The sequence below is a fragment of the Ureibacillus thermosphaericus genome, assembly GCF_012396605.1.
Taxonomy (GTDB): Bacteria; Bacillota; Bacilli; order Bacillales_A; family Planococcaceae; genus Ureibacillus; species Ureibacillus thermosphaericus.
This window is the reverse complement of the sequence record NZ_JAAXPW010000003.1, coordinates 1-57671: the sequence shown is the minus strand read 5'-3', so window position 1 is coordinate 57671 and position 57671 is coordinate 1. Positions and strand designations below refer to the sequence as shown.

General features: G+C 35.2%; 49 protein-coding genes and 1 other annotated feature (1 of these 50 running past the window's edge). Of the genes, 40 read left to right on the top strand and 9 right to left on the bottom strand.

The genetic code is table 11. The features are described from left to right. A protein-coding gene (locus tag HF990_RS02485) for an acetylornithine transaminase (RefSeq protein ID WP_016837087.1) crosses the window boundary here: on the top strand, window positions 1-778 show its 3' portion. It extends 353 nt beyond the left edge of the window; the window shows 778 of its 1131 coding nt (coding positions 354-1131); its start codon lies beyond the left edge, outside the window; it ends in the stop codon at window positions 776-778. A 164-nt stretch (window positions 779-942) separates the two neighbouring features. On the opposite strand, the gene HF990_RS02480 is transcribed toward HF990_RS02485, so the two are convergent. After that, complete coding sequence (locus HF990_RS02480; protein ID WP_184656209.1) at window positions 943-3792, bottom strand: transglycosylase domain-containing protein; 2850 nt, start codon at window positions 3790-3792, stop codon at window positions 943-945. Window positions 3793-3913: 121 nt separating this feature from the next. Continuing rightward, window positions 3914-4102: a binding site (T-box leader), on the top strand. A 118-nt stretch (window positions 4103-4220) separates the two neighbouring features. Here HF990_RS02480 and tyrS point away from each other — a divergent pair. From tyrS to HF990_RS02445, 7 genes are all read left to right on the top strand, one after another. Beyond that, a complete protein-coding gene (tyrS, locus tag HF990_RS02475; RefSeq protein WP_168411924.1) occupies window positions 4221-5489 on the top strand; it encodes a tyrosine--tRNA ligase in 1269 nt (422 codons plus the stop codon). Between the two features lie 446 nt (window positions 5490-5935). After that, window positions 5936-6655: a polyphosphate polymerase domain-containing protein gene (locus HF990_RS02470; protein WP_026018965.1), complete on the top strand. Its 720-nt coding sequence runs from the start codon at window positions 5936-5938 to the stop codon at window positions 6653-6655. An 11-nt stretch (window positions 6656-6666) separates the two neighbouring features. Next, window positions 6667-7344, top strand: a complete 678-nt coding sequence (locus tag HF990_RS02465) for a DUF4956 domain-containing protein (RefSeq protein WP_016837091.1) — start codon at window positions 6667-6669, stop codon at window positions 7342-7344. Window positions 7345-7347: 3 nt separating this feature from the next. Further along, complete coding sequence (locus HF990_RS02460) at window positions 7348-8799, top strand: CotH kinase family protein (RefSeq protein ID WP_016837092.1); 1452 nt, start codon at window positions 7348-7350, stop codon at window positions 8797-8799. Window positions 8800-8924: 125 nt separating this feature from the next. Beyond that, window positions 8925-10916 carry a hypothetical protein gene (locus HF990_RS02455; RefSeq protein ID WP_168411923.1) on the top strand — a complete coding sequence of 664 codons (1992 nt, stop codon included), beginning with the start codon at window positions 8925-8927 and terminating at the stop codon, window positions 10914-10916. A gap of 130 nt (window positions 10917-11046) precedes the next feature. Further along, window positions 11047-11994: a HEAT repeat domain-containing protein gene (locus tag HF990_RS02450; RefSeq protein WP_016837094.1), complete on the top strand. Its 948-nt coding sequence runs from the start codon at window positions 11047-11049 to the stop codon at window positions 11992-11994. After that, window positions 11991-13409, top strand: a complete 1419-nt coding sequence (locus tag HF990_RS02445) for a glycosyltransferase family 2 protein (protein WP_016837095.1) — start codon at window positions 11991-11993, stop codon at window positions 13407-13409. Before HF990_RS02450 ends, HF990_RS02445 begins: the two co-directional genes overlap by 4 nt. Window positions 13410-13533: 124 nt before the next feature. Here HF990_RS02445 and rpsD read toward each other — a convergent pair whose 3' ends face one another. Next, the gene (gene rpsD / locus HF990_RS02440) at window positions 13534-14136 is read right to left on the bottom strand and encodes a 30S ribosomal protein S4 (protein ID WP_016837096.1); all 603 of its coding nucleotides are present in this window, start codon (window positions 14134-14136) and stop codon (window positions 13534-13536) included. A gap of 422 nt (window positions 14137-14558) precedes the next feature. Here rpsD and HF990_RS02435 point away from each other — a divergent pair, with 422 nt between their 5' ends. Further along, window positions 14559-16409, top strand: a complete 1851-nt coding sequence (locus tag HF990_RS02435; protein WP_168411922.1) for a sensor domain-containing diguanylate cyclase — start codon at window positions 14559-14561, stop codon at window positions 16407-16409. A 44-nt stretch (window positions 16410-16453) separates the two neighbouring features. On the opposite strand, the gene HF990_RS02430 is transcribed toward HF990_RS02435, so the two are convergent. Together HF990_RS02430 and hisJ are read right to left on the bottom strand one after the other, a co-directional pair. After that, on the bottom strand, window positions 16454-16933 hold the full coding sequence (locus tag HF990_RS02430) for a GAF domain-containing protein (protein WP_016837098.1): 480 nt from the start codon (window positions 16931-16933) through the stop codon (window positions 16454-16456). Window positions 16934-16941: 8 nt separating this feature from the next. Then, window positions 16942-17736, bottom strand: coding sequence for a histidinol-phosphatase HisJ (gene hisJ / locus HF990_RS02425; protein ID WP_016837099.1), 795 nt, complete (start codon window positions 17734-17736; stop codon window positions 16942-16944). A 134-nt stretch (window positions 17737-17870) separates the two neighbouring features. Between hisJ and ezrA the strand changes: the two genes are divergently transcribed. The 9 genes from ezrA to HF990_RS02380 all read left to right on the top strand — a co-directional run bounded on the left by ezrA (window position 17871) and on the right by HF990_RS02380 (window position 27960). Continuing rightward, on the top strand, window positions 17871-19577 hold the full coding sequence (ezrA, locus tag HF990_RS02420) for a septation ring formation regulator EzrA (protein WP_016837100.1): 1707 nt from the start codon (window positions 17871-17873) through the stop codon (window positions 19575-19577). A gap of 225 nt (window positions 19578-19802) precedes the next feature. Next, window positions 19803-20942 carry a cysteine desulfurase family protein gene (locus HF990_RS02415; RefSeq protein WP_016837101.1) on the top strand — a complete coding sequence of 380 codons (1140 nt, stop codon included), beginning with the start codon at window positions 19803-19805 and terminating at the stop codon, window positions 20940-20942. Window positions 20943-20947: 5 nt separating this feature from the next. Then, the gene (thiI, locus tag HF990_RS02410; protein WP_026018967.1) at window positions 20948-22156 is read left to right on the top strand and encodes a tRNA uracil 4-sulfurtransferase ThiI; all 1209 of its coding nucleotides are present in this window, start codon (window positions 20948-20950) and stop codon (window positions 22154-22156) included. A gap of 113 nt (window positions 22157-22269) precedes the next feature. After that, window positions 22270-22479, top strand: coding sequence for an alpha/beta-type small acid-soluble spore protein (locus HF990_RS02405; protein WP_016837103.1), 210 nt, complete (start codon window positions 22270-22272; stop codon window positions 22477-22479). A gap of 180 nt (window positions 22480-22659) precedes the next feature. After that, on the top strand, window positions 22660-24246 hold the full coding sequence (gene mbcS / locus HF990_RS02400) for an acyl-CoA synthetase MbcS (protein ID WP_016837104.1): 1587 nt from the start codon (window positions 22660-22662) through the stop codon (window positions 24244-24246). Window positions 24247-24419: 173 nt separating this feature from the next. Further along, entirely contained in the window at window positions 24420-25421 is a 1002-nt protein-coding gene (gene sppA, locus HF990_RS02395; RefSeq protein WP_168411921.1) for a signal peptide peptidase SppA, read from the top strand. A 13-nt stretch (window positions 25422-25434) separates the two neighbouring features. After that, window positions 25435-26214 carry an RDD family protein gene (locus HF990_RS15285; protein WP_168411920.1) on the top strand — a complete coding sequence of 260 codons (780 nt, stop codon included), beginning with the start codon at window positions 25435-25437 and terminating at the stop codon, window positions 26212-26214. 133 nt (window positions 26215-26347) lie between these two features. Further along, window positions 26348-26851: a thiol peroxidase gene (gene tpx / locus HF990_RS02385; protein ID WP_016837107.1), complete on the top strand. Its 504-nt coding sequence runs from the start codon at window positions 26348-26350 to the stop codon at window positions 26849-26851. 170 nt (window positions 26852-27021) lie between these two features. Further along, window positions 27022-27960: a class I SAM-dependent methyltransferase gene (locus HF990_RS02380; RefSeq protein ID WP_016837108.1), complete on the top strand. Its 939-nt coding sequence runs from the start codon at window positions 27022-27024 to the stop codon at window positions 27958-27960. Window positions 27961-28020: 60 nt separating this feature from the next. On the opposite strand, the gene HF990_RS02375 is transcribed toward HF990_RS02380, so the two are convergent. Then, entirely contained in the window at window positions 28021-28983 is a 963-nt protein-coding gene (locus HF990_RS02375; RefSeq protein ID WP_016837109.1) for an acyltransferase family protein, read from the bottom strand. Between the two features lie 223 nt (window positions 28984-29206). Further along, a complete protein-coding gene (locus tag HF990_RS02370) occupies window positions 29207-29653 on the bottom strand; it encodes a universal stress protein (protein ID WP_016837110.1) in 447 nt (148 codons plus the stop codon). A gap of 288 nt (window positions 29654-29941) precedes the next feature. Here HF990_RS02370 and ald point away from each other — a divergent pair, with 288 nt between their 5' ends. From ald to HF990_RS02340, 6 genes are all read left to right on the top strand, one after another. Further along, complete coding sequence (gene ald, locus HF990_RS02365; RefSeq protein ID WP_168411919.1) at window positions 29942-31063, top strand: alanine dehydrogenase; 1122 nt, start codon at window positions 29942-29944, stop codon at window positions 31061-31063. Window positions 31064-31245: 182 nt separating this feature from the next. Continuing rightward, on the top strand, window positions 31246-32430 hold the full coding sequence (locus tag HF990_RS02360; RefSeq protein WP_168411918.1) for an ABC transporter substrate-binding protein: 1185 nt from the start codon (window positions 31246-31248) through the stop codon (window positions 32428-32430). Between the two features lie 42 nt (window positions 32431-32472). Then, window positions 32473-33354, top strand: coding sequence for a branched-chain amino acid ABC transporter permease (locus HF990_RS02355; RefSeq protein ID WP_016837113.1), 882 nt, complete (start codon window positions 32473-32475; stop codon window positions 33352-33354). Between the two features lie 5 nt (window positions 33355-33359). Next, a complete protein-coding gene (locus HF990_RS02350) occupies window positions 33360-34310 on the top strand; it encodes a branched-chain amino acid ABC transporter permease (protein ID WP_168411917.1) in 951 nt (316 codons plus the stop codon). Next, window positions 34310-35083, top strand: coding sequence for an ABC transporter ATP-binding protein (locus HF990_RS02345; protein WP_016837115.1), 774 nt, complete (start codon window positions 34310-34312; stop codon window positions 35081-35083). The genes HF990_RS02350 and HF990_RS02345 overlap by 1 nt, the downstream gene beginning before the upstream one ends. Beyond that, on the top strand, window positions 35076-35792 hold the full coding sequence (locus tag HF990_RS02340) for an ABC transporter ATP-binding protein (protein WP_016837116.1): 717 nt from the start codon (window positions 35076-35078) through the stop codon (window positions 35790-35792). Before HF990_RS02345 ends, HF990_RS02340 begins: the two co-directional genes overlap by 8 nt. 48 nt (window positions 35793-35840) lie before the next feature. On the opposite strand, the gene HF990_RS02335 is transcribed toward HF990_RS02340, so the two are convergent. Continuing rightward, window positions 35841-36932, bottom strand: a complete 1092-nt coding sequence (locus HF990_RS02335) for a M24 family metallopeptidase (RefSeq protein ID WP_016837117.1) — start codon at window positions 36930-36932, stop codon at window positions 35841-35843. 137 nt (window positions 36933-37069) lie between these two features. On the opposite strand from HF990_RS02335, the gene HF990_RS02330 reads away from it, so the two are divergent. After that, window positions 37070-37750 (top strand): metal-dependent hydrolase, encoded by a 681-nt coding sequence (locus tag HF990_RS02330; RefSeq protein WP_016837118.1) that lies wholly within the window; start codon window positions 37070-37072, stop codon window positions 37748-37750. A 179-nt stretch (window positions 37751-37929) separates the two neighbouring features. Continuing rightward, a complete protein-coding gene (locus HF990_RS02325) occupies window positions 37930-39237 on the top strand; it encodes a DRTGG domain-containing protein (protein ID WP_168411916.1) in 1308 nt (435 codons plus the stop codon). Window positions 39238-39288: 51 nt separating this feature from the next. Here HF990_RS02325 and HF990_RS02320 read toward each other — a convergent pair whose 3' ends face one another. Continuing rightward, on the bottom strand, window positions 39289-39597 hold the full coding sequence (locus tag HF990_RS02320) for a YtpI family protein (protein WP_016837120.1): 309 nt from the start codon (window positions 39595-39597) through the stop codon (window positions 39289-39291). Between the two features lie 99 nt (window positions 39598-39696). On the opposite strand from HF990_RS02320, the gene HF990_RS02315 reads away from it, so the two are divergent. The 8 genes from HF990_RS02315 (at window position 39697) to HF990_RS02280 (ending at window position 49888) form a co-directional block, all read left to right on the top strand. Beyond that, a complete protein-coding gene (locus HF990_RS02315; protein ID WP_016837121.1) occupies window positions 39697-40641 on the top strand; it encodes a DHH family phosphoesterase in 945 nt (314 codons plus the stop codon). 18 nt (window positions 40642-40659) lie between these two features. Beyond that, on the top strand, window positions 40660-43734 hold the full coding sequence (gene dnaE, locus HF990_RS02310) for a DNA polymerase III subunit alpha (protein WP_168411915.1): 3075 nt from the start codon (window positions 40660-40662) through the stop codon (window positions 43732-43734). Window positions 43735-43929: 195 nt separating this feature from the next. Further along, window positions 43930-44577, top strand: coding sequence for a FadR/GntR family transcriptional regulator (locus HF990_RS02305; protein ID WP_016837123.1), 648 nt, complete (start codon window positions 43930-43932; stop codon window positions 44575-44577). Window positions 44578-44597: 20 nt separating this feature from the next. Further along, window positions 44598-45470 (top strand): acetyl-CoA carboxylase, carboxyltransferase subunit beta, encoded by an 873-nt coding sequence (gene accD / locus HF990_RS02300; RefSeq protein ID WP_016837124.1) that lies wholly within the window; start codon window positions 44598-44600, stop codon window positions 45468-45470. Then, the gene (accA, locus tag HF990_RS02295) at window positions 45463-46428 is read left to right on the top strand and encodes an acetyl-CoA carboxylase carboxyl transferase subunit alpha (protein ID WP_016837125.1); all 966 of its coding nucleotides are present in this window, start codon (window positions 45463-45465) and stop codon (window positions 46426-46428) included. Before accD ends, accA begins: the two co-directional genes overlap by 8 nt. Window positions 46429-46610: 182 nt before the next feature. After that, window positions 46611-47570, top strand: coding sequence for a 6-phosphofructokinase (pfkA, locus tag HF990_RS02290; protein WP_168411914.1), 960 nt, complete (start codon window positions 46611-46613; stop codon window positions 47568-47570). Between the two features lie 23 nt (window positions 47571-47593). Then, a complete protein-coding gene (gene pyk, locus HF990_RS02285; protein WP_016837127.1) occupies window positions 47594-49354 on the top strand; it encodes a pyruvate kinase in 1761 nt (586 codons plus the stop codon). A 144-nt stretch (window positions 49355-49498) separates the two neighbouring features. Next, window positions 49499-49888, top strand: a complete 390-nt coding sequence (locus tag HF990_RS02280) for an FxsA family protein (protein WP_016837128.1) — start codon at window positions 49499-49501, stop codon at window positions 49886-49888. Here HF990_RS02280 and HF990_RS02275 read toward each other — a convergent pair. Further along, complete coding sequence (locus HF990_RS02275) at window positions 49875-50852, bottom strand: AI-2E family transporter (protein ID WP_409373607.1); 978 nt, start codon at window positions 50850-50852, stop codon at window positions 49875-49877. The two genes, HF990_RS02280 and HF990_RS02275, sit on opposite strands and share 14 nt — an antisense overlap. A 259-nt stretch (window positions 50853-51111) precedes the next feature. Between HF990_RS02275 and citZ the strand changes: the two genes are divergently transcribed. The 6 genes from citZ (at window position 51112) to pnpS (ending at window position 57421) form a co-directional block, all read left to right on the top strand. After that, on the top strand, window positions 51112-52227 hold the full coding sequence (gene citZ, locus HF990_RS02270) for a citrate synthase (RefSeq protein WP_016837130.1): 1116 nt from the start codon (window positions 51112-51114) through the stop codon (window positions 52225-52227). 107 nt (window positions 52228-52334) lie between these two features. Next, a complete protein-coding gene (icd, locus tag HF990_RS02265) occupies window positions 52335-53600 on the top strand; it encodes an NADP-dependent isocitrate dehydrogenase (RefSeq protein WP_016837131.1) in 1266 nt (421 codons plus the stop codon). A gap of 146 nt (window positions 53601-53746) precedes the next feature. Beyond that, on the top strand, window positions 53747-54685 hold the full coding sequence (gene mdh / locus HF990_RS02260; protein WP_168411913.1) for a malate dehydrogenase: 939 nt from the start codon (window positions 53747-53749) through the stop codon (window positions 54683-54685). A gap of 82 nt (window positions 54686-54767) precedes the next feature. Beyond that, complete coding sequence (locus tag HF990_RS02255; protein ID WP_096551495.1) at window positions 54768-55205, top strand: MaoC/PaaZ C-terminal domain-containing protein; 438 nt, start codon at window positions 54768-54770, stop codon at window positions 55203-55205. 57 nt (window positions 55206-55262) lie between these two features. Further along, entirely contained in the window at window positions 55263-55973 is a 711-nt protein-coding gene (locus HF990_RS02250) for a response regulator transcription factor (protein ID WP_168411912.1), read from the top strand. Beyond that, window positions 55970-57421 carry a two-component system histidine kinase PnpS gene (pnpS, locus tag HF990_RS02245; protein WP_168411911.1) on the top strand — a complete coding sequence of 484 codons (1452 nt, stop codon included), beginning with the start codon at window positions 55970-55972 and terminating at the stop codon, window positions 57419-57421. The genes HF990_RS02250 and pnpS overlap by 4 nt, the downstream gene beginning before the upstream one ends. Window positions 57422-57671: the final 250 nt, after the last annotated feature.

Sequence of the window (57671 nt, the reverse complement as noted above, 5' to 3'; positions counted from 1 at the left end):
CCAACAATCATTCCATGGCCGTACATTTGGTTCAATGAGTGCAACAGGACAGGGAAAAATTCATAACGGTTTTGGACCGTTAGTGGACAAATTTACGTATCTACCATTTAACGATGTGGATGCATTAAAGAGTGCAATCGATGATACAGTTGCTGCCATCATGCTTGAAGTCATTCAAGGTGAAGGCGGGGTCAATGCGGTTACCGATGAGTTTGCTGAAGCTATTCAAGAGATTTGTTCAGAGAATGGAATTTTATTAATCATTGATGAAGTTCAAACAGGAATTGGTAGAACAGGTACCCGTTTCGCCTTCGAACAAACTCCTTTAAAACCGGATATTGTGTCAATAGCTAAAGGACTCGGAGGAGGATTTCCAATCGGTGGTATATTAGGAACAAAAGAATTGTTTGATACTTTTAGTCCAGGTACACATGGTACAACTTTTGGAGGAAATCCGTTAGCTGTTGCTGTTGCTCAAAAAGTTATTGACATTGTATTCCAACAAGATTTTTTAGATGAAGTAAAAAAGAAATCAGATTATTTTGTTGAAAAGTTAAAAGCAGCTTTCCATAATGGAGAATTTAAAGTTAAAGGAAGAGGGTTATTGATTGGATTAGAAGGGGAAAATGAAGTGGCGCCAGCTATTAGTAAACTAGAAGAAGCTGGTTTATTAGTTTGCTCGGCTGGTACAAAAGTAATTCGATTATTGCCCCCTCTAACAGTAAGCTATGAAGAAATCGATCAAGCCATCGACATTTTAAAAAAGGTATTCGTATAAAAGAAAGGGGGTGTCTAGAAAGTCATAAACTTTCCAGACACCCTCACTTATTTTTTTATAACACTTGTTCCTGCGATAGTGTTACAATTGGCGTCTTGAAATCATTTCAGACGACGTGTTTATAAATGATGATGTGGGTTGCCATTGTTGTGGAATAACAGTTTTTATTGATGGTTCTGGTCATTTTCTTCTTTTTCAGTTTCATTTTGTTCGTTGTCGTTTGGTTGTTCGTTTTCGTTATGATCGTCCTTAGGATTTTCTTGTAACGGTTCTCCTGCTTGCACGTTGGAAATGGCAGATTCTAATCCCGTAATATCAACTGCGACGACTCCGTATTTTCCTTTTCCAACAGTAATGCTGCGAGTATCACTTTTAACGGAAGCGATTAATTTTTTACCGCCGTCGGAAAGGTCGTAAACACGATAACCGACAACGTCATTGGAAGCGGAAGGTGACCAGGATAAAACATTTCCTTTAATTGTTGCATTTACTGGTTGAGGTGCAACTTGGTCTGCGTCAAAGCTCTTTGCAGATGCAACTTGGATTGATTGTTTTCCTAAGAGTTTATCAGGATTTCCGCCGAGACGGCCTAGTAATTTATCAACAAATTCTTTATTTAATGAAATTCCGCTAGAAGTATAAGTAAATTCAGATGGTGTTGAATCCAAAGCAAGATAAGATTCACCGTTGATGTTAACCGTTCTCGTTTCAGAAGAGATGAAGCTATTATCTACTTTGGATGGAACAAATTTACGAATAAACAAGTCATTTTGTACTAAACCAGCATTACTACATGCGTTTGATGGCGCCATTCCTGAGATGCCACAGAAGGATGCATGTACGACATCTTTCGGTTGTTGGAATCGCTCTTTCGTACCAATGAATTCGGGTTTTACATTGTAAGCCGCATTCATTAAAGTTGCCCATAATAAATTTACACGAGTACTTGGTTGGAAATATATATTGTTAAATTGATATAAAGTTCTCGGTTGGTCATAACCTAACCAAACCCCTAAAGAAACATTTGGATTGTATCCAACGAACCATACGTCTTTGTATTCTTGAGTTGTACCTGTTTTTGCTGCAAAGTCAGATGAGAATTTTAATGTACTGCGTGCTCTAGTACCAGTACCATATTCCAATACATCTCTCATCATATCAGTAATGATGTATGATGCTTCAGGGGAAAACACTTGAACTGGCTCTGGAGTGTGATTGTAAATAATATTGCCGTCTACATCTTCTATCCGATCAATCATATAAGCGTCAATAAATTTCCCACCATTTGCAAATGTGGCAAAAGCGTTTGTGTTTTCTTCCACTGTTGTTCCGTATTCTAATGCTCCGATAGAAGTAGCTAGATTAACAAAATCCCCTTCAGTTAATTTTGAGAATCCCATTTTCTTTAATAGCTCAGCAGGTCTTCTGTCGATAATTTGGTCGTATAAACGGATTGCTGTTAAGTTTTGCGAGTGAGCTAATGCTACCCTAGCCGGTATGATTCCCCGCTCTTCGTTTTGGATATAGTTAGTTGGAGCCCAGCCTTTATACTTGAATTTGACGTCAACAACAGGACTTCCTGCGCCAATCACACCATATTCGATCGCTGGACCATAAACAAGTAGCGGTTTCATCGTTGAACCATTCGGACGATATGCTTGAGTTGCATGGTTTAACTCGGTAATTTCAAAGTCTCTTCCTCCAACAAAGCTCAATATTTTTCCTGTCTTATTTTCGATTAGTATACTGCCTACTTGCACAGGAAGAGGGACTTCAACTTCTTGTTTTGTTTCTGGATCAATTTCTGTTTTCGTAAAAGTATGACCATAATATTGGAATTCCTTTGCTGCATTGTTCATTGCATCATATAAGTCTTTATCGATTGTCGTATATATGCGGTAGCCGCCTGAACGTATATCTCTGTCCGCAAGTATTATATATTTTTCGTAAAGATTTTCCTCTTCATCAAGACGTTTAGGATCGATGCCGTATTTTTCAGCTAATACTCTTGCCATAATTTCTTTTGCTCGGCGTTCGATTTCAAAAGTTAGATATGGGTAATTTAACGTTTGTGATTCTGGTTCTTTGAAATCTTTTGTAATGTCATAGTTGAGAGCTTCTTGATATTCCTCTTCTGAAATATAGCCAACTTCTTTCATTCGATATAAGACGGTTTTCATTCGTTCGATTCCAGGTTGTAAACCTTCTGGACTTTTTAGTTGTCCTTTTTGCGTATAAGGAGTATGAGCAAAAGGTGCTTGTGGAATTCCGGCAATGTATGCAGCTTGCGGTAAATTTAAATCCTTTGCACTTACACCAAAAATTCCTTTCGCCGCTGTTTCCACTCCTGCAATATTCCGGCCAGAAGCATTTCTGCCATATGGAATAATGTTTAAATACGCCTCTAAAATTTCATCTTTTGTCATAAAATGTTCAAGACGGAATGCAAGCAACAATTCTCTCGCTTTTCGTTCGTATGACACTTCATTCGTTAATATTTGGTTCTTAATAAGTTGCTGCGTTAAAGTAGAACCACCAGTTTGGGTTGAAGCATTTGTAAAGTCTTGAATTAATCCTCGAAGTACCGCTTTTGGCACGATTCCATTGTGCTCATAAAAGTATTCGTCTTCCGTTGCAAGGACTGCCTGCACTAAAAGGGGTGATACTTGATCAAGCGTTGTTTCTTGTCGATCTAAATCTGTGCGAACTTTGCCTATGTAAATATTTCCGGCAAAATACATTTCACTAGTTTCTTCATAGTTATAAATTTGTTTTCGCATTTCTTCCTTCGTGTGCAGAGGCTCGTCTTTTACTAATGATGCAAAATAGCCTACTCCAATGGAAAATACAAATACAAAGCCGGTTAAAAAAAGTATCAAAAAGACGAGTCCTAGATTCCAAAGCACACTTAATGTAATGCGCAACTTGCTTGTATCTTTAGATGTAGCTATCGTTTCAATTTTTTCGTTTATTTGTATTAGTTTATTGATAAATTGTTGAAGCCACTCTCTCACTCAATCCCCTCCTAAAATCTTGTATATTATAGCACAATTCTATATAATCGGAGTATAGTTGTTGACAATGAAAATTTTACGAGTACAATATGACTTATAGTTTTTTATGATTTACATATATTTTCAAGCGTTGAAGAGATTGAAGTAGTGTTTTCATTCACTGTATTAGAGAGCTAGCGGTTGGTGCAAGCTAGTCATAATGAAGACATGAATTACGTTCTTGGAGCTTGAACGTTTTCCGCGATAAGGATGAATGAGTGGGAGATAGTTTCTCCAAGCTGGGTGGTACCACGTGAATAGCGTCCCTGCATGCATGATTGCATGCAGTTTTTTTATTGCAAAATTTCTTTGACCTAGCTTTGGTGAAATATGTATTGAACAAACTATATCCCTTTTCATTAATAAATACAAAATAGGAGGAATCAAGTATGACAAATGCGTTATTAGAAGATTTAAAATGGCGTGGTTTAATATATCAGCAAACTGATGAAGAAGGATTAGAAAAACTATTAAGTGGAGAAAAAATATCATTATATGTAGGGGTGGACCCAACAGCTGATTCCATGCACATTGGCCATATTGTGCCACTACTGACACTGCGTCGTTTCCAACAAGCAGGTCACAAACCTGTATTACTTGTTGGTGGGGCAACAGGAATGATTGGTGATCCATCTGGAAGATCTACAGAACGCCAACTTCTTACAAAAGAACAAATAGAAAAAAATGTTAATGGACTAAAAAAACAAATGGAGCGCATTTTTGAATTCGGTGATAGTGAAAACAGTGCTATTTTAGTGAATAACTATGAATGGATTAGCCAAATGAATGTCATCGATTTCTTGCGTGATTACGGAAAGCTTATTAATGTTAATTACATGCTTGCAAAAGATACCATTGCCTCTCGTCTTGAATCAGGTATTTCATTTACTGAATTCTCTTACACTTTATTGCAAGGTATTGATTTTAATTATTTATATGATCATTACAATGTGCGATTACAAGTTGGGGGTTCAGACCAATGGGGCAACATTACAACAGGTCTTGAAATCATCCGCAAAACACATAATGAAGAGGCTAAGGCTTACGGTATTACAATGCCGCTTGTTACAAAAGCGGATGGCACAAAATTTGGTAAAACGGCAAGCGGTGCAGTTTGGTTAGATCCTGAGAAAACTAGTCCATATGAATTTTATCAATTCTGGATTAATACAGCTGATGCGGATGTTGTTAAATATTTAAAAATCTTTACGTTCTTAAGCAAAGAGGAAATTGAAGCTCTTGCTGTATCTGTGGAAGAAGAACCACATTTACGCAAAGCGCAAAAGGTATTAGCAGAAGAAATGACAAAACTAATTCACGGCGAAGAAGCGCTCGAAACAGCAAAACGCATTACAGATGCACTATTCTCAGGGGATTTAAAATCACTATCTGCCAGCGAAATGAGAGATGCATTTAAAGATGTACCTACTGCAGAAATCGCGAAAGTAGACAAAAATATTGTAGATTTACTAGTAGAAGCAAATATTTCGCCATCAAAACGTCAAGCGAGAGAAGACGTAGCGAATGGAGCCATTTCTATTAATGGAGACAAAGTAACTGATGTAAATTACATTGTTGGTAGCAAAGAGCGTTTAGATGATGAATTTACAATTATCCGACGTGGTAAAAAGAAATATCATATGGTTAAATACGTTTAATATTTGATAGAAATAAACGAGTAGGCTTGATTGACAAATGATGTCAATCAAGCCTTAATTTTTGTCCTTTTGAAAAAAATTCCACCCAATTAGATAGTAGATATAATGGGGTTTTGAAATTTTCTTTCATTAAGACTTACTTATTAATACCAAAATAGTAATAATGCACTTAATTCTACATAATATTTTATTGACATGTTACGAAACAATTAAACCAAAAAGATTAAAAATTGTAAATAAATGTAATTTTGTTATTTAACAATATTCACTTTAATAATGATGGTAATTGGAATTTACAATAAAAAATTGAATGGATGTGAACTAAATAATAGGACGAAAACATGATTTTCAATCGTGTTTGGCACTTATAGAATTTGCATGCTCGTAACTTAACTGAGCAATGAATAATTCGTATTGTTTATTGTATTTGAAGGAGGTGATTCAGAATTAATAGCGTTTTTCGGGAAGAAATAAAGTTTGTCATTACTAGGGATGTATATTACCAATTGCGTCATCAACTATCTCAAGTTTTGCATCGTGATTTTCATAGTAATCATAGCCTATATCGATTTCGAAAGGGAGATGGTTATACCATTCGATCCCTTTATTTTGATACATTAGAAGATCGAGATTATTGGGAAAAAATAGATGGAGTTGAAATTAGGAGAAAGTGCCGTTTGCGGACATATATGAATGATCCTAGTTTTTGCGTACTAGAATTAAAGAAAAAACAAGGACAATATCAACAGAAAACATCTTATCGATTGACACGAGCACAAGGAGAGCGATTAATACAAGGAGATTATTCATTATTGCTGGAGTTAAATCATCCATTTTTATTGGAATGTTATCAAATGATGACTCAGCACGTTTATCGACCGAAATCTGTTGTTACTTATGAGCGGGAAGCGTTCGTTGCAAAAGAAAACAAAATTCGAGTGACTTTTGATCAAATGATTCGAGGTACTGAAAGTAATTTTGACATATTTTCAGATCAATTAACAGAAATCCCATTTTTCGATCCTTATTATGTAGTATTGGAAGTAAAATATAGAGGTTTTCTTTTGCAATACATTAAGGATTTGTTAGTTGGGTTAGAAAAACAACAATTATCTGTAAGTAAATATTGTTTTAGTCGAAAAGTGAGCAAACATTTTTTATTTTAGGAGGAATATGTTTGCAAGATATTTTGTTTCAATTAACTGAGCAATCACCTGAGATTACATTAGAAAGCTTATTAACAAATTTTATCGTAGCAACAGTGCTTGCCATTGGTATATTTATTTCCTATTGGTACACCCATATTGGGACAGCATATAGTAGAAAATTTAATGTTTCATTACTTACCATTACAATTTTAACAGCTACGGTTATGACGGTGATTGGCAATAATTTAGCTTTATCATTGGGAATGGTTGGAGCGCTGTCGATTGTACGTTTTCGTACAGCAATTAAAGATTCACGGGATACAACCTATATATTTTGGGCTATAGTTGTAGGGATTGCTTGTGGGGCAGGAGATTACTTAGTTGCAACTGTAGGGAGTATTGTCGTTTTTATCATTTTATTATTCTTTGGACGTGTATCAAATAATAATCGGATATTATTAATCATTAAAGCGAGTCGAGCAAGTCAAACTGATGTTGAAGGTGCTGTATTTAAACAATTCAATAAGAAGGCATTTTTAAGAGTGAAAAATACGACGGTTGATCATATTGAATGGATATATGAATTATCACGAAAAGCACTTCAACAAGAGAAAAAGAAAGAACATTCTATTACTGATATTCTATATCAAATAAGAGGAGTTGATTATGTAAATATTGTAACACAAAGTGATGAAATCAGTGGTTAACATATGAAAAGCAAAGTGTTGTTTACCTTAATGATTGTAGGGATTGCATTTTTTGTTTTTGTGGTAGCCCAATTAGATCAATGGGATTTTCATAAGCGATATCATCAACATAAAGAAATTGATACAAATACTATAACCCCAATCGAATTTTCCAACATAAAAACCCATTTACCTGTCATTAGGATTGAAACGAAAGGTCAACGTATTCCTGGTGCCCCAATCATGATTGATCGTAATAATTATTATTATGAGTTGTCAGAAAATGGAGAAGCTGAAATTGAGACAACGATTACACTGTATGAAGCTCATGCAGAACCAATTAAATTCACGGGAATGATTCATTATCGAGGACATTCCTCCCGATTTTTCAACAAAAAATCTTATGACGTTGCAATCGTTGATCAAAATAAGAATAAATTGGATATCTCCTTATTAGGCATGGAGGCAGATAATAATTGGGTATTGCATGGACCTTATTTAGATCGTAGTCTAATTCGAAATTATGTAGCAATGAATTTAGCAGGAGAAATGATGCCTTATGCCCCTGATGTACGATTTGTAGAATTGTTTGTAGACGATCGATATGAAGGACTTTATGTATTAATGGAAAAAGTGTCAAAAGGCGAGGGGCGAGTACCAATTGCAACGCCTGAAAGAAATAGTCATCAAACTGGCTATATTGTAAATGTAGATCGAATTAAAAAAATGGATGTAATTTTGAATGATTTTTTGATGGATACTTATAAGGTTTATCCTTCAGGTGTAGAGTTGATTTATCCTAATGAAGCACAGTATTCAGAAGCGAGATATCAATTTGTGAATCAAGATTTTTCATATATTGCCCATTGTATCTATCAAATACCATTTGCACATGGAGAGAAAGAATATAGAAAATTGATAAATGTTCAAGCGTTTTACGACTATTTTATTATTAATGAACTGTTTCGCAATGTCGATGCAGGCCTTTATTCCACTTATTTTTATCGTGAATTAGGAGGAAAATTAACACCGGTAGTCTGGGATTTTAACAATGCATTAGATAATTATCAATCGATTCCTTTTGACGAAACCGACTTTTCGTTAACACATAGTATGTTTTATGAGCAGTTGTTAAAAGATGAAGACTTTGTTGATGGGTTAATTAGAAGATATCGCTATTTACGCCAGACAACGTTAAGTACAGAGCGCATCCATCGATACATTGACGAAACGGTTGAATTTTTAGGAGACGCAATTGAGCGAAACAATTATCGATGGAGTGAGATGTATGATTTAAACCGCTATGATCGTTTTAATTATCTATCACCAGCTGAAAGGAACGTTATGAGCCATTCTGAAGCTATTGAACAAATGAAAGATTATATAGAAGAACGTGGAGAATGGCTTGATGAAAATATAGAAGTACTCTATCAATATAGTCATCCATCTCGCCATGGACATGAATCAATTAAATAAATGAAGTTTTGAATGATAGGGAGAATCAAGAAAAAGATTTTATGAAACGCTATTTATTGATAGTAGTTTTATTAATAGTTATGGTGCTGGTGGGTTACTATTTTTACTATATGAAGGGTTTTTATGTGGATATAAGAAAAGAAACAACCATTACTACTCCATTTTATATTGATAATAAAACAATCTATCAGAAACGAGCGGATGGAAATCAAGAATTTGTGATTAGAGGGGTAGAAATGGATAGCTCATACGGACCGAAACGAGCCACTGATTTTGCGATTGATGAAGAAACTTATTTACGCTGGTTTGAACAAATACAACAAATGGGTGCTAATACGATACGAGTATCAACGATATTAGATGATAACTTTTACAAAGCTTTTTATGAATACAATAAAGACCGTAAGCAGCCTTTATTTCTACTTCAAGGTATACGAGTAGCGACAGACGAGTTTAAAACAAAACGAAATAAAGATTATTTTGATTTTTATCAAACACTTTTAAAAGATGGTAGAGATGTAATTGATATTATCCATGGTAAAAAAGTTATTCTCACCAATAAACATAAGGGAAGTGGCTTTTATTTTTATGATATATCTCCTTGGGTTGTTGGAATTTTAATTGGGGATGAATGGGATCAAGATACAATTTCTTATTTGAATCATACATTAGATAAAGAACCGGCATTTATTGGTGAATATGTGACAACAACTGAACAATCAACCAATTTTGAAATCATGATGGCTAAAGTCATTGAAAATATTGTGAGATATGAATCCAAAAAATATCATTCGCAACGCCCAATTTCCGTAAATAGCACGTTTTTAATGGATCCTTTTCAATATCAAGAACATTATGCAGTGCAAATTGAAAAAAAGAATGCATTTAATATTGACCGGATTAAACCGACCGCTCAAATGAAAGCGGGGTTATTTGCCAGCTATGCTTACGAAGATTTTGATTTTTCCTTGCTTCCATTAATTGACTCTAGTGAATTGAAATCTTTTTCTGATGTAAAGAATTATTTTGAATTATTGAATCGAGTTCATGAAGTACCTGTAATCATTAGCAGCATTGGCTATCCAAGTGACAGTTATTTTCATAATACTAAGAAGCAAGAACATGAAATTGTAGAAAAACTGAAGATGTTTGATAGTCTTGGTTACAATGGCAATGTAATTCGTTCTTGGCAAGATGTATGGGATCGCAGAGCTTTTGAGACTTCTTATGCGGTGGATCTTCAACAAATAAACGAATGGCATGATCCACTAACATCCACTCAACATTTTGGTCTGATAGGTTTTAAACCATATCGCGGTGAAGTATTGATGCAGGTAGATGGAAATGACGATGATTGGCAAGATGTTGTTGAGAGTTTTCAAAATGAAACGACGAAAGTATTGATGACAAGAGATCATGCTTTTTTGTATTTTTGGTTGGAAGATCCCGCAATCACGAATGATCAACCTTTTTATATAGGTCTTGATTTACATCCGGAATTAGGGAGTAAAACACCTTTATTATTCGATATTACTTTTGATAGAAACATAGATTTTCTTATTGTAGTGAATCCTTTAGCTGGAGCAAGAGTATATGTACATGAGCGCTATCAAGGTGTGAGACAAAACTTTTTAGAACTCACCAATGGTCGTAATCCTTATTTCTATTATCCGGATAAAGATTCGAATAATTATGAAATCGTGAAATATTTAAAGAGAAATAAGAAAATATTGACAGAAGAGGAGCTGTTATTAAAACAACGCAGAATTTACCACTATTATTTTAAAGATATGGAACTATTGAAATTGTTTAATGGGCAACAAACTGAACAATCGGATTTGGCAGTTGGAGATGGACGAATTGAAATTCGAATACCTTATCAGTTGCTTAATATTTACGATCCTTTAAAATTTACGATTCATGATGATTATTATCAACATTATGGAGTAGAACCTCTTCAAATAGATAGGTTATATCTTGCTATTGGGAATGGAAAGTTCACTAACCCTAAAAGTACGGAAATTTATGTAGAGCCGCTTAAGCAGTTAGATCGTGTGAAGGAATATATAAAACCATCTTATTATGCTGTACAAAACTATTGGAAAGGAGAGGATTAATCTGTTTTTTGCTGTCGTTTATTTTTACTTTGCCATTTGTTTTTCAATCCTCTTCTTTACGATTGGTTTTATATTATATCAAAAATACGACATGCGGCGGCAAAATAAGCTGAAACAACAATTTATCATAATGATTTCTGAAAAACAAAATCTATTATTGGAAGAACAATATTTTGATCGACAACATATAGAAGTATTGAAAAATCAGTTAGTAAATCTAAATAAATTAATTTCCTTTGAAAAAGCTTTAGCCCATTTTGAAGAAAATGAGCAATTACCTATTTATTTATCCCAATTGGAACCCGTAATAAAATCTCTAGTAATTGAATATCAGCAGAAAGATCAAATGGAGCAAGCGTATTTAGCTAAGTTTATTGCTACGTATGCTGCTAAAGGAAAATGGCATCACCCATTTATTTATAAAACGCTAGTTGCTTATTTAGAAAATGCAACAATTTATTTGCGAGAGAATATTCTTTTGGCGACTTATCAACAACCAGATTCAAAATGGATTATTAGTGTATTTCGCTATTTAACAGACAATCAATTGTTTCATCATCCAAAACTTATTCAGGACGGACTGCTCAACTATCCGTACGATTACGACTCATTGATTGATGAATTGTGGGAGAAACGGGATACTTTTCATCAACCGATTGTGTTAGGATTAATAGGCTATATCACATATAAAAGCGACCGTTATAAGGAAGTATTTTATCAATTATTACAAGAGAATCAATTAGATCTTGAAGAAAAAATTCGATTGATCCGATATTTTAGAAGACATTATTACGAAAAAGCGGAATCTCTACTTCTTGATTTAGCGAATGACAAGCAAGATGAAATTCGAATTGTAGCTGTCAATGCTTTAAGTAAGTATCATTCTGAACGGGTAATTTCTACATTAAAAAGAGCACTTACTGATTCCAACTTTTATGTGCGACGCAATGCCAGCCAATCTTTATTAGAAATGGGTGTATCAGAGAGTGAGTTGTTAGATGTTTTGCATGGCCATGATCGCTATGCTAAAGAAATGCTTCGGTACCATCTACAGTTAGAAGGGCGGATTTTTAAGTGAATTTATTCATTGAACGTTTTATGGACGTTGTAGCCCTGATATTTATTAGTTATATGTTGTTATATACGACTTTTTTATTTTTATATGTTTTAATTGGAGCAGTGCGTCTTTATGAAAAAAATAGAATGTTAAAGCTAAAAAACGAAATAAAGCATGAGTATTACATGCCTATATCAATTATAATGGCAGCTTATAATGAAGAAGTAACGATTGTTGATAGTGTAAAAAATCTGCTCAACTTAGACTATAAGTTATTTGAAATTATCATTATTGATGATGGTTCAACAGATAAGACGGTTGAAAAGTTGTTAGAAGCTTTTCCTTTTGTTCAAATAAATAGACCTATTCATCGAAAAATCATGTGTAAGGATGCTTTAGTCATTTATGAAACTACCATTAAAAACATCAAGATTACACTGATTCAAAAAGAGAACGGTGGTAAAGGAGATGCGTTAAATCTTGGCATAAATGCTTCAAGCTATCCGTATTTTGTCACAATTGACGCGGATTCTTTGCTCCAACGAAACTCATTAGAAAAAATTATTCAACCAGTGTTAGCTGATGAACGAGTAATTGCTGTTGGTGGAATGGTTCGGGTTGCCCAATGTGTAGAAATGGTTAACGGTGAAGTGATGGATTATAGAATTCCTCGGAATCTAGTAGTAGGAATGCAAGTGATGGAATATGATCGCTCATTTTTAGCCTCTCGCATTTTCCTCGATCAATTTAGTGGAAATCTAATCATTTCAGGAGCATTTGGTTTATTTAAGAAGGATGTCGTCATCGCTGCAGGAGGCTATCATACAAATATTATTGGGGAAGATATGGAATTAGTAATGCGTTTGCATACGTTTATGCTAAATAATCAACGAAATTATAGAGTTGCATATTGTCCGGAAGCAATTTGCTGGAGCCAAATGCCTGAAAATATTCGAGATGTGATAAAACAAAGAAGGCGTTGGCATATTGGATTGTTTCAATCGCTTTTAAGCTATCCAATCATGTTTACTCGTTTTCCCCACAAAGCAGTTAGTTTCTTTTCTTACTTATACTATTGGCTTTTTGAATTATTAGGACCATTTATTGAGGTATTTGGTTTAGCTACAATATTACTTGCTCTATCATTCGATTTATTGAATGTTCCATTTATGATTAATTTATTTTTAATTTATACATGTTATGGAATCTTATTGTCTCTTACAGCATTTTTCCAGCGAGTATATACTCAAGGATTAAAACTGCATGGGTCAGATGTGATGATTGCATTACTAATGGTCATGATTGAAATTGCTATATTCCGTTATTTTTTATCGCTGATTAGAGTTTCGGCGTTTATAGGATATAGAAAAAAACGTTGCCAATGGGGGAAAATTACCCGCAAGAAACATAATAGCAAAACGATTGAATATACTTAATGCCTTGATATTAACAGATTTGTTTGTTTCACTATTAATTGAAATAAAGTTTTCCATATGCTTAAAAAAAGCCCTGGAAACTTGATAACAAAGTTTCCAGGGCTTTTTGTAATAAAGCAATAAATCAGCGAGAATAGAACTCAACGATTAGAGATTCGTTAATTTCAGATGGTAATTCAGAACGTTCAGGATAACGAACGTAAGTACCTTCTTTTTTCTCTGCATCGAAAGTTAAGTATTCTGGAACAAAGTTGTTTGCTTCAATTGCTTCGTTTACAACTTGTAAGTTTTTAGATTTTTCACGTAAAGAAATTACTTGACCAGGTTTTACGCTGTATGAAGGAATATCAACACGTTGTCCATCAACAGTAACGTGGCCATGGTTTACTAATTGACGAGCTGCACGACGAGTGCGAGCAAGACCTAAACGATATACTAAGTTATCTAAGCGAGATTCAAGAAGGATCATGAAGTTTTCACCATGAACACCTTTCATTTTACCCGCTTTAACGAATAGGTTTTTGAATTGACGTTCGTTCATACCATACATATGACGAAGTTTTTGTTTTTCTTGAAGCTGTAAACCATATTCTGTTAATTTTTTACGTTGAGTAGGTCCGTGTTGACCTGGTGCGTAAGGACGTCTTTCTAATTCCTTACCAGTGCCGCTTAGTGAAATACCAAGGCGACGAGAGATTTTCCATGATGGTCCTGTATAACGAGACATCTTGTCTCCTCCTTTTGGTTTTTTTGTTGTAAAACAAAACCAGTTGTATCCGAACTTATGTGTATTTTATTTTCATGTATTTTCGCCCTAGCAGCCGTTAGGGTTACTCAATACACCTTCTAATAATCAGTGACTATTAGAGGAATAAAATACATTCACAAGTTTATACAACTGCTGCATTTATTTTACACGAAGGTAATTTTATAATTTTTTAGAACTTCAGTCAAGGGAAAATAATTGAATTGATAATGTTTAGAGATATTTCAACTGTTTTTTTCATAACATTAATCAATGATACAGAAAAGAGAAAATTTTATTTTACAATATGTCTTTAAAGCTAAAATATAAGTAGGAAATTAGTTTTAAAAAATGGTATAATTAATAGTATGTTGTTATCTTGTTAGTCAAGAAAAGGTGATTTCATGTCAGAAGATCGGCTGAAATTAATGGAATTTAAGTCGGAATTATTGAACCTTTCATTTAGCTCCATCGAGGATGAGCGTGATTTGAAAGAATTTATCAATATGCTTAAAAAGTGTTTGGTACAACATTTTAATATAAAGAAATGCGATATTCTCTTCGTTGAAAATGATACGTTAAAGCAGTATAAAAGCGCAATTTCCATATTAGAACAGAGAGAGATACCGCAAATGGTCGAAGCTAGGGCTTCCATACCACAATCTTTAAAGGAGCTTTTTGACTATCGTGATTTCACTGATATGGTGTTACTCAGAGAAGGAGAAAGAGTATTCGGATTATTATTATGTCAATCGAGTCCTACTTGGAAAAAGTTTTCTGAATCAGAAGTTTTTTGTGAATTCGTCGATAACATCTCAAAATTTCTTCGAGCATTCATTCATAATTTAGAAGTACGCACGAACGAAAAGAAATTTAAAAAATTATATAGTATGACGGATTTATTTCACTCTACGATGGATATCGACATCATATTAGAAAACGTGATTACCACAATCCAAGAAAACTATTCAGAATTTGAAGTAGAATTAATATTGTCGAATGATCAAGAACAGAAGACTTCCCTTAAAATTAAACAGTTTGACTATTTAAAAGAGCGCGCTGCAACAGTTGAAGCATTTGTATCGGGGAAAATTACGATTGAAAAATCAGAGGAATTAAACAGTTGTATTTTAAACGCACCGATAAAAGGGAGACAAGCAATTTACGGTATTTTTCAAGTGAAAGCACCAATCCAATATGTATTCTCACAAAAGGAAAAGGAATACATTGCAATGCTTACACATACGGCGGGCAATGCATTAGAAAACGCAAAATTATATCATCAATCTCATCGTTTAATCGGTGATTTGCAACTAATTAATGAAACCAGTCATCGATTGAATTCAGAGCTAGATATAGTTGAAATGCTTACGTTTTTAAAGAAGCAGTTAATGAAATCTTTCCAACCTAACGAGTTATGTTTTGTGTTTGCGGAGAAGGAATGTTTTCAATTAGCAAATGCTTCTACCAGTTTATTTAAATCGGTTGAGGGCATTTTTTACATTGATTTTGTCGCAAAGCATTTTGAAAAATCGAAGGACTCTTTATTCATCGCAGATTTTAGCCGACTCATTTCAAGCGATGTGAAATTCAAGTCGATGATGGCCATACCGATGATTGCTGGACAAAAAATTATCGGCTTTAGCATTGTTTTACATGAAGACGCTTACTTTTTCTCTTTTGATAGCTTTAAATTAATGCAATCGCTGATCCATCACTCATCTTTAGCGATATCGAATAATATTCTGAGACATAAATTGCAAGAAATGGTCGATCATGATCATTTAACGAAGCTTTATGCTAGAAGTTATCTTGATAAATTTGTGAATCAATCATTAACAAACGATGAAAGCGGTATGTTTTTATTGCTTGATATTGATGACTTTAAACAAATTAATGACTCATTCGGTCATCAAGTTGGCGATCAAGTATTAATTCAAATTGGAGAAAAGTTAATTGAGGAAGTTGGAAAAAAAGGAATTTGTGCTCGATGGGGCGGTGAAGAATTAAGCATTTATGTGCCAAATATATCTAAATCGGAAGCATATCATCTATCTAAAAAAATCGTGTCGCAAATTCCAAAAATAACTGTTCCTAAAGTGACCGTTTCAGCGGGATTAATAACTTGGCATAAACAAAATCGACCTGAATATCAGCAATTATTTTTACAGGCAGATAAAGCTTTATATGTTGCAAAAAATAGCGGAAAAAATAAGGTTTGTATTTATGAGGATGTAAGGGCTTTGAGGCCATAAAAAATTACTACGTTCGTAAAAGTTACGAAAACGTAGTAATTTTTTTATAAATATTGGATTAATGTTTGGACAAATTTTTCTAATCCCAGCTTGTCATCGTTTGTAAAGCGATTTTTCAGTGGACTATCAATATCAAGGACGCCGATGATTTCATCGTTTTTTATTAGAGGAATGACAATTTCTGAATTACTTCGAGCATCGCATGCAATATGACCAGGGAATTGGTGAACGTCTTCTACGACGATCGTTTCTCTTTTCTGTACAGCGGTACCACATACGCCACGTCCTACTGGGATTCGTACACAAGCAGGTAATCCTTGAAATGGTCCGAGGACAAGTTCATCATTTTTCATTAAGTAAAATCCAACCCAGTTGATGTCTGTTAAAAATTGATTTAACAATGCACTAGCGTTGCTTAAATTTGCAACGATATCATCTTCTCCTTCGAGTAAAGCGGAGAGTTGCTTGGATAACATGTCATATTGCTCTTCGAGATTACCTTTATATTCAGTTTTCGTAAACATAGTACCTCCTATTTGTGGAAAATTTTTTCATAATGTTGATGCAAATCATTGATTGAGTGAGCATCAGATCCAAACACAAGTGGCAGATGTATCGATTTAGCATACTCAATCATTGGGAATGGCGGGTAAGGCTCTAAACAATATTTTTTGCTTAACCCTGCGCTATTTACATCCAGTTCGTATCCAAATGCCTTCATTTTATTTAATACTTCTTTAATGCGCTGTTCATCATTTACATGAACTTTATGGGCATGTTGGAATTTATGGACTAGGGTAGGATGGCCGATGCGACGAGGTTTATGTACACCAAGGTCCACTTCAATTGATTGAATAACAGTATCATAATACAATTCATAAATCGCTTCAACACTTCCAACTTTTTCTACAAATTTCATAAATTCTTGTTCTGAATAATCGATGCAAACATATTCATCTTTCCATTTTAAAAAATGAACGGACAGGATGGCATCATCAAGAAAAGGACCAACACTATTTAATAAGTTTTTCGTTTCGTTTTCATAACCAACAATATAATCCACTTCTAAACCTATATGAATGGTGATATCTTTTTCATATTGTTGTTTTAATTTGTGCAATGTTTCTATATAAGTTGGCAATAAATCCGGTTTCATTCCGCTATCCTTTTCGGGTGTGGGATCAACAAAATTTGCTGGTAGAGGTGCATGTTCAGTAAACGTAATATCTGTAAATTGATGTTGAATTGCTTTTTCTATATATCCTTCCAGCGAATCAGCTGTTCCATGGGGACAAAAGGGAGTATGAATGTGCCCATCTTTTTTCAATTTTTTTCAACTCCTTTTAAATAGAATTATATTACTTTCATGAAATACTTTATTTTTTAAAACAAAAGTTCAAAAACATGGTATATTATATAACATATAGCCAATTTGCGTGAGTGTGGAATAGGAGGCTTGCGATGAAGTATATCATCATTGTCATCATCGTACTATTAGCATTATTAACGTTCGGGCTAATCATCCGGAAAAAACATAATGCTGTAATAGAGCGACTGGAAAAAAAGAAATTACAAATTCAACATTATCCTATATTTGAAGAATTAACAAAGGTAAAAAATTTAAATATGAACGGTCAGACGGAAGAATTATTCGAACGTTGGCGAAATAAATGGACTGAAGTGGTAGATGTTGACATCATCAAAATTGATTCCATGTTGTTCGATGCTGAAGAATATATTGACCGGTTTAAATTTAAAAAAGCTTCGATGATTGAAAAAGATATAGAAGATTATATTGATAAATGTGATCAAATCAAAAATGAGATCTTATCTGAATTAGAAGAATTAATTGGCAGTGAAGAAAAGAATCGCATTGAAATAGAACAATTGAAGGAACTTTATCGTTCAGCTCGCAAAACTCTTCTAGCTCATCAATATTCCTTTGGTCCTGCGATTGAGAATTTGGAAAAAATGCTAGAAGAATTTCCTCAAAAGCTTGATGAATATGAAAAAATGACAGAAGAGGGAAATTATTTAAATGCTAGAGAAATTGTTCTTTTACTCAATGAAAAGTCGAAAAATATGTATGAATTGATTAGTGAAATCCCGTCATTATTAACAGAAATTCAAACTAAAATACCAGCATCAATCCATGAATTGAGAACCGGTCATCGAGAAATGGAAGAGCAATCATATTACTTACAGCATTTAGAATTAACAAAGAACCTTGACCGTATTGAACAAGAATTAAAGAAATTAGAAGAGGAATTAGCGAATTTAAATATTTCTTATGTGTCGACAAGAATCCAAGAAATCAATGATGAAATCGACAATTTTTACGATTTACTTGAAAAAGAAGTTTATGCAAAAAACTATGTCGATAAAAATTGCGATAGTACATACAAAACTTTAAATGAAGTTTTGAAAGCTACAAAAGAAGTAAGTACAGAAGCAGAATATGTGCAAAATAGCTATCGTTTGCCGGAAGAAGAGGCTGAAATTCCAAAACTCGGATTAAAACAATTGGAAGTGATACAAAAAAGATTTGAAGTATTGCTATCCCGTGTAAGAGAAGAAAAATCCGCATACTCAAGTTTGCAAGAAGAATTAATCGAAATTCGTAATGAAATTGAGCAAATTCAAGCGGTGCAAGATCAGTTTTCAAACCGGTTAAAGAATTTGCGAATTGATGAAAATAAAGCTCGAGCAAAACTTCAGTCTTTAAAGAAAATCCTGCAAGAAACAGACCGGATGTTACATAGAGCAAACATTCCGGGTATACCAGAAGAAATGGATGCTCGCTTAGAAGAAGCAGAAGAGCAATTATTTATTGTAATGCAAAGCCTCCAAGAAGTTCCGTTGAACATGAATTTGGTAAATAGCAATTTAGATCAAGCGGAAAAATGTATTCAAGATGTGCAAAAACATGCTAAAGAGATGATCGAAAATGTGATGTTAATAGAGCGTATCATTCAATATGGAAACCGATATCGTTCAAATCCAAGGGTCCATGAATTGTTGCTTCAAGCGGAAGAATCGTTCCACAATTTCCGCTATGTAAAAGCTTTGGAAGAAGCTGCAGAAGCTGTGGAACTGGCGGAACAAGGAGCAATTCAACGCATTCAAGAACTCGTTCAAGAAGAAATGTTCGAAAAAACGAAACATTAGTTTATGCACGGTAAGGTTATTCACGATATAATATTAATAACAAATTGCATTATCGGAAATTGATATTGCAATTTGCTGTTATCCATTCATTTGAAAGATTTTGGATGATCTTTTGATGCTAATAGTACACAATGAGAAGGTTGGTTGTCCGGAAAGTGTTCACTTTCTGAACAACCCTTTTCTTTTGAAATTGTCATAAAAATTATAAATAGAAGGTTGGTATTCATGATCTATTTTGACAATAGTGCTACAACGAAACCACATGATGAAGTATTACATACATTTCTTGAAGTAAATAAAAACTATTTTGCGAATCCTGCTTCAATTCATGCCTTTGGTGTGGAAGTAAATGAATTATTAGAAGCAGCAAGAAATCAAATTGCTCACATAATCAAAACAAAACCGGAACACGTTTTATTTACTTCAGGAGGAACAGAATCAAATAACTTTGCAATTTTTGGCGTTGCAAAAGAAAATAAGCATATTGGGAAACATATAATTACAACTGAAATTGAACACGCATCAGTGTTGGAAGCATATAAAACTTTAGAAAAAGATGGATACGAAGTCGAGTATTTATCAGTGGATAATAAGGGTGTAATATCCATAGATGAATTACGCAGGAAACTTCGAAAAGATACGATTCTTGTTAGCATGATGCACGTCAATAATGAGATGGGAGCAATTCAACCGATTGAGGAAGCAGCCAAAATCATTCACCAACATTCTCGTGCCATTTTTCATGTGGATGCAGTACAAAGTTTTGGAAAATTGGAAGTTCAATTTAACGGTGATGCCGGACCGGATATATTAACAATTTCGGGTCATAAAATCCATGGAATAAAAGGAACAGGAATCATCGCATTTCAAAGAAAATTAAACATTGCACCACTAATTGTAGGTGGCGGTCAAGAATTTGGATTAAGAAGCGGAACTGTCCCTGTTCCACAAGCTGTTGCATTAGCAAAAGCTTGTCGAATTGCAACTGAACATCTACAAGAAAATTATGCAAAATTTACAAAGTGGCGAGATCATCTGATGGATTTTTTCAATACTTTCGGTGATCATATTTATTTACTCTCAACTAAAGAAGGGGCGCCACATATTTTGTCTTTTAGCGTGCGAGATTTAAAAGGCGAAGTGATAATTAATGCATTGCAAAAAAGAGGTGTCATTGTATCTACATCTAGCGCATGTTCTTCAAAACAAAAGAAAACAAGCCATGTTGTCGAAGCTTTAAATGTAGATTCTCACTTTAAAGAAGGTGTTATTCGAATAAGTTTTGGCGCAAAAAATACAGAGAAAGAAATAGAACAATTTAAAGAAATTTTTAAAGAAGTTATGAAAGAATTAAAAGGAGTATAAAAATGATGCTTTGGAATGAAATATTAATACGATATGGTGAACTCACTACGAAAGGTCGAAATCGTAAAGATTTTATTCACCGATTAAAAAATAATATCAAATATACTTTTTCTGATATTGCCCCTCTGACAGTTCAAGCAGAGCGGGATCGAATGTATATTAAGCTTGATAATGAAAAACAATTTGAAGTATTGATGGAAAAATTGCCTAGTGTGTTTGGTATTCAATCGTTTAGTCCTGTTGCTATATGCGATAGGGAAATTGAAAACATCCAACAGTTAGCCCAAAAAATAATGGATCGTTATAAAGATCAGCAAATCACGTTTAAAGTGGAAGTGCATCGATCAGATAAAACATACCCACTCAAAACATATGATATACAATTAGCAGTTGGAGGATTTTTATTAAAACATAATCCAAATTTATCAGTAAATGTTAAAAATCCTGATGTGGAACTTCGAATTGAAATTCGAAAAGAAGCAGCTTATTTAATGTCTGAAATCATTTATGGTGCAGGTGGTATGCCTGTAGGTTCGAACGGAAAATCGCTATTATTGCTTTCTGGAGGAATTGATAGCCCAGTAGCAGGATATTTAATGATGAAAAGGGGAGTAAGAATTGATGCCATTCATTTTTATAGCCCACCTTATACGAGTGAACAATCATTGCAAAAAGTAAAAGATTTAGCAAATGAATTAACAAAATTCGGTTCTTCTATTCATTTACATGTTATACCATTCACTGAATTACAAGTTTTAATTAAAGATTCAGTACCAAAAGAAATGTTAATGACAACAACACGCAGAGTGATGATGAAAGTTGCAGATCGTGTTCGTGAAGAAATTGGCGCTTTGGGGCTTGTTACAGGTGAAAGTTTAGGACAAGTAGCAAGCCAAACATTAGAAAGTTTAACGGCAATCAATGAAGTAACGAATACACCGATTCTTCGACCTTTGATTTCATTCGATAAGCTGGACATTATTGATATTGCTCAAAAGATTGGCACGTACGAAATCTCCATTAAACCGTACGAAGATTGCTGTACAATATTTACACCAGCAAATCCGAAAACAAGACCAAAAATAGATCGAGTAACTTATTTCGAATCTCAAGTAGATTTTGAAGAGTATATTGAACGAGCAGTGAAAAATCGCGAAATTTATACGTTGCCTGAAAAACGTATGAAAGTAGAGAAATTTAAGCATTTATTATAATATATAATAATTTTGTACCATCGAATCGGTAATATATGAACAATTTACCTCTCACCTTTTATGTATTAATTAATAATTACAGCACATTCTAAATGCACAAGGAGGTGAGAGAGATGGCTACAAACAACAACAGCAGCAGAAATAAACTTTTAGTTCCTGGTGCAAATGCAGCATTAGATCAAATGAAATATGAAATTGCACAAGAGTTTGGTGTTCAACTCGGACCTGAAGCTTCTGCTCGTGCAAACGGGTCAGTCGGAGGAGAAATCACTAAACGTCTAGTGCAAATGGCTGAGTCACAATTACGTGGAACTCAACAATAAGTAATACAAGGCTAGTAGCGTATGCTACTAGCTTTTTTTCTATAATTTATTTCATTCATTCTCAAAAAAATTACTTTTTAAACAAAAATATATATACTATTTAGAATATTTTGATGATATTATTGAATATATTATAATTAGAATAATATTTTTATTTTTGAAAATTGAGGGGGAATTTGCTTGAAAAGAGAGGATTTACTAGCTCCAGAGAAATATAATATTGCAGATGAATTCGAAAAATGGGCAAAAGATGAAAACAAAGTGGCGTTACTGGTACACCATGAAGACGGTACGACAGAAAAAATCACGTTTGTAGAGTTATTAAAAAGAGCAAATAAAGTAGCAAATTTATTTAAAAAACATGGACTGACAAAAGGCGACGTTCTCCTTGTCATGGTTCCACGTTCTGCTGAAGCTTATGCTACATACATTGGTGCATTAAAAGCAGGGATTACAATTATTCCAAGCTCTGAAATGTTAAGAGCAAAAGATATTGACTACCGCATCGAACACTCAGGTGCAAAAGGAATTGTTGCTTTCTCAAATGAAATTTCTCAATTTGATGATGTAAAATCGTTAAATGGATTAAAACTTTTCGTTTACGGTGAAGCGAATGAACCGTGGATTCAAATAGAAAAAGAGCTTGAAAATTTATCCGATGAATTTAATGAAGTGCAAACGAAAAGTTCAGATGTTGCTTTCTTATCTTATACAAGTGGAACGACAGGAAATCCAAAAGGGGTTATTCATACTCATAGTTGGGGATATGCACATTTACGGACAGCAGCTGAGCACTGGCTCGGTGTAAAAGAAAATGATTTAGCTTGGGCGACAGCAGCACCAGGTTGGCAGAAATGGATTTGGAGCCCATTCTTAGCTATTTTAGGAAGCGGGGCAACAGCATTTGTTCATACAGGACGATTCGATCCAAAAAACTACTTGCAAATGTTGCAAGATTACAAGATTAATGTATTATGCTGTACACCAACAGAATATCGCTTGATGGCGAAAGTGGATGATTTAGAATCTTATGATTTATCCAATTTAAGAAGCGCTGTTTCTGCTGGGGAACCGTTAAACAGTGAAGTAATCAATAAATTCTTAAATGTATTTAACTTACAAGTTCGTGATGGTTATGGACAAACTGAAAATACATTGCTTGTTGGAACACTCCTCGGCATGAAACCAAAACCAGGATCTATGGGTAAACCAACTCCAGGAAATATTGTGGATATTATTAATGAAGATGGAGAACCAACAAAACCAGGCGAAGTTGGAGATATTGCAGTTCATTCTTCTACACCTGCATTGTTTAAAGGTTATTTAAATGATCCTGAGCGTACGCAAAGACAATTCCGTGGAGAATGGTATTTAACTGGTGACCGTGCATATAAGGATGAAGAAGGATACTTCTGGTTTGAGGGTCGTGGAGATGATATTATCATTTCTTCCGGTTATACGATTGGGCCTTTCGAAGTGGAAGATGCCCTTGTTAAACATCCAGCGGTAAAAGAATGTGCGGTTGTTGCAAGTCCTGATGAGATTCGAGGAAGCATCGTAAAAGCATTCGTTGTTTTAAAAGATCCATCTTTAAAGGATAGCCCTACCCTAGTTCAAGAGTTACAAGAGCATGTAAAAAATATTACTGCACCGTATAAATATCCGAGAGCAATCGAATTTATCGACGAGCTACCAAAAACAGCTTCCGGTAAAATTCGACGCGTAGAATTGCGTCAAAGAGAAATGCAAAAGCAAGTTCTAAAATAATTAATTAAATACTTATCTATTGCATGAAGTGATATCAAAGTCAAGGCGTTCAGAAACAATTACTTTCTGAATGCCTTTTTTTCATGTAATCTTATACTAGCATAGAAAAATTTATCATTTTTTTGAAACAATTGTTGTTGAAAAACGTATGTAAAGTGAAGGAGGTAAATTAGATGAATTTAAAAAGATGGATAGCGTTAGGAGCAGCAGTTTTTTTGCTGATTGCATCAATCGCAATCAATACGTTAATGTCATTTCTCAAGAGTGACTTTTTAAGTGGATTTGAGACGCTTACGGATGTAGAACTTGCTGAGACGGTCCTCGAACCAGGGTCTTTTAATGAACGAATTGCTTTACTATCTATAGATGGAGTAATTCAAGATGTTGGTTCAAGTTCACCTTGGGTACCGCTTGAATATGATCACCAAATGTTTCTTGCTTCATTAGACCAAATTTTGGAAGATGATACAATACAAGGTGTTGTATTATCTGTCAATTCACCAGGTGGTGGAGTTATTGAATCTGCTGAAATTCATGAAAGATTGCTAAAAATTAAAGAAAAAGGTATTCCAATATACGTTTCAATGGGATCCATGGCTGCATCAGGTGGTTATTATATTTCCGCTCCAGCAGACAAAATCTTTGCCCATCGTGAAACAATTACGGGTTCCATCGGTGTTATCATGCAAAGCTATAATTATGCAGAGCTAGCGAAAAAATTGGGTGTTGAATTTGAAACAATCAAATCCGGTCCACATAAAGATATGTTTGGTGGTACTCGACCTACGACAGAAGAAGAAAAAGCGATGATTCAAGAGATGATTAATGAATCTTACGAAGTATTTGTAGATATAGTAGAGCAAGGAAGAGGAATGACTGAAGCGGAAGTGAAAAAAGTTGCGGACGGACGAATCTTAGGTGGTAGTCAAGCGTTAAGAGCTGGTTTGGTCGATGAGCTTGGAAGTTTAGAGGATGCAATTCAGTCACTAAGAGAAGATTATGGATTGGAAGACGCTGAATTGTTCGAATATGAGTCAAATTTAGGTAGTTTTGCTTCTTTATTTACAATGAAACTGGGAACACTCTTTGGCCCTTCACCAGAAGAGCGGATGCTAATGAAATTGATGAATTCTTATGATGCACCACGATTAATGTATTTATATGGCCAATATTAAGGAGGGCTGGAATATGACGAGTTATAATCAAGATAATAACCGGAAAACTTCTGCCCATGAGTCGAATAATGACATTTTACAAAACAAACAAACGGAACAAAACTCAGCAAACGATCGAGACCAAGAGGAGCTTAAAATTGAAAATGCACACACTTCGGAAATTGCTCAAAAGTTCGTTGCAAATGAAGAAGAAATCAAAGTGGAGACAGATAAAGAAATTAAGCCTGATCAGCAAGCTGGTGTAGAGAAAGATCTAGAGCAAAGGGAAAAATTTCCAAAAACATTTTCAGAAACGGAAATCGTTACAGAATATGAAGAAAAAACAGCTGGTTTTTGGATTCGTTTTTGGGCATTTATTACAGATGGTCTCATTGTTACTGCAATCGTCAGTATTTTAGTTAAACCAATTTTCTATATGATGGGTTGGAATTTATCTAGTTCCGTTTGGTATGCGCCTATTACGATTATTTCAGGATTTTTCTATTATGGATATTTTGTACTTATGACAAAGTATTGGCAGCAAACTGTTGGCAAAATGATTTTCGGTTTAAAAGTAAAGTCACTGAAAGAACAAAAACTATCTTGGAGTACAGTATTGTTTAGAGAGTTAGTCTCTCGTTTTATTAACAATACAATTTGGCTTCCTTATATTGCTGTTGCATTTACTCCAAAAAAACAAGGACTACAAGATTATATAGCAGATACCATTGTGGTGCATGAAAAAGTGTATGTGAAAAATGAAAAAAAAGTTATAAAAGAAAAAATGATTGAATCAAATCATCAAACAGTATAGAGTTACTAAAACCATTCAGTGTCATGAAAATTTTAGACGCTGAATGGTTTTTAATTTTCAAGTTAAGTTATTTGCTTATACGTGAAGGTGTTTAGTAAGATGAAATAAGTAGAAAAGAAGGAGGAATATTCAAATGGCTGAAGTGACATTTAAAAATAATCCAGTAACATTGTTAGGAAATGAAGTGAAAGTTGGTGACATTGCACCAGACTTTACGGTGCTTGCCAATGATTTAACACCTGTAACATTAAAAGATTCTGAAGGTAAAATTCGCTTATTCGCTACTGTACCGTCTCTTGATACAGGTGTTTGTGATGCAGAAACTCGCCGTTTTAATGAAGAAGCAGCAAAATTAGGAGAAGATGTGGTTGTTTATACTGTTTCTGTTGACTTACCTTTTGCTCAAAAACGCTGGTGTGGAGCAGCTGGTATTGATCGAGTAGTGACAGTATCAGACCATAAAGACCTTTCATTTGGAAAAGCTTATGGAGTTGCAATTGAAGAGTTACGCTTATTAGCTCGTGCGGTGTTTGTTGTCGATCGTGAAGGTATTGTTCGATATGTAGAATATGTTCCTGAAACAACAAACCATCCAAATTATGAAGCGGCGATTAACGCTGTTAAAGAATTGATTTAACAATACGATGATGCAAGAAGTTCTTTTATCGTATATGATAGTTTTATGATAACAACTTTTTATGTAGACAAAGTCAAAGACGGCTTTGTCTACACTTATTTTCGACTATGTTCCTGTCGTTCTAATCGTAACTCCATAAAAAAATGGAAATTAATGAAAGGAAGAATTTGATGGAAAAGATAGAGCAAATATTTACCTTTATCAATAAAAAAACAGAGGAACTTGAAAAAACAGAGTCCTCTACATATTTAGAGAGTGTCTTAACAACTCTCAAGGGGATACTTGATGGAAAATATGAATTACCCTTTGAAGCAGCAACGAAGGAAGAAATGCGTAAAGCAATTCAGCTTTCTATATTAAAAGGAATGCGCGAATCTTCTCAACCAAATCACCAAATGACGCCAGATTCTTTAGGCTTATTAATAACGTATTTCGTTGAACAATTTTTTGAGGAAACATTAAAAGATGGAACAATTTCAATTTTAGACCCGGCTTTAGGAACAGGTAATTTAATGTTTACGATTATGAACAAATTGGATGGAAAAGTGTTCGCAACGGGTGTGGAAGTGGATGAATTGTTAATTCAATTAGCTGGGGAAATTGCAGAGCTTATTGAACAACCAATTCAGTTATACCACCAAGATGCGTTAAGACCATTACTAGTTGACCCTGTAGATGTGGTAGTTTGTGATTTACCAGTAGGATTTTATCCAAATGATGATATTGCAAAAAACTATGAATTAAGTTCTAAAGAAGGGATGAGTTACGCTCATCACTTATATATTGAACAAGCATTAAATTATACGAAAGATGGCGGTTATTTGATTTTTTTAATCCCTGCAACTTTATTTGAATCGGAACAAGCTGAAATGTTGCATAAATTTTTGAAGAAGTATGCGTGGATTCAAGCTGTGATGCAGCTTCCAGAAAACATCTTTAAATCCAAATTGCATGAAAAAAGCATTTTAATATTGCAAAAGAAAAGTGATACATTGAGACCACCAATAGAAGTATTATTAGCGAAGGTGCCGAATTTATCCAATAAGCAAGCATTATTATACTTCTTTGAAAAAGTGAAAATTTGGAAAGAACAAAATACGAGAAAATAGGAAATTTATAAAAAAAGAGGAGGTGTCTAATTTTTATAGACACACCCCGTTAAACACCTATTAAAATTTTTTGTACAATAACGTATCAACGAATTGGACGACCGGTTTTCTTGACAAACAATATACAATTAATAAGCTGAATACAAACAATATCCAATATTGGCTTGATTCTATGATATACGACTTTATTGAAGACTCACGGAAAACTCGAACAATAGCCATATGAAGCAAATAAATCACCATCGTAGATTGGCCGATGGATGTAAGATAGCATTGTTTTTTAGGAACGAGGGAAAAAAAGGTATACAACGCTAACAGCTGAATACCGTATGTACTTAATCTTATGAGTGCTGAATATTCTAAGAGATTCGTTATTTCTTCATATGGTCTTTTTCCAAATAACCAAAATCTGAAGTCGATTGGTACATAGAGAACTATGATGATAAAACCTACGATGGCAAGTACTGTGCCAATAAATACGTTGATTTTGGATTTTATTTTGACAAAATGCTGTTCTTTTAAATGAAATCCAGCTAAGAAAAACGGAAAGAAGAAAAAGGTGCGGGACAAACTTAAAAATTCATCCACTTCAGTATCATAGCCAATTAATAGAGAAATAAGAATTGCGATTGGAAGTCCATATTTTAATTTTCCAAAGAAATATAAGAGAATATTCCAAAATAACAAACTCATCAAAAACCAAAGTCCCCATCTTGGGATAAATAAACTATAACCTATCGAGTCTTCAAATATTAAATCATAGTAAAAAGTGTACAACACTTGAAAAATAATATAAGGGATGAGGAGTTTTTTGATGAGTTTTTTAAAATAGCCTTGTTCATAAACTTTTTTTGCAAAATAACCAGAAATTAAAATGAATGCAGGCATATGAAATGTATAGATGAAAAGATAAATATTTGCTAGAATCCTTTCATTTTCTATATAGTCACTAATCATATGACCAAACACAACGAGGAAAATCAATATTGCTCTTGCATTATCAAAATATGAATTTCGTTTCAATAGAATCATTCTTTCTATATTTATTGTGAACTCAAAGGAGTAGAAGCCAACTAAAAAAGCAAAATGAGCGTTATAGCGGCGGTTAATTGAGAACAGATATAGTTGTATCATAATTCGACAAAAACTTCTATTGCAAAAAGATAACAAAAACTTTAATATTTTATGTTAAACAAAAAAACCCTTTATGATTTCGAAATCATAAAGGGTTAAAATCTATACTAGATTAATTTTCAGGAGTGCGAACTACAAGAACATCACATTTTGCAGAGCGAACAATTGCTTCTGATACTGAACCGATTAAGAAACGTTCAACGGCATTTAGACCAGTAGCACCGCAGACAATTAAATCAGCATCCACTAATTTGGATAATTCTTTTGTAATGATTGTTTTTGGAGATCCGTATTCAATGATTACGTTCACATTTTTTACGCCAGCTTCTTCAGCTTTCTTTTTATATCCTTCAAGTAATTCTTCAGAGAACGCCTGTGCTTTTTCAGCGATTGAGCGATCATATGCTTCAATTGCTGCAAAAGAGCGAGTATCAATTACATTCACTAAGTTTAATTTTGCATCTTCGTTTTGTTTAGCGATTTCAGTTGCTTTTTTAAAAGCATATTCTGCTTCTTTAGAACCATCCACAGCCACCACAATACTCTTATACTTTGTCATATTGTTTACCTCCTTTAACTATGTTTTTATTATATCAAATTTTCAGACAATGAGAATGCTATTTTAGTTAAAAATGAAAAACATTCACAAAATATTCTAATTATTGTAAAAAAATTTTCTACAATACTGTAATTTTTTATATTTACAATTGTGAATAATGTGAAAAAATATGGAACTATTTGGAAGAAAAAATTTTTCAAAAAATAATTTAATTTTTTTTTAACAATTGATAGAATAGTGGTGATTGATTTTTTATTACGAATATTCAAGCAAAGGATGGGAGTTTTCGTGAAAATTGGAATACCTAAAGAAATAAAAAATAATGAAAATCGTGTAGCAATGACACCTGCAGGGGTTGTAACTTTAACGAATGCTGGTCATGAAGTATATATTCAAAAAGGTGCTGGACTAGGCTCTTCATTCACTGATGAAGACTATATTGCTGCGGGTGCAAAAATTGTTGACACTGCTGAAGAAGCTTGGTCACAGGAATTAGTTTTAAAAGTAAAAGAACCAATTGAAAGCGAATACAAATATTTTTATGAAGGACAAATCCTCTTCACTTACTTGCATTTAGCACCTGAATACGAATTAACACAAGCGTTATTAGATAAAAAAGTAATTGGAATTGCATATGAAACAGTGCAATTACCAAATCGAGCATTACCATTATTAACACCAATGAGTGAAGTTGCTGGAAAAATGAGTGTCCAAATTGGGGCGCATCATTTAGAAAAATTAAATGGTGGTAATGGAATTTTATTAGGCGGTGTACCTGGTGTACCTCGTGGAAAAGTTACAATTATCGGTGGGGGAGTAGCTGGAACAAATGCTGCTCGCGTTGCTATTGGCATGGGTGCAGATGTAACAATTATTGAACTGAATCCGGATCGTTTACGTCAATTAGAAGATATCTTTGGATCTTCTGTTAAAACATTAATTTCTAATCCGTATAATATCGCAGAGTCTGTGAAACAATCAGATCTTGTAATCAGTTCGGTTCTAATTCCTGGTGCAAGAGCTCCTAAATTAGTAACGGAAGAAATGGTAAAACAAATGAAGCCTGGTTCTGTTATCGTTGATATTGCGATCGACCAGGGTGGAAGTACGGAAATTACAGCGAACAACCCTACTTCTCACGATAAGCCAACATTTGAAAAATACGGTGTTTTACATTATGCAGTTCCGAACATTCCAGGAGCAGTTCCAAGAACATCAACAATTGCATTGACAAATGTAACGGTTCCTTATGCGTTACAAATTGCTAATAAAGGATATAAACAAGCTTGTTTAGAAAATGAAGCACTGAAAAAAGGTCTAAACACGTTAAATGGATATGTTGTGTATAAAGCGGTTGCAGATGAGCAACAACGCGAATATGTATCTGCTGATACACTGTTACAAGACTAATTATAACTATTTCAAATACTTGGGAATACTTATGTATTTCCAAGTATTTTTTTATTTTATTAGAAATTTTTATGAATAGAATTTGTAATATTTTTAAAATTCAATTAATAGAATAATAAATAGAGATTTACATTACTCCAATAGTGTAAATTAATAGAATTGAATTTTTAGGGGGATTCAAAATGCAAAAGTACCAGAAACTATTTCTAATTATTTTAGCAACATTCATGTTAATTCTATTAACAGCTTGTGGTAGTTCATCAACATCAACTAACAGCGGAGGACAAAGTGAGACAAGTATTGAAGACGAAACATCTGGAGAGGTAATTCAAGCAAAAATCGGGGTAATTTCATACCTATCTGGTGCAGGGGCTGCCTATGGAGAGGCGATTACACAAGGGTTGAAATTAGCTCAAAAGGAAATTAATGAAAAAGGTGAAGTGAATATTGAATTAGTAATTGAAGATTCTGCTGGTGAAGCGGAACAAGCGGTAAATGCCGGTCAAAAATTAATGGCCGATGATTCTATTCTTGCAATTATTGGACCAACGCTTAGTACGGAATTTTTCGCGGTTGCACCTGAAGCGGATTTAAACGGTATTACAATTATGGGTACATCTACAACAGCGGACGGAATTCCTGAAATTGGAGATTATGTATTCCGAAATTCAATTCCGGAAGCGTTAGCAATTCCTGCTGCAATGGAAAAAGCAGTAAAAAGAACAGGAGCAAAAAAGGTTGCCATTATTTATGGGAATGATGATGCTTTTACAAAAGCGGGATTTGAAGTAATGAAAAGAACTGCGGAAGAAATGGGCTTAGAAATTACAACAATTGAAACATATCAAAAAGGTCAAAGCGACTATAAAGCACAGCTAACGAAAATCAAAAATACGAATCCAGATTTAGTTTTAGCTTCAGCTTTATATAACGAAGGTGCCGTTATTATCGATCAAGCGCGGAAGATGGGCATTACTGTTCCGTTCGTTGGAGGAAATGGATTTAACTCCCCTCAAGTTATAGAAATTGCAGGCGATGCTGCGAACGGTTTAATTGTAGGAACACCATATTTCGGGGATTCTACAGATCCAAAAATCGTTGAATTTAACAAAAAATATGAAGAGGAATATGGGAAAAAGCCTGACCAATTTGCTGCGCAAGCATATGATGCTCTTTATATTTATGCAGATGCATTAAAGAGAGCGGGTACAGGTGAAGATCGAGATGCATTCCGAGATGCATTAGCTGAGACGAAAGATTTTGAAGGGATATTAGGTCTATTCTCATTCAATGAAGTTGGTGATGTCGTGATGGATGTTACAGTTGTAGAAATAAAAGATGGGAAATTTGTAGAATTCGAGGAATAACCTCGAATTCTACTTTTCCTTATATGAAAAGGGTGATGGTTATTGCTAATTGAACAGTTGATCAATGGAATTACATTAGGAAGTATTTATGCGATTGTCGCCCTTGGGTTTACTCTAGTTTTTGGCGTATTAGGCATCATCAACATGGCCCATGGCGAAATTTTTATGGTAGGAGCTTTTATTGGTGTATTGACGACGAGTGTATTAGGTTGGCCGTTGTGGCTTGCTTTTCTTGCGTCGATAGTCGTTACTTCCTTATTAGGTTATCTGTTAGAAATCTTCAGTTTACGCCCTCTTAGAGGGAAAAAGGGAGTATCCCATTTGGCTCCACTAATTAGTACGATTGGTGTATCAATCTTTCTTGAAAATTTATCTCATCATATGTTCGGAGCTGGAAATAAGCCATTTCGAACTGCTTTTGCAGAAATTCGTTTTGAAATTGGTTCAATAACAATTTATTTAGTACAAATTACGATTTTTGTTATTTCCGTCATATTAATGGTCGGATTATCTGTTTGGCTTTCAAAAACAAAAGCTGGTAAAGCCCTGAGAGCTACGGCAGAAAATTTAGAAACAGCAAGTATTCTTGGAGTGGATACGAAAAAAATCATCACATTAACGGTGATTATCGCTTCCGGCATGGGAGGCATAGCAGGTATTTTAGTAGGTATGGCCTTTAACTCGGTAAGTCCACAAATGGGTTTATCTATGGGGTTAAAGGGTCTTGCCATCATTATTTTAGGTGGTATGGGCAATGTGAAAGGAGCAATGGTTGGGGGGCTAATCCTCGGTTTATCTGAAACGTTGCTTGTTGCTTATGGCGATTCGGGATATCGAGACGCTATCGCATTTATCATGATAATTCTTATTTTATTAATTCGACCACAAGGTATATTTGGATCCAAGACGGCAGAGGGCAGGTGATAAGAATGTTAGGAGAACTATTAAATCCATATTATTTACAAGTTTTATGTTTCATATTAATTAACATAATGTTAGCCCTTAGTATATATGTTCCGTTATCAAGTGGGCAGTTATCTTTAGGAAGTGCAGGATTTATGGGAATTGGTGCATACACATCCGCCCTTCTAACGATTCATTATGAACTTCCACTTTATGTAACAATCTTAGTGGGTGCCCTCTTAGCAGGTGTAATTGGTATTATCGTTGGAATCCCATCATTAAGATTAACGGGTGTATATTTGGCAATTGCAACATTAGGATTTGGAGAGGTTATTCGTGTTCTCTTTGTCAATTGGGAAAGCTTGACGAAAGGCTCAGTTGGTTTAACTGGTATTCCTCAGTTGGGGAGGGAATTGCTAAAGTTTGCAAAAAGTATCGGAATAGAACCTAGTGCTCTAGGTTTGAAAAATAATCAATTTGTTTATTTATCCCTTGTCATCGTTTTATTAATAATCGTTTTATTCATTTTATGGTTTGTCATTCGTCAACAAAATTCAAGAATTGGACGAGCTTATTCTTCCATACAAATGGACGAAAAAGCGGCGGAGTCAATGGGAATCAATATCACGTACTATAAAGTATTAGCATTTGCACAAGGAGCTTTTATCGCAGGACTTGCTGGTGCACTATTTGCACATACAATTGGTTATATTTCTCCATCTGATTTTTCATATCATCGCGCAGTAGAAATTTTGATATTTACAGTCTTTGGCGGCAGCGAAGTAATAATTGGTTCCGTTTTTGGAGCAACCATTTTAACATTATTGCCTGAAGTATTACGTTTTGTAAGTGACTATCGGTATATATTTTATGGAATTATGCTCGTGATTTTAATGGCTGTTCGCCCTCAAGGAATATTAGATCTTTATTTGTTTTATCGATTAAAAGGAAAACGTATTAAAAGGGGGACTAGCTAATGGTCCTTGAAGTGAAAAACATTACAAAACGTTTTGGCGGGATTACCGCATTAAAAAATATCTCTTTTACAATTCAACAAGGGGAAATTTATGGATTAATTGGTCCAAATGGTGCTGGTAAAACGACGATGTTTAATTGCATTACAAATATTGTTGAACCGACAGAAGGTGAAATTTTTTTTAATGGAGAAAAAATTACAAAACTAAAGCCATATAAAATAACCGAAAAAGGCATTTGTAGAACTTATCAAAATATTCGACTGTTTCCGCAAATGACAGCATTACAAAATGTAATGGTCGGTGGGCATTCAAGAATTTCAGCGGGAGTCTTCAGAAGCGTAATTCGAACGAAATCTCAAAAGCAAGAAGAGAAATTATTAAAAGAAAAAAGTGAAGAATTATTAGAATTAGTTGGACTTGGTCAATTGAAAGACCAATTTGCAGAGAATTTAGCATATGGTCAACAAAGAAGATTGGAGATTGCTAGAGCATTAGCAAGCAATCCGACTTTATTGCTGCTCGATGAACCGGCAGCAGGTATGAACGAAACGGAAACGGATAATTTATTTGATTTAATTAAAAAAATACAATCTATGGGAATTACAGTACTCATTATTGAGCATGATATGTCGCTTGTCATGAGGTTGTGTGATCGAATTACCGTTCTGAATTTTGGTGAGAAATTGGCAGAAGGGACACCGGATGAAATTCAAAATAATGAAGCGGTGATTGAAGCCTACCTCGGTAAAGAGGAGGAAGAGACAATTGCTTAAGTTAACAAATATTGAAACGTATTATGGACAAATTCAAGCATTAAAAGGAATACATTTAGAAGTGGAAGAAGGAAAAATTGTAACACTTCTTGGAGCTAATGGCGCTGGTAAATCAACGACGATGCGAACAATTGCCGGCCTTATAAAACCAAAAAGGGGAACGGTAGAATTTTTAGGACAAAATGTAACGGGAATGCGTCCACACCAACTTTTGAGGAAAGGTATCTCCCTCGTTCCAGAAGGTCGTGCAATTCTATCCACCATGACCGTTTTAGAAAATCTTGAAATGGGCGCTTATCATCGTAAAGATCATGATGTGAAAAAAGATATACAAAATGTAATGAAACGATTCCCGATTTTGGAGGAGCGCCAATCACAGCTGGCTGGTACGTTATCTGGCGGCCAACAACAAATGCTTGCAATTGCACGTGCATTGCTTGCAAAACCGAAGCTATTATTATTAGACGAGCCTTCTATGGGGTTAGCTCCTCTAATTGTTGCGGAAATATTTAATATAATTAAAGAAATCAAAGAAGATGGAACGACGGTGCTGCTTGTGGAACAAAACGCAAAACAAGCATTGAAAATCGCTGATTATGGATATGTAATGGAGACAGGAAAAATAATTATTGAAGGACCTGCGGATGATTTACTCAAGGATGAGCGAATTGTCGAAGCATATTTAGGAAAGAAAAAAACGACCGTCTAAAATAAAAGAGCTTCCCAATGTCTAATAGACGTTGAGAAGCTCTTTCAATTATTGGATAATGATTAATTCTTTTGGATATTTCGTTAGGACTTCAACACCATTTTCCGTTACGACAACATCATCTTCTATACGAACTCCAGCCACATCGGATTTGTAAATGCCAGGTTCAATTGTAAATACCATGCCTGGTTTTAATTTCATTTCATTTGTTCCAGTAATTGATGGGAATTCGTGTACTGAAATGCCAAGACCATGGCCTAATCGGTGAGTATAATATTCACCATATCCTGCATCAGAAATTATATCCCGGGAAATTTTATCTAAATCCATGCAGCGAATTCCAGGTTTCACTGATTTGATGGATTCTTCGTTTGATTTTTTTACTGTTTCATAAATCTTTCTTTGTTCTTCGTTAATTCCCCCGAATGCAACGGTGCGAGTGATATCGGAACAGTATCCTTCGTAAATTACCCCTAAATCAAACAACACAAAGTCGCCTTTTTGAATGGTGCGATTTCCTGGAGTACCGTGTGGAGATGCAGCTTTTGGACCAGATAATACAGTCGTTTCGAAGGACATGGAATAACCTTTTTCCTTAATAGCACTTTCAATAATGTGAACAATTTCTAGTTCAGTAATACCTTCCTTGATGGCCTTTACACCGACATCAATTGCATAATCGGCTAATTCAGCGGCTTTTCTTAATTTATCCAGTTCTTCTTTATCTTTAATTACCCGAAGCTCGTTTATTTGATTATCAATTGGAACAAAACGAGCATTAGGGAAGAAGGCTTGTAGAGCTTCAAATCGTTCAACTGTTAAATGCCCTTTTTCAATAGCAATTGTTGAAATATGTTTCGTACGAGAATGTATTTCGTTAGCTAATATATTCCATGGTTGATCGGTATCACTATGACCAACAATATCAAATGACCAACCCGAAGATTTCACATCAGAGATTTCCATTTTCGGACATATGATGAATGGGTCTGCATTTTGAAAAATCGAAATACCTAGTAATCTTTCGTGGGGATTACTTTTAAACCCTGAAAAATAAAATACATTATCTGGATTTGTAACGAAGGCTATATCAATTTCCTGCTCCTTTAAGTAAGATTGGATATTTATCATTTTGCTCATTAGACGTTCCTCCAAGTTTGGTTTATATATTACATAAAAGGAAATATAACAGTATTAGTATAGCAAAAAGAAGGAAAAAAGAAGGTTTTGTAGAAATATAAATGATGAAATTTTATTTATTTAAAGGGGGAAACATAATGGAAATTTCTTACCATGGTCATTCCGTCGTAAAAATTAAAACAAATGGCACAACGATTTTAATTGACCCGTTTATTACAGGAAACCCTTTAACTGATTTAAAAGTTGAGGAAGAAAAGCCAGATGTGATTTTATTGACACACGGTCATAATGACCATGTTGGAGATACGATAGCGCTGGCGAAAGCGAACAATTCGCAAGTAGTGGCGCTAAATGAGTTGGCAGTATATTTACAAAAACAAGGTGTCAATGCCCATCCAATGGGAGTTGGAGGAGCTTATGAATTTCCATTTGGTAAAGTAAAATATACGCTTGCTTTCCACGGTTCTACTTATGAAACTGAAACAGAAGTTGTTAATGCAGGAAACCCTGGTGGAATCTTGTTCTACGCGGAAGGTTTAACAATTTATCATGCAGGCGATACAGCGTTATTTGGTGATATGAAATTAATTGGTGACCGAAATGAAATTGATGTTGCCTTTTTACCGATTGGTGATAACTTTACAATGGGCCCTGAAGATGCGGCATATGCAGTGGAATTATTAAGACCTAAAACGGTTGTACCAATTCATTACAATACGTTCCCACTCATCAAACAAGATCCGAATGACTTTGCGAAGTTGGTGAAAAATAGTAAAGTTCAAATTTTAGAAGCAGGGCAAAAAGTAGAATTGCCTTAAACTTATAAAACATAAAATCAAAAAGTTTTTTAAATGAATAGCAATAGAGAAAGTGAGTTATGGAGATTTTGTCGATTATTGTAAAATATCCATGACTACTTTCTCGATTTTTTTCTATACATAATTGAAAATATGTTACACTATGGGAGGAGAAAGTACGATGAAAATAGGTGATATCGATGTCCACAAAACATGAAAAAATATTGCAATATATCGAGTCACTTCCTATTGGCGAAAAAATATCTGTCCGACAAATTGCAAAAGAAATGCAAGTAAGCGAAGGTACGGCATATCGAGCAATTAAAGAGGCAGAAAATCGAAGTTTGGTGAGTTCCATTGAACGCGTAGGAACGATTCGAATTGAAAAGAAAAAGAAGGAGAATATTGAACGTCTAACTTTCGCGGAAATCGTCAATATCGTAGATGGACAAGTGCTCGGTGGAAAAGCTGGGTTGCATAAAACGTTGAATAAATTTGTCATCGGTGCAATGCAATTAGAAGATATGATGCGCTATACCGACCCTGGAAGTCTTTTAATTGTTGGTAACCGTTTTAAAGCTCATCACAACGCTTTAAAAACTGGTGCAGCAGTATTAATTACAGGTGGATTTGATACGACAGAAGAAAATAAAAGACTCGCGGATGAACTGGAGTTGCCAATCATCTCATCTAGTTATGATACATTTACAGTAGCAACGATGATTAACCGTGCCATTTATGACCAACTCATTAAAAAAGATATTTTGCTAATAGAAGATATTTATGTACGTTTGGAAGATACAGCAAAATTAAATGTCGGACAATCGGTTGCTGATTTTCATGCATTAAATGCCCACACAACGCACGGAGCATTCCCGGTTGTTTCAAAAAATAATAAATTAGTGGGGATTGTCACTGCTAAAGACGTGATTGGGAAAGATGAAAATGAATTAATTGATAAGGTAATGACAAAACAACCGATTTCCGTGTCAATGAAAACAAGTGTTGCTTCAGCAGGCCACCGAATGGTTTGGGAAGGGATTGATTTACTTCCTGTCGTGGATGATGATGGATATTTACAAGGTGTAATCAGCCGTCAAGATGTATTAAAGGCATTGCAAACGTCCCAACATCAACCGCAACATGGTGAAACGATTGATGACATCGTAAAAAGTGAAATGAAAGTACTTGGTGAGGAAGAAGTAATAGTTGAATTTACAGTAACGCCTCAAATGACAAACCAGTATGGTGCGATATCTTATGGTGCCTTTACAACATTGTTGACGGAAGTTGGATTAATTGCACTAAAAAGACGAAAACGTGGAGATGCGGTAGTAGAAAACATTGCAACCCATTATATTAAACCAATTCAAATGGATAATGTGTTAAAAGTTGTTCCACATATATTAGATATGAGTAGAAAATTCGTAAAAATGGATTTTGATGTTTATCACGAAGAAGCGCTTGTTGGAAAAGCGATGGCTACTTTCCAGCTGTTAGATCGTTAGTAAATGAAAAAGGTTGTCCAAAAGAAATTGGACAACTTTTTCATAAATCGATTATTGCTTATTTAATTCATATTCTTGTTGAACAAATTTTCCTTCATGTTTTGCACGTTTATAACTGTGATAAGATTCCATTAGTCCGACAACAACGAAAACAACACCAACTATATTACCTAATAATGTATCTTGAATAATAAAGGTATTTAAACCAAAAAATATAACGAAAAGACCTAAAGCAACACCGGCTTTCGCTTTATACCATTTTTTTTGTATCGGCAATGAAGTACGAAATTGTTTCGTTTTATAGTAAAAATAGGCGGCAAATGAAACGATGATGAAAGTTACAAATAACGCATTTAACATTTTCAGAACCTCCTAAACAAACTAAAATTATTGTAACGATTTTTTTATAAAAATGCTAATATATTAAAAAATTTTTCAATAACTTTGGAGGGTACCAATTTGAAGCGACGAATTATTGATACTATTGAACAATATGATACAGTTATTATTCATCGACATATCCGTCCGGATCCTGATGCATACGGTTCACAATTCGGTTTAAAAACATTAATTAAAGATAATTATCCCAATAAAAAAGTGTATGCAGTTGGTACGCATGATGAATTATTATCCTACTTGGCTCATCCTGATGAAGTTTCCGATGAAGAATATAAAGGGGCTCTTGTCATCGTAACGGATACTGCAAATACTGAGAGAATTGATGATGATCGATATTCTAATGGAAATTTTCTCGTAAAAATCGATCACCATCCCAACGATGATGCATACGGAGATTTAGTATGGGTTGATACGGAATCCAGTTCCTGTAGCGAATTAATCTACGAATTGTATGAAGAAGGTCGAGAATACAAAGGATGGAAAATGTCTGAAGAATGTGCGAAATTTCTTTTTGCAGGCATTGTGGGAGATACAGGGAGATTTTTATATCCTAGCACAACTACTAAAACCTTTGAAGTTGCAGGGCAATTAGTTAATTATCAGTTCAATCGCAACGAAATCTTTAATGGCATGTATGAAATGGATCCAAACCTATTAAAATTGCAAGGATATGTATATCAAAACTTTACTATGGACGAAAATGGCGCTGCATATATTAAACTACCAAAAGAACTACTTGAAGAATACAAAGTCACTACTTCCGAAACTTCTTCTTTAGTAGGGTCACTAAGTAATATTAAAGGTGTTCGGGCATGGGCGTTCTTTGTTGAAGAACCTCATGAGATTCGAGTGCGACTGCGTTCAAAAGGTCCAATTGTCAATGAACTCGCCAAAAAATACCATGGAGGTGGACATCCTCTAGCTTCTGGCGCAACTGCTTATTCATGGGAAGAAGTAGACCAAGTAATTGCAGATTTAAAACAACTTTGTAAAGAATATCAATAAATACAGGAGGGATGCAGATTGTCCATTTATCCACAAGTACGAACAAGTGCAGATTTATTAAAGAGTACGATTCGTATGGAAGAACTCATCCCTTTTTTAATTGAACAAAAGGCAGAAGCTTGTGCAATCGTCAATACAAAATTGTACGGGCTTTTGCCTTTTTACCATGGATTAAAAAATGCAGGTATTCATCCGGTTATAGGTCTTACTGCTCGAGTGCAGTTTGATCACATCGTTCTTCCCCTTCTAATATACGCACAAAACAACGATGGATATAAAAACCTACTGAAGATATCTAGCAGCATTGCCATTAGAGATGATGAGTTATTGCCAATTCAGTGGCTAAAAGGATACTCTAACGGTATTGCCGTCGTAATTCCAATTATAAGTGATGATGCCAAATGGGTAGAGCATCCCTCTTCCATCGAACTGTTGCAAAAGTTATTCAAAGGGCGAATATGGTTAGGTATTTCAAGGCTTGAAGGAGAAAAGTCTCCTTTTGAAAATGAAGTCATTCACCTGAGTGAAAAATTGCAAATTCCTATCATGGCGATTCATGAATGTCTATATTTAAATCGAGAAGATGCCTTTAGTTATAGAGTTGCAAGAAGTATTGAAATGGGCGTTAAATTAAGCGAACAAGTACAAATCAATGAAAATTACAAACGACATTATACTCCTACTAAACATGATTGGCTCCACTGGTTTAATGACCGTGAAGAGTGGCTGCAAGAGAGCAGAAATATGCTTTTGAGTTGCCAAGTAGACATCGCTCAAAAAGGCCATATACTGCCAAAATTTCCTTTACAACAAGGACAAAGTGCGGAACAAGTATTGAGAATGTTAGCGTTGAAGGGATTAAAAGAGCGGTTAAAAACGAATGCACCAAATGAAATCTATATCCATCGATTAAATCATGAGTTAGAAATTATTTGTTCCATGGGTTTTGCTGATTATTTCTTAATTGTTGCAGATTTTATGAATTTTGCTCGCGGGCAGCAAATTTTAACTGGACCAGGGAGAGGCTCCTCAGCTGGTTCACTTGTGGCTTATTGCTTATACATTACCCAAGTCGACCCGATTCGTTACGGATTATTATTTGAGCGATTTTTAAATCCTGAGCGAGTAACGATGCCTGATATCGATATTGACTTTGTCGATACGAGAAGACAGGAAGTAATTCAGTATGTGGCAAAAAAATATGGGGAGAAGCATGTAGCGCAAATTATCACCTTTGGCAGTCTATCGGCAAAGGCTGTCGCTAGGGATGTAGCGAGAATGTTCAACTTTGAATCTGACACCCTTGAAATGATTTCTCGTCTCATTCCAAATAAATTAGGGATTACATTAAAAGAAGCATACCATACAAGTGAACCTTTAAGAAGATGGATTGAAGAGGAGTCTATTCGAAAACGTTGGTTTGAAACGGCGTTAAAATTAGAGGGATTACCTAGAAATGCTTCCACTCACGCAGCCGGTGTCGTGTTAAGTCCAGTTCCTTTAGTTGAGGTCGTTCCGATTGAAAAGGGACATGATGGGATTTTTATTACACAATGGCCTATGCAAGAAGTGGAGCAAGTAGGTCTATTAAAAATGGACTTTTTAGGTTTACGAAACTTAACAATGATTGAGCAAATTCAAAAAATGATTTACTATGCTCGAAATGAGAAAATTGATTTAAATGAAATCCCATTGGATGATCATAAAACCTTTGAATTGTTGCAAAAAGGAGATACAGCAGGCATATTCCAGCTGGAGTCGGAGGGAATGAAGAGTGCTTTGAGGGAAATTGTACCTACACAATTTTCCGATATTGTTGCAGTAAATGCTCTGTATAGACCTGGACCAATGCAGTTTATTCCGATTTATGCAGCCAGGAAAAAAGGGGTACAGTCCGTTGAGATGCCACACCCTGATTTAGAGCCAATTTTAAAAGAAACGTATGGCATCATAGTATATCAAGAACAGATTATGCAAATTGCCAACATTCTAGCAGGATTCTCACTAGGACAGGCTGATTTATTGAGAAGAGCGGTAAGCAAGAAAAAACGTGAGGTATTGGAAGAGCAAAGGATAGCCTTTGTCAACGGCGCAATCCATAAAGGATATAGCAAAGAGGTGGCAGAATCGGTATATCAACAAATTGTGCGATTTGCAGATTACGGTTTTGCGAAAAGCCACGCGGTTGCATATAGCATGATTTCTTATCAGATGGCCTATTTGAAAGCAAATTATCCAGCGGAATTTTATGCTGTCATGATGACCTTTGCCACAGGAAATCAAGAAAAATTATTCTCGTTAATAATGGAGGCGAGAAGCAAAGGTATATCGATACTACGGCCTTCCCTTCATCAAAGCAATCGGGTATTTTCAGTTGAAAATGGAAATATTCGCTACAGCTTATCAGCAATCAAGGGCGTTTCTCAAACGTTTTTACAAAAATTAATTTCTGCTCGAAAAGAACAAGGTAATTTTCATGATATATTCGATTTGGCTGTTTCCTTAAGCGGTAACTATTTCGCCCGTAAATGGATAGAGCCATTGATTAAAGCAGGTGCGTTAGACGATTTTGGAAAGGATCGAGCGACGCTTCTTGCAACGATTGAAGCAGCAGAAAAACATGCAAAAATAGTTCGGCCGACAGAGGAAGAAGATTTATTTACTTCACAAACCTCGCTATTTGGAAAACCGAAATATATGGAAGCAGCGCCGATTCCAAATAAAATGAAACTGGAATTCGAGAAGGAAGTCATAGGATTTTATTTATCGGAACATCCGGTTACAAACATCCGCCACAAACTACATGTGAATACAAATAGTTTTCTGTTGAATGGTCTTCCGCAAAACGCCTTAGTAAAACTTGTAGGAATAGTAGAGTCCATTCGTCAAATACGCACAAAAAAAGGTGAACTGATGGCGTTTGTTCAAATTCAAGATGAATATGGATCGGTTTCAGCAACTCTGTTTCCGAAACAATATAATGAATGCCTAGGATGGATAAAAGAAGAGGTGCTAATCTATTTAGAAGGTAATGTAGAATATCGCTACAACCAGCCTCAAATAAAAGTGAAAATGATAAGAAATGTTCAATAGCGAGATATTTTTGTTTGAATTTACAAAAACTGTGCGATTTTGCACAGTTTTTTCTTTACAAAGTAGAAAACATTTTGTAAACTGTACAAAAGTGGTCTGACCACTTTATGTGAGGATTTAAATGATAATGTTGGGGATTACTGTATTTTAGTAAACGATCGGTATAAGGGGTTGTTAAAACGTTTTGAGGTGAACATGGACACGAAACAAGAAAATAAAAAAGTCTTTTTAGAAATTGTTAGTAAATTAAAAGACATTATTATCGCTGATAAACTTCAACCTGGTGATAAGCTCCCCTCGGAAAGAGTTTTATCAGAAAAGTTAGGCGTTGGTAGATCTTCGGTAAGAGAAGCGTTACGAAGTTTAGAATTGCTAGGAATTATTGAGACCCGCCATGGCGGTGGTACTTTTTTAGCTTCCTCTCAACAATATCGATTAGTTGAATTACTAGCTACTTTTATATTGCAAGAAAATCAATCAATACGCGATGTTCATAAAACACGGGAAATTCATGAAAGAGAAGCGATACGAATTATTTGTTCCGATAAACGATTAAGACAACTTCCTGTTTGGGAAAGTTTATTTTTAAAAATTGAATTGGAAACAGAAGTAATTCGAGATCATATTTTACGTGAACTTCTCATTGCATCAGAAAATCGTTTAGCTCTTAGAATATGGATTCAACTTGTGGCTTATAGTGCCAATGCGTTAAAAAAAATGACGACGGAAGAAGAAAAGCCAATATTACAAAGGCTATTAAAATCTTTGCAGCTTGGTTATGAAAAAGAAGCTCTTGAGGCATATACTGAATGGTTAGATTTTTTAAAATCGCATGAAGAATAAATATAGTAGGGGGAAAAATCGTGGCAATAAAAAGTTTGCTAAATTTAAATCGGAAAAAAACAAAAGGGGTTATTGTAAACTCTAAAAATGAAAGCTCATTTCCAGCAGATTTAATGACGAAATGCCCATCATGCCGAAAAATCTTTTTAACAAAAGAAATTGAAACGAATTTAAAAGTTTGTCCAAATTGCGACCATCATTTTAAAATGACTGCTTGGGAACGGATCGACTCCTTTTTAGATGTTGAATCATTTACGCCGTTTGATGAACACTTACGCACGACAAACCCTCTTAACTTCCCATCATATATAGAAAAAGTAGAAGCGGATATGAAGAAAACAGGATTATCCGAAGCGGTTTTAACAGGAAGCGGGACGTTAAAAGGGGAAGAGGTCGTTGTTGCTGTGATGGACTCTCATTTCCGCATGGGATCAATGGGATCTGTTGTTGGCGAAAAAATTACCCGTGCAATCGAAAAAGCTACGGAAATGCAAGTGCCATTCATTATCTTTACTGCGAGCGGCGGTGCACGAATGCAAGAGGGAGTTATTTCCTTAATGCAAATGGCCAAAACGAGCGTTGCTTTAAAACGTCACAGTGACGAAGGTTTGCTTTTCTTATCCATCATGACTGATCCAACTACTGGTGGAGTATCGGCAAGCTTCGCCTCACTAGGAGATCTCAATATTGCTGAGCCAAAAGCGCTTATTGGGTTTGCTGGGAGAAGGGTAATCGAGCAAACGGTGCGTGAGAAGTTGCCTGATGACTTCCAAACAGCAGAGTTCTTACTTGCACATGGTCAATTAGATGCTATTTTCCATCGAAAAGAGATGCGCGATAAAGTGGCAACAATCGTGAAATTGCACCGCAAAGGAGGAGTAACTCATGTCTAAACCGATGTCATTTGAAGAACCTATTATTAAACTGAAAGAAAAAATTGATGAGTTAAGGGAACTGGCAAAAAATGCGGATGTAGATATGTCCGATGAAATTAAAACATTGGAAGAACGATTGCGCCAATTGGAAATTAAAATTTATTCGAACATGGAACCGTGGAATCGTGTACAAGTAGCGCGAAACCCAGAACGTCCAACAACCCTCGATTATATAAAAGAAATTTTTACAGATTTTATTGAACTCCATGGTGATCGCTATTATGCTGATGATGAAGCGATTGTTGGGGGAATTGCCTTTTTTGATGGCCAGCCGATTACTGTAATCGGTCATCAACGTGGTAAAGCAACAAAGGAAAATATTCGACGAAATTTCGGGATGCCCCATCCGGAAGGTTATCGAAAAGCGTTGCGTTTAATGAAGCAGGCGGAGAAATTCAGACGCCCAATTATTTGTTTTATTGATACAAAGGGCGCTTATCCAGGAAAAGCTGCAGAAGAGCGTGGACAAAGTGAGGCAATCGCCAAAAATCTGTTTGAAATGGCTGGTTTAAAAGTGCCTGTTATTAGTGTAGTAATTGGAGAAGGTGGTAGCGGCGGTGCATTGGCATTAGGAGTAACGAACCGCATCTATATGTTGGAAAATTCCACATACTCCGTTATTTCTCCAGAAGGTGCTGCTTCAATTTTATGGAAGGATGCTAGTCTTGCAAAACAAGCAGCAGAGGCAATGAAAATTACAGCTCAAGATTTAAAAGAAATGGGAATTATTGATGATATCATTCCTGAAGTTCCAGGAGGAGCACATCGTGACCCAGTATCACAAGCGAAAATCTTAAAGGAATATTTGAAAAAAGGGCTTGATCAATTAACTGCATTGTCGGAAGAGCAAATTATTCAAGATCGCTACGATAAATTCCGGAAAATGGGAGATTTTATTGAAGAAATTGTTCAATAAAATTACTAGACTTTCCACCCTTCTAATGACAAAATCCAATAGTGAGGATTTTGTCATTTTCCATTTTACATGAACAGTTTTATTATCGATGATAAATAATGGAATACATGAAAGTTTCTAGTTTCAATAGAAATTTTTTATGTTATTGTTTACATTATGAGCATTTGAATGGAGGGAGTAGGGTGAAAAGAATAGGTGTTTTAACGAGCGGCGGTGACTCACCTGGCATGAATGCAGCAATTCGTGCAGTTGTTCGAAAAGCCAATTATCATGGGGTTGAAGTCTTTGGAATATACCATGGATACGAAGGCTTTATAAAAGGTAAAATGGAGTTATTAGATTTAGGATCTGTAGGTGGGATTATTCAACGAGGAGGAACGAAGCTGTTTTCATCCCGTTGCCCAGAATTTAAAGAAAAGAAATATCAACTGCAAGGTATTGAAAAAATGAAAGAAGCTGGAATTGAAGGCTTAGTAGTAATTGGAGGCGACGGTTCTTTCCGTGGAGCTTATGAGCTAACGAAATTAGGATTAGCATGTATTGGTGTTCCTGCAACGATTGATAATGATATTGCTGGTACAGAATTTACGATTGGTTTTGATACGGCACTCAATACAGTTGTCAGTGCAATTGATAAAATTCGTGATACTGCAACAAGTCATGAAAATACCTTTATTATAGAAGTGATGGGTAGAGATGCAGGTGACATTGCTTTATGGTCGGGACTTGCAGCCGGTGCAGAATCTGTTATTATACCAGAGGAGCCGTATGATTTAGATGATATTATTACGCGTATGAAGCGTGGAGAAGCGCGAAATAAAAAACATAGCATCATTATCGTTGCAGAAGGAGTTATGCCAGCCTCAAAACTTGCAAACATGCTAAAAGAAAAAGCTGGAATCGAAACGAGGATTACCGTGTTAGGGCATATTCAACGGGGAGGATCACCGTCAGCATTTGACCGGGTATTGGCTAGTCGTCTAGGTGCTCGAGCAGTCGAATTATTGTTGGAAGGGAAAACTAGTCGTGCAGTTGGTATAAAAAATCATCAAGTTTACGATTATGATTTACGGGAGATTTTTACAGCAAAACATAAAGCAGATACTAGTCTATATACTTTATCAAAAGAACTTTCAATTTAATCTAGAAAATGGAGAGAATGTATATGAGAAAAACAAAAATTGTATGTACTATAGGACCCGCAAGCGAATCTCCAGAAGTTCTTGAAGAACTTATTAAAGCCGGAATGAATGTTGCGAGACTTAACTTTTCGCATGGTACACATGAAGAACATGCTATGCGTATCGCAACAATCCGAGATGTAGCTAATCGATTAAATAAAATTGTCGGAATTTTGCTTGATACAAAAGGTCCAGAAATTCGAACACATTCAATGAAAAACGGGGAAGTTCACTTAAAAACAGGACAAGTCATCGATATTTCAATGACAGAAGTTCTTGGAGACGAAACATGTTTTTCCGTTACGTATGACAAATTAATTTATGATGTAAATCAAAACGATACAATATTGTTGGATGACGGATTAATTGCATTGCGCGTATTAGCGAAAGATTACGATAAAGGATTAATTCATACGATTGTTGAAAATGCCGGAGTGCTGAAAGATAAAAAAGGTGTGAACGTCCCTGGAGTTTCAATAAAACTACCTGGCATTACAGAGAAAGATGCGAAAGATATATTATTTGGAATTGAACAAGGAGTCGATTTTATCGCTGCTTCCTTCGTGCGAACAGCAAAAGATGTGCTGGAAATACGCGAATTGCTTGAACAAAATGGTGGCGGACACATTCAAATCATTCCTAAAATTGAAAACCGAGAAGGCGTAGATAACATTGATGAAATTATTGAAGTTTCTGATGGATTAATGGTTGCTCGCGGAGATTTAGGAGTGGAAATTCCTGCTGAAGAAGTGCCGCTCGTTCAAAAAGCATTAATTAAAAAGTGCAATCAAGTAGGAAAACCTGTCATCACGGCTACACAAATGTTAGACTCTATGCAGCGAAATCCGCGTCCGACTCGTGCGGAAGCAAGCGACGTGGCAAATGCAATCATTGATGGAACAGATGCCATTATGCTTTCAGGAGAAACAGCTGCTGGTCAGTATCCAGTTGAATCTGTGAAAACGATGAACAGAATTGCAGTATTTACAGAAAACTCGCTGGATTATCGTTCGATAGTACAAACAAGAAGTCGTGAAAAAGAGACAACCATGACCGAAGCCATTTCCCAAGCAGTTTCATACACTTCAATTAACTTAGGTGTTAAAGCGGTGCTTGCACCAACTGCGAGCGGAGTTACAGCAAAATTGATTGCTAAATACCGTCCAGGTGTGCCGATTATCGCCATTACAGATTCTCCTTCAACTGCTCAAAAATTGACGCTTGTGTGGGGCGTTAATCCGATTGTCACACATAAAGTAACGACAACGGATGAAATTTTAGAATTAGCTGTGGATGAAGCGTTGAAATATGGTTATGTAAATCACGGTGATATTGTTGTGATTACTGCGGGAGTGCCGGTAGGAGAATCAGGAACAACGAACTTAATGAAAGTCCATGTGATAGGTGATTTATTAGCTCGTGGACAAGGAATTGGTAAACAATCTGTCGTTGGAAAAGCGATCGTTGTGAAAAATGCTGAAGAAGCACAAGCTTATGATACGGAAGGTTGTATCCTTGTAACGGTTGGAACCGATCGGGAAATGATGTCGGTAATTGAAAAATGTGCGGGCATTATTACTGAAGAAGGTGGCTTAACAAGCCATGCCGCTGTCGTTGGTCTAAGCTTAGGCATCCCTGTCATTGTTGGTGTGAAAGAAGCAACATCAATCATTCGACATGGACAAGAGATTACAATGGATGCTGAAACTGGTGTTATCTATAAAGGTCACGCAAGCGTATTGTAAGCATTAGCATAATTGGGCTGTCTAAAAAGTAGAAAACTTTTTAACAGCCCAATTTATTGTTACGATATTATTGTAATTGAAACTTTTAGCCTAGCAATTTCGTATATATGGTAGTCAAAAAATTACTCTAATGGAGGGTATTATTTGAAAAAGTTATTTTCCATATGTATTGCGTTTGTTCTTATAGAGATTGCAATTTTCATTGTCGTCGGTAATTGGTTAGGCATCTTAAGTACATTGTTATTAATTGTATTAGCAAGTTTATTTGGAGCGATGTTAACAAAAAAGCAAGGATTGGAATCCGTACAAAATATTCAGAATAGCATTCGACGGGGAGAACCCCCAGGACAAGCGGTGATCGATGCATTTCTCGTATTTTTAGGAGGAGTATTATTTTTATTACCAGGATTTCTCACGGATATAATTGCTTTTACTTTGGTTCTTCCATGGACAAGACGTCTCTATAAACCGATGATCTTAGAATGGATTCGTAAAAAAATGAAAAACAGTGAGATGATTATTATCCAGCGATAGATTTTTGTTTGACTTTCACAGCTATCAATAATATAAATGGACTCAGCAATATACCATAAACCCCAAACAACAATATAGAGGCAGCGCTGATTAAAAATGTGTGGACTGTTCGCAATTGGAAAGTGGATGCCCATAATAATGATTCAGTTAGCTGCCTTGTTATTTGTATAAATACATAAAGCAAAACCAATGCTAAACTTACGAACTTATCTCCAATTGCAAAAAAGTATATGGCGATAGGAATGAGAAATAACCCAATTCCGAAAAATGGCAATACATCTGCAAAAGAGATTAGAAAGGCTTTGTTTATTGGATTTTCAAATTTTAGTAATGCCAGTCCAATACTAAGAAGGAAAAAGGTAATAATGAACAACTGAAATTCTACATATAAGAAATAGCTAAATAAGTTCATCGCCTTGGAGAAATATTGTTTCCATTCTTTACGATATGGTTTAGGCACATAGATAAAAAACCAGTATCGATTTCTTCTTGATTCAAACAAGGCAAAGAAGAAAGCCACTAGAAAAATAAAGAGCTCAAAAATGTATTGAAAAAAGTCTTGCAAATAACTAGCCAAACTCATAATAGCAGTATCGATATACGATAAAGACTCATTAAATATGTTTTCTAATACCACTAAATATTCGGAATCAAATAATTGAAGATTATCTACTTGTATTTTTATTTCTGGATAAATGGCAATAATACTTTGAATGGTGATATAAAAGAAGGAATAAATTGATAGGAAGATTAATAAAGATATAATGATGGCACTTATGATATATGGTAGTTTCAGTCGCTGATGGCAAAAGTGAATAATTGGATATAACATATATGCAAAAAATATTGCTAATGAAATGGGTAATACGAGCCAAAGGAAAATAAAATATAAAATCAGCACGAGCAACTGAATTACATTTTTATTCGAATAGGTTGAAAATTTATTCAATTGCAAATTTATCACCCCTAGTCCAAGTAATTATAATCTCGTTAACGTGGAATTATTCTCGTTTAAGTGGTGATTTTATTAAAAATACGATTTTTTCTTTATTTTTGAAAAATTATTCACAAAGCCGTCAAAATTTATTATAATTAACCATGTAAGCGATTTAATAATAGGTTCATTATGAGCGAAACGATCGTAAGTGTCATAGAAGAAAAAGAAAGCACTTACAATAAGTACTTACATTTTTTTAAAATTTAAAGAGAGGGAGCGATTTTATATGACAGCAACACGCGGTTTAGAGGGTATTATTGCAGCTGAATCAAAAATCAGTTCAATAATCGACGATACACTTACATATGTAGGTTATAGTATCGATGATTTGGCTGAAAATGCTACTTTCGAAGAAGTAATCTATCTATTATGGCACCAACGTCTTCCAAATAAAGAAGAATTAGCAGAACTTAAAAAACAATTAGCTGAAAATGCTGAAATTCCTCAACAAATTATCGATGTATTTAAATCAATGCCTCTAGATAAAGTTCATCCAATGGCTGCATTACGTACAGCGGTTTCTTTATTAAGTGCGTATGATGAAGAAGCTGACGTAATGAGTGATGAAGCGAACTATCGCAAAGCAATTCGTCTTCAAGCAAAAATTTCGACAATTGTAACAGCATTTGCTCGTGTACGTAAAGGTTTAGAACCTGTTGCTCCAAAACCTGAATTAGGATATGCAGCAAACTTCTTATATATGTTACATGGTAAAGATCCTGAGCCAATTGAAGTAGAAGCATTTGATAAAGCATTAATTCTGCATGCGGACCACGAATTAAATGCTTCAACATTTACTGCGCGCGTATGTGTCGCTACACTTTCTGACGTTTACTCTGGTATTACTGCTGCAATCGGAGCATTAAAAGGGCCGCTTCACGGTGGAGCTAACGAACAAGTAATGAAAATGTTAACTGAAATTGGTTCAATCGAAAACGTAGAACCTTACATTATGAACAAATTAAATAACAAAGAAAAAATCATGGGATTCGGTCACCGCGTATATCGCAAAGGAGACCCACGTGCTAAACATTTACGTGTAATGAGTGAAAAATTAACAGCATTAAGAGGAAAACCAGAATTATACGAAATGTCTGTGAAAATTCATGACATCGTAGTTGGACAAAAAGGTCTTCCAGCAAATGTTGACTTCTTCTCTGCATCAGTGTATGACTCACTAGACATTGAGCATGACCTATTCACACCAATCTTTGCAGTATCTCGTACATCTGGATGGCTTGCTCACATTCTTGAACAATATGCAAATAACCGCTTAATTCGTCCTCGTGCTGAATATGTTGGACCACAACGTCAACAATACGTTCCAATCGATGAAAGATAATTTTTTATTCTAATCTAATAAGAAAATTTTTAGAAAATATGCTAAAATACACTAGGACTGTGTTAAACGACACAGTCCTAGACTCATGAATATAGGAGGCAACATACATGACTAACGGTAAAATTACAGTAGAAAACGGTAAATTAGTAGTACCTAACAACCCTGTTATTCCTTTCATTGAAGGAGATGGTACTGGACCAGATATTTGGGCAGCAGCTCAACGTGTATTTGATGCAGCTGTTGAAAAAGCATACAATGGCGAAAGAAAAATCCAATGGTTGGAAGTTCTTGCTGGTGAGAAAGCATTCAATCAAACTGGTGAGTGGTTACCACAAGAAACTTTAGATAAAATTAGCGAATACTTAATTGCAATCAAAGGTCCTCTTACAACTCCTGTAGGCGGAGGAATTCGTTCATTAAACGTAGCATTACGTCAACAACTTGACTTATATGTGTGCTTACGTCCTGTTCGTTACTTCGAAGGTGTTCCATCTCCTGTAAAACATCCTGAACATGTTGATATGGTAATCTTCCGTGAAAACACAGAAGATATTTATGCTGGTATTGAATACGAAGCTCAATCAGAGAATGCAAAAAAATTAATTAGCATCTTACAAGAAGAATTTGGCGTAAATAAAATCCGCTTCCCTGAAAGTTCTGCAATTGGTATTAAGCCAATCTCTATCGAAGGTACTGAGCGCCTAGTTCGTGCTGCTATTGAATACGCTATTCGCGAAGGACGCAAATCAGTAACTTTAGTTCATAAAGGTAACATCATGAAATTCACTGAAGGCGGCTTCAAAAAATGGGGTTATGAATTAGCTGAACGTGAATTCGGTGATAAAGTATTCACTTGGGATCAATACGATCGCATTAAAGCTGAAAAAGGCGTTGAAGCTGCAAACGAAGCTCAAGCTGAAGCAGAAGCAGCTGGTAAAATTATCGTAAAAGATACAATTGCTGACATCTTCTTACAACAAGTATTAACTCGTCCGAAAGAGTTCGATGTAGTAGCTACAATGAACTTAAATGGTGACTACATTTCTGACGCATTAGCTGCACAAGTTGGTGGTATCGGTATCGCTCCAGGTGCAAACATCAACTATGTAACTGGTCACGCAATTTTTGAAGCTACTCACGGAACTGCTCCAAAATACGCTGGATTAGACAAAGTGAACCCTTCATCTGTAATTCTTTCTGGTGTGTTAATGTTTGAACACCTTGGTTGGAAAGAAGCAGCAGATTTAATTATCAAATCAATTGAAAAAACTATTGCTTCAAAAGTAGTTACTTATGACTTTGCACGTCTAATGGATGGTGCGACAGAAGTTAAATGCTCTGAATTCGCAGATGAATTAATTAAAAACCTTTAATTTGATAAGTTTCTAGAAGGAATAATATATCTTTTGTAGAATTGTATATTTAGGCTTACCGAGTAATCGGATTGAATTGGGCCGTCTCAACTAACAGATTGAGACGACCCTTTTTATTTATTATTTTTGTGAAAGAGGTGTAATCCATGACTTTAAAAAGAAAAAAGATTTCTGTGATTGGAGCAGGATTTACTGGTGCTACGACAGCTTTTTTATTGGCACAAAAAGAATTGGGAGATGTTGTATTAGTCGATATTCCCGAAGTAGAAAATCCAACAAAAGGAAAGGCGTTGGATATGTGGGAAGCAGCACCGATTCAAGGTTTTGACTCTTATGTTATCGGGACATCAAATTACGAGAAAACAGCTAATTCAGATTTAGTCATCATCACTGCAGGCGTAGCACGAAAACCTGGAATGAGCCGTGATGATTTAGTACAAATCAATCAAAAAGTCGTAAAATCGGTAACAAAAGAAATCATGAAGTATTCTTCAGATCCAACAATTATTGTATTAACGAACCCAGTTGACGCTATGACGTATGTAGCATATAAAGAATCCGGTCTTCCGAAAAATAAAGTTATGGGACAATCTGGCATATTAGATACAGCACGATTCCGTGCTTTTGTGGCAGAGGAATTAAATGTATCTGTAAAAGATGTCACTGGTTTTGTTTTAGGAGGACATGGAGATACAATGGTGCCGCTCACTCGTTATTCTTACGTAGGTGGAATCCCTATTGAAACGTTGATTTCAAAACAACGACTTGAAGAAATTGTTCAACGAACTCGAGTGGGTGGAGGAGAAATTGTCAACTTATTAGGAAATGGTTCGGCATATTATGCCCCTTCAGCTGCATTAGTGGAAATGGCAGAAGCGATTATAAAAGATCAGCGTCGTATATTGCCAACAATTGCTTATTTAGAAGGGGAATATGGTTTTGAAGATATTTATTTAGGCGTACCAACTTTGATTGGAGCTAATGGTGTGGAGAAAATTTTCGAGTTAGAATTAACGGAAGAAGAGAAAGAAGCATTACAAAAATCCGCTGAATCTGTAAGAAATGTTATGAAAGCCTTATCTTAATTTGTGTCCTTTTATTGTGGCTATTTTCTGAAAAAACTGATACTATGTTACTAAAGTAACCAATTAGGGGGAATTTTTCGATTTGCTAAACGGGGCAAGAACCAAGATTGGCAAGAAAATTGATGAAATTGCTGTTGGTGAAAGGATTCACTTAGTTGAAACAATTGAAGATAAAGACTTGCTTATATATTTAGGGTTAACAAATGATAATAATCCATTATATATTCAGCATGAATATGCAAAAGATACATTTTTTAAAAAGCCAATTGTCCCAACGATTATGTTGAATGGAATCGTGACAAGTGCCATTTCTAAGCATTTACCCGGTCCAGGTTCGCATATTCGCGAGCAAAATATTATATACTTAGAACCGGTATATCATTATGAAACAATCGAATTTCTGCTAGAAGTCCAGCACATTGACTACGAAAATAATATTGTAAGTATTCAAGTAGATGCAATGAATAAAAGTCACCAACAAGTCTTACATGGCATATTAAAAGTTTTACCTCCAATATAAACAAATTACTGATTTGAAATGGGGGTTTCAAATCACAGGCAATATGGAGGATTAATCATGTCAACAAATCAAACAATTTTAGTTGTAGAAGATGAAGTATCGATTGCTACATTGCTAAAGTATAATTTAGAACGCATCGGGTATGAAGTGTTGCTCGCTCACGATGGCAAAGAAGGGCTTGATATGGCCCTTGAGCACTTGCCGGATTTAATTCTATTAGATTTAATGTTGCCGACGATGGACGGGATGGAAGTTTGTAAAGAATTAAGGAGTCAAAAGAAAAATATCCCCATCATCATGTTAACGGCTCGTGATGATGAATTTGATAAAGTATTGGGACTTGAATTAGGTGCTGACGACTATATGACAAAACCTTTTAGTCCTAGAGAAGTAATTGCTAGGGTCAAAGCTGTGTTGCGCCGTTTCAATTCAAGTTTTCAAGAAGAAAAGAAAGAAAAAAAATATTATCATTTTGGAAAATTAGAAGTTTATCCAGAACGTTATGAAGCTTTTCTAGACAATCAACCACTTGAATTTACACCTAAAGAATTTGAGTTGCTTGTATACTTAGTGGAAAATAAAAATCGTGTATTGACTAGAGATCAATTGTTGAGTGCCGTTTGGAACTATGATTTTGCGGGTGATACACGTATTGTCGATGTTCATATAAGTCATTTGCGGGATAAAATAGAAGAAAATAGCCGGAAACCGAAGTTTATCAAAACGGTGCGAGGTATCGGTTATAAATTTGAGGAGCCTAAACAATGAAATCTCAAAGCAATCGATTGTTTTTCATCTTTATTATGCTAACGGGTTCAATTATAGCTGTCCTTGGTATTGTACTAGGTCAGCTATTTCCTTTCTATATGGAAAGTTATTTTATGAAAAACGATATTCCATTTACAGAGGAACAAATTGAACAGATTAAGTATCAGCTAGCCTTTATTTTAGCGATCTTATTAACGTTTGCATTTTTATTAATCGCCTACATCGCAAATCGATTAATTAAAGAATTGCTTGTCCCCATTGAAAATGTGACTGAAACAGCACGAGAATTGATTAAAGGGAATTATCGCGCAAGAACTTATGCCAGTGGACCAGCGACAATCATTGAATTGCGAAATTCCATTAATATTTTAGCGCGAAATCTTCAAGAAATTGAAAAAATGAGAGAAATAGAAGATGAGCGCTTGAAGACGTTAATTGAAAACATGGGTAGCGCACTTATCATGATTGATAGGGAAGGGACAGTATCCATTGTTAATGGACACTTTTTGGAAGAATTTAATTTATCATTAAATGAAGTAAAGGGAAAAAACTTTTTAACTCTCGGTCTTCCTAGGGAATTGGAGAAATTTATAGACCATGTATTTTTAACGGAACTTCCTTTTCGACAACAAATCGAGATTGAAATGAATAACGAAAAAATTTATGAACAAGTTTATGGGGCACCTGTTGTAGGTGATCACGGTCGCTGGTTAGGAATTGTCATCGTTATGCATGATATTACTGAGCTGATTCGTTTAGAACAGATTCGAAAAGACTTTGTGGCGAATGTTTCTCATGAACTTAGAACGCCGATTACATCGATTAAAGGTTTTTCTGAAACTTTGTTGGATGGTGCTTTTAAAGATGAAAAAATGCTGCTATCCTTTTTAGAAATTATTTATCAAGAAAGTAATCGACTTCAAATGTTAATACAAGACTTATTAGATTTATCGAAAATTGAACAACATGGCTATACAGTAAAATTAGTCCCAACAAGTTTAAAAAATGTGTTAATACGTGCCGTCGAAGTAACAAGCCCGAAAATGGATCATAAAAATATGGAGTTTGATATTGATATTAAACGAGATGTGATGGTGCTGGGGGACGAAAACCGCTTAATTCAAATCTTTACAAACCTCATTGCAAACAGTATTACCTATTCCCCAAATCATACGGTCATAACATTGCGCATGAAAGAAAATGAACATTATGGAATTGTGGAAGTGGAAGATCAAGGAATTGGAATTGAGAAAAGTGAAATTCCACGCATTTTTGAGCGTTTTTATCGCGTTGATAAAGCACGAAGCAGAAATTCAGGGGGCACTGGATTAGGGCTTGCAATTGTAAAACATTTAGTAGAAGCCCATCGAGGGAAAATAGAAGTAGAAAGCACTGTTGGCAAAGGAACTTGTATGCGGGTGATGATTCCTATTTATCGAGAAATTTAACATTCTCTTTACAATTTTGTTATGAAACCTTCATACTCTACGTTTATTGTACTAAATGAAACCCCCTTTTTAAATTTAGTAATTTGTCTAATAAAAGAGCCGTCCGTTGTAGGCGGCTTTTTATTTTAGTGCGCCTGGCATGGGTGTAATCTATAGGGTGTAAGTCCCGAACTGTGAAGGCAGAAGTAACAGTTAGCTTAACGCAAGGGTGTCCGTGGTGACGCGGAATCTGAAGGAAGCGAGCGGCAAA

Excerpts from the sequence above, each read along its gene's own strand:
- tyrS (WP_168411924.1), top strand. The coding sequence starts at position 4,221 with ATGACAAATGCGTTATTAGAAGATTTAAAATGGCGTGGTTTAATATAT.
- HF990_RS02460 (WP_016837092.1), top strand. The coding sequence starts at position 7,348 with ATGAAAAGCAAAGTGTTGTTTACCTTAATGATTGTAGGGATTGCATTT.
- HF990_RS02450 (WP_016837094.1), top strand. The coding sequence starts at position 11,047 with ATGATTTCTGAAAAACAAAATCTATTATTGGAAGAACAATATTTTGAT.
- rpsD (WP_016837096.1), bottom strand. The coding sequence starts at position 14,136 with ATGTCTCGTTATACAGGACCATCATGGAAAATCTCTCGTCGCCTTGGT.
- HF990_RS02435 (WP_168411922.1), top strand. The coding sequence starts at position 14,559 with ATGTCAGAAGATCGGCTGAAATTAATGGAATTTAAGTCGGAATTATTG.
- HF990_RS02430 (WP_016837098.1), bottom strand. The coding sequence starts at position 16,933 with ATGTTTACGAAAACTGAATATAAAGGTAATCTCGAAGAGCAATATGAC.
- ezrA (WP_016837100.1), top strand. The coding sequence starts at position 17,871 with ATGAAGTATATCATCATTGTCATCATCGTACTATTAGCATTATTAACG.
- HF990_RS02415 (WP_016837101.1), top strand. The coding sequence starts at position 19,803 with ATGATCTATTTTGACAATAGTGCTACAACGAAACCACATGATGAAGTA.
- thiI (WP_026018967.1), top strand. The coding sequence starts at position 20,948 with ATGCTTTGGAATGAAATATTAATACGATATGGTGAACTCACTACGAAA.
- HF990_RS02405 (WP_016837103.1), top strand. The coding sequence starts at position 22,270 with ATGGCTACAAACAACAACAGCAGCAGAAATAAACTTTTAGTTCCTGGT.
- sppA (WP_168411921.1), top strand. The coding sequence starts at position 24,420 with ATGAATTTAAAAAGATGGATAGCGTTAGGAGCAGCAGTTTTTTTGCTG.
- HF990_RS15285 (WP_168411920.1), top strand. The coding sequence starts at position 25,435 with ATGACGAGTTATAATCAAGATAATAACCGGAAAACTTCTGCCCATGAG.
- tpx (WP_016837107.1), top strand. The coding sequence starts at position 26,348 with ATGGCTGAAGTGACATTTAAAAATAATCCAGTAACATTGTTAGGAAAT.
- HF990_RS02380 (WP_016837108.1), top strand. The coding sequence starts at position 27,022 with ATGGAAAAGATAGAGCAAATATTTACCTTTATCAATAAAAAAACAGAG.
- HF990_RS02370 (WP_016837110.1), bottom strand. The coding sequence starts at position 29,653 with ATGACAAAGTATAAGAGTATTGTGGTGGCTGTGGATGGTTCTAAAGAA.
- HF990_RS02360 (WP_168411918.1), top strand. The coding sequence starts at position 31,246 with ATGCAAAAGTACCAGAAACTATTTCTAATTATTTTAGCAACATTCATG.
- HF990_RS02350 (WP_168411917.1), top strand. The coding sequence starts at position 33,360 with ATGTTAGGAGAACTATTAAATCCATATTATTTACAAGTTTTATGTTTC.
- HF990_RS02345 (WP_016837115.1), top strand. The coding sequence starts at position 34,310 with ATGGTCCTTGAAGTGAAAAACATTACAAAACGTTTTGGCGGGATTACC.
- HF990_RS02335 (WP_016837117.1), bottom strand. The coding sequence starts at position 36,932 with ATGAGCAAAATGATAAATATCCAATCTTACTTAAAGGAGCAGGAAATT.
- HF990_RS02330 (WP_016837118.1), top strand. The coding sequence starts at position 37,070 with ATGGAAATTTCTTACCATGGTCATTCCGTCGTAAAAATTAAAACAAAT.
- HF990_RS02325 (WP_168411916.1), top strand. The coding sequence starts at position 37,930 with ATGTCCACAAAACATGAAAAAATATTGCAATATATCGAGTCACTTCCT.
- HF990_RS02320 (WP_016837120.1), bottom strand. The coding sequence starts at position 39,597 with ATGTTAAATGCGTTATTTGTAACTTTCATCATCGTTTCATTTGCCGCC.
- HF990_RS02305 (WP_016837123.1), top strand. The coding sequence starts at position 43,930 with ATGGACACGAAACAAGAAAATAAAAAAGTCTTTTTAGAAATTGTTAGT.
- accA (WP_016837125.1), top strand. The coding sequence starts at position 45,463 with ATGTCTAAACCGATGTCATTTGAAGAACCTATTATTAAACTGAAAGAA.
- pyk (WP_016837127.1), top strand. The coding sequence starts at position 47,594 with ATGAGAAAAACAAAAATTGTATGTACTATAGGACCCGCAAGCGAATCT.
- citZ (WP_016837130.1), top strand. The coding sequence starts at position 51,112 with ATGACAGCAACACGCGGTTTAGAGGGTATTATTGCAGCTGAATCAAAA.
- icd (WP_016837131.1), top strand. The coding sequence starts at position 52,335 with ATGACTAACGGTAAAATTACAGTAGAAAACGGTAAATTAGTAGTACCT.
- mdh (WP_168411913.1), top strand. The coding sequence starts at position 53,747 with ATGACTTTAAAAAGAAAAAAGATTTCTGTGATTGGAGCAGGATTTACT.
- HF990_RS02250 (WP_168411912.1), top strand. The coding sequence starts at position 55,263 with ATGTCAACAAATCAAACAATTTTAGTTGTAGAAGATGAAGTATCGATT.
- pnpS (WP_168411911.1), top strand. The coding sequence starts at position 55,970 with ATGAAATCTCAAAGCAATCGATTGTTTTTCATCTTTATTATGCTAACG.